Origin of the sequence: Acinetobacter sp. 742879, assembly GCF_000588535.1 — a bacterium.
GTDB classification, from domain to species: Bacteria; Pseudomonadota; Gammaproteobacteria; order Pseudomonadales; family Moraxellaceae; genus Acinetobacter; species Acinetobacter pittii.
The window spans coordinates 57,672-115,342 of record NZ_JFYC01000009.1; the positions used below are offsets into that span (position 1 = coordinate 57,672).

Genomic DNA, 57,671 nt, shown 5'->3' on the forward strand with positions numbered 1-57,671 from the left:
AAAAATTAGGGATATAGAAGATGAGTGCAATTCAATACGAAAAAAATGCCGACAATATTGTCATTTTAACGCTTGATTCAACTGGTCAATCTGCGAACACCATGAATGCCGAGTTTCGTGACTCGCTCGATGAAGCGACTCAGAAACTTAAAGCAGAAACAGAACTTTCAGGGGTTATTTTCCGCTCGGCTAAAAAAACTTTCTTTGCAGGTGGTGATTTAGATGAGCTGATTCAAGTTCAGCATGAACACGCAACTGACTTTTTCAATATGGTTGAAAAGCTAAAAGGTCATTTACGTACAATTGAAACGCTTGGTATTCCAGCCGTTGCAGCATTAAATGGCACAGCACTTGGCGGTGGTTGGGAAATCGCATTAAGTTGCCATCACCGTATTGCAATTAATGACCCGAAAAGCAAATTTGGCCTACCAGAAGTTACTTTAGGTTTACTACCAGGCGGCGGCGGTATTGTCCGTATGGTACGTCTACTCGGACTTCAAAATGCATTTCCTTTCTTAATGGAAGGCAAACAGTTCGGTGTTGATAAAGCAAAATCTTTAGGCTTAATCCATGATACTACCGAAAATGAACAAGAGCTTTTAGATAAAGCAATTGCCTGGATAAAGGCCAATCCAAAATCTCAGCAGCCTTTTGACGTAAAGGGTTATAAAATTCCGGGTGGTGATCCAAAAACTCCAGCAGTTGCACAAGTTCTTGCAATTGCGCCAGCCATGTTAAAAGACAAAACCAAAGGTTGTTACCCTGCTCCTGAAGCGATTATGGCTGCCGCAGTTGAAGGCGCTCAAGTTGATGTAGATACTGCTCTGCGTATTGAGTCTCGCTACTTTACTCAGCTTACCACAGGCCAAATTTCTAAAAATATGATCGGCACTTTCTGGCATGGTCTAAATGCAATTAAGTCTGGTGCGAGCCGCCCTGCCGACGTTGCAAAATGGCAAGCCACTAAAGTAGGTGTGTTGGGTGCAGGCATGATGGGTGCGGGCATTGCCTATTCAACAGCCATTAAAGGCATTCCTGTTGTACTTAAAGATGTATCTGTTGAAAATGCAGAGAAAGGCAAAGCGTATTCACAAAAGCTCTTAGATAAACGTGTTTCACAAGGCCGCATGACTGCAGAAAAACGTGATCAGGTTTTATCGCTCATTACGGCTACAGCTTCTGCTGAAGACTTACAAGGTTGTGATTTAATTATTGAAGCGGTATTTGAGAATCAAGAGCTCAAAGCGAAAGTCACTCAAGAAGCCGAACAATATTTAGCGCCTAATGGTGTGATGGCATCAAACACCTCAACCCTGCCAATTACAGGTTTAGCGCAAGCAAGTAAGGATGATAAAGCTTTTATCGGTCTGCATTTCTTTAGCCCTGTCGACAAAATGCAGTTGGTCGAGATTATTAAAGGTAAAAACACCTCCTCAGAGACACTTGCCAAAGCTTATGACTTTGTACAACAAATTGGAAAAACACCGATTGTTGTTAATGATAGTCGTGGTTTCTTTACCAGTCGTGTGTTTGGTACGTTCATTCAAGAAGGTATGCGCTTGCTTGCCGAAGGCGTCCACCCTGCACGTATTGAAATGGCTGCACTGAAAGCGGGTATGCCAGTTGGCCCCCTCGCTATTCAAGATGAAGTATCTTTAACATTAACCGAACATGTTGCCAGTGAAGCACGCAAAGCTCTTCAGGCCGAAGGAAAAGATTTACCTAAAACTTCTGTAGATGAAGTGGTTCACACCATGATTCATGAGTTAAACCGTAAAGGTAAAGCTGCTGGAGCTGGTTTTTATGAATACCCTGAAAATGGTAAAAAGCATCTATGGGAAGGCTTAAACCGCTGGAAAAAAGATCATAATATTTCTGAACAAGATATGATTGATCGCATTCTGTTTGTACAGGCCTTAGATACTTTACGTTGTTATGAAGAAGGCGTATTGGAGTCTGTAATTGATGCCAATGTCGGTTCTATCTTTGGCATTGGTTATGCACCTTGGACTGGAGGAGCAATTCAATTCCTAAATCAATATGGTACTGATAAAGCACAAAAACGCGCCGAAGAATTGGCTGCCAAATATGGTGAACGTTTTACACCACCAGCTTTACTAAAAACCAAAGCTGAGCAGAAACAAAATATTCAGTAACTTAGTCCTATTGAATATTTAAAAAACTGCATAAACCTTACCCATATAAATATATTTTATTTATATGGGTTTTTCTTTATGACCTTTAAGATTCCTGCCACCGACCTAAATATGCTATAAATAGACTTCATTTTTGTGCTTCTACAGCACATTCGAGAAATTCTTATGTCCGATAAAAATTCTTCCGAGTCAGCAATTTTAGGCTGGAAATTTGTTCTGATCGTTGGTGTTTTAAGTGCAATTTTCCTTGGCTTTTTCTATTTAGCAATGAGTAATGAACCTGACTATATGCCAGGTGCACAGCGCAAAGCACAACAAGAGCAAATGCAGCAAAAGGCTGAACACTCTACAGAGCAACATGCTCAACATAGTGACAACATGCCTGAAATGGATATGCAAGAACATAAGCAATCAACACAGTAATCAGATATTTTTCAAATGACAGATTTTTCCCGCAACGCACTAGTTGTAGAAGGTGGAGGTATGCGTGGTGCCTTTACCAGTGGTGTACTTGACGCGTTTTTACAACAACAGTTCAACCCATTCGATTTATATGTTGGCGTATCATCTGGTTCAACCAATGTCGCTAACTACTTGGCAGGTCAGCAAGGCCGCACTCTAACATTTTATATTGATCATTCACTGCGCCCTGAATTTATCGATTACAAACGCTTTTTTAAAGGCGGCGACTTACTTGATTTAAAATGGATGTGGGAAATTGGTGAAAAAGAACATCCACTTGATCAACAGAGTCTTTTTGCCAAAAATCCTGATTTTTATATGGTGTTGACGCATGCCAAAACAGGTCATGCAGAATATCTTCGTGCGGGTAAAGATAATTTACTCAATGCGCTTCGAGCTTCTAGCTCAATTCCAGTTTTAACGCGTCATCCCGTCGATATTATGGGTGAACCTTATTTTGATGGTGGTGTTGCAGATGCCCTACCCGTTCGCTGGACGGCTCAGCAAAGTGGCGTCAAAAAACTGTTAGTTTTACGTACTCGTCCGAAAAACTATTTCAAAGCAAGTAGTCGAGGTGATCAATTCCTCGCAAAATATGCGTTTAAACATCATTATGGTTTCGCTAGTAGCTTGCGTAGCCGCTGTGCTCGTTATAACGCTTCGGTCGATTTTGTTCGTGGTGAAAATCCAGACCAGCAAATTTTAGAAGTGTGTCCACCGCCTCTTAAAAATATGGCTGGCCGTTTAACTACCAATCCAAAAAAGCTTCGCTACAGTTATGAAGTCGGTTTAGAAACTGGCTTACAGGCCATCGAAAGTTGGAATGCAATGAAATAAATTAAAATTGAGATTTCTAAAAAGAAGTCTCAATTTAACTCTAAAACCATATCAATATGTGGAATGCCACAGTCTTGGTAAACCCCACCTTGCACATGAAAACCTAAAGCTTCGTAAAAAGCGGTCACATAAGTTTGCGCAGAAAGCTTTAAATAAGGCAGTTTATGACGACGTGCATAGTCAATAATATGCTGCATTAAAATTTTACCAATACCTTGCTTTCGATAAGGCATTAAAACAGCAACACGCCCTACGCTATGCTGCGGCAACAAACGTGCTGTAGCGATAGGCTGCTCTTTGTCATAGACAATAAAATGTAGAACTGTGGCATCCAAGTCGTCCCATTCATCTTCAGGTGCAATTCCCTGTTCTTGGATAAAGACTTGTTCACGGATGTATTTTGCATCTTGCTCAAGCTGTTCCCAACCACCCTCTACAATTTTATACATCCATTCACCTTCCTAGCACTTGCAGCCAATATTTTCGATCGGCAATTGATCTTGCAATAATAATTCCAACGTTTGTTTTTTAATTCCGTACATTTCTTTCAATGCTTGGATTTGAGCCATAATCTTGGTGTCAGGCTGTGAAACGTTTTTGCGTTTTGTTGCCAAAATCATTTTATTTTTGCTGGTATGTTCAAGCGATACAAACTCAAAAACTTTGGTTTCATAACCATATGCTTTTAAAAGTAACGCACGTAAAGTATCAGTCAGCATTTCAGCTTGCTGCCCTGCATGAATACCAAACTGTAGCATTGGCTGTAAAACTTCTGGGCTTTGTAATTGTGGGCGCAACTCTTTGTGACAACATGGCGCGCACATAATCATCGAAGCGTTTAAACGAATTCCTGTATGAATAGCAAAGTCAGTCGCAATATCACATGCGTGTAAGGCAATCATTACATCCAGCTTTTCCGGTTGATAACTACGAACGTCACCTTCAAAAAAGTCTAAGTGGTTAAAATGCACTTTGTCTGCAACGTTCTGGCAAAATTCCACCAAATTACGGCGCAGCTCTACACCAGTAATCAATTGTGTTTTCTGCTGTTGTTGCAGATAATCATACAATGCAAAAGTTAAATAACCTTTACCTGATCCAAAATCGACAATGCGTAACTCTTGTTGAGATGCATCAATCTGTTCGTAGGCACTTGCAAAAATTTCGATAAATTTATTAATCTGTTTCCATTTACGAGCCATGCTTGGAATAACTTGGGCTTTCTCATCAGTAATACCCAGCTCTTTTAAAAATGCATTGCCTTGCTGTACATAGCGCTGCTTTTCACGGTCATGCGCCTGAACCGTTTGTGTCGTATTTACGGCCTGCTTTTTACCCATATTTAATATGGCTTTTTTCTTATTTTTTTTAAGTTGAATTTCTTGAGTAGTCGAAAATAAGTTTGCTTGCTTACACTGCGTGATTAATTGCTCAATCTGCTGCAAGCCTTCTTGAAATGAATAGTTTTTAGTCACATCTTGAGTCGTGTGATGGTATAGAGCTGAAAGCTGTTTTTGTCCATGTAGCTCTACAACGCGGAAAGTGATTTTTTCCAGCTGCGCCAGCTCTCCCTTATATTGGCTCAAGATCAAACGTTCAAAAGCTTGTTGGTCAAGCATTTGCTTGATTTCATGAAAGAATTGCTGTTCTTGCTCAAAGGAGAAAACTGACACGGATATACCTGAAAAATGAAGACTCATATAAAATAGAAGTTTAAAGGGTCTAGGATTAAAAATAAAATAACTTTACGACTGTTTTGTATTTCTATACATTTGTATTTTTAATCAAAAAAATTAAAGTTATGAGTAAATCTGTGTTGGAAACTTACGATCCAAAAGAAGAACTATTTAATGCCTATAGTCATGGTGCTGGTGTTGTTATGGCAGTTGTAGCTTCTATCTTTTTAATTATAAAGGGATCTTATCTTTCAACTGCTCAGTGGGTGGGCTTATGGGTATACTCATTTAGTCTCATTCTAGTTTTTACCAGTTCTACACTTTATCATTTTGCTCAAACACAAAATCTACGCTACTGGTATAAAAAACTCGACCACACTGCTATTTATTATTTAATTGCGGGAACATATACCCCGTTCTTAAGCATTGCGATTCCTACACAAAAAGCTCATATTTTACTTATTGCTCTCTGGAGCATTGCTGCAATTGGTACACTTTTCAAGTTAGTTTTTATTCATCGTTTTCAGAAAATTTCGCTACTTGCTTATGTTCTTATGGGTTGGCTTGCTGTATTTGTTATGGATGATATGCGCACCTATCTAAGTAAAGACGCGTTGATTTTGTTAATTATTGGCGGATTAGCTTATACGGTTGGAGCATTGTTTTACGCGTTAAAAAAGGTAAGATATACCCATGCGATCTGGCATATTTTTGTACTTTTAGGTGCAGGGGCACATTTTCTTGCAATCTATTGGTACGTAGTTTAGTCCATTTTTCACTCATATTCAGTGATCCTGAAAGAGTCATGGATGATGTTCTTTCACGCTATTCTTTGAGAAAAATACGTCTTTAAAAAGAGTAGTCATTAAAAATAAATTTTAACGGATATAAGGACTTATATGGAGTCAACCTCTGCGACTGCTGCTCCTGTAGTAGCCACTAATTCAAAAACACGAGTTTTGTTTGCAAGCTTAGTCGGTACGACTATTGAGTTCTTCGACTTTTATATCTATGCAACAGCTGCCGTGATTATCTTTCCTCACCTATTTTTCCCTGCTAGTAGTGGCAGTGCCGCAGTTTTACAATCTCTGGCAACCTTTGCAATTGCCTTTATTGCTCGTCCTATCGGTGCCGCATTATTTGGCCATCTAGGAGATCGTATTGGTCGTAAAGCCACATTAGTTGCAGCTTTATTGACCATGGGTATTTCAACTGTCTGTATTGGTTTACTTCCAACCTATGCCCAAATCGGGATTGTCGCACCATTACTATTAGCTGTTTGTCGTTTAGGACAAGGCTTAGGTTTAGGCGGTGAATGGAGCGGCGCAGTATTATTAGCGACTGAAAATGCCCCAGAAGGAAAAAGAGCATGGTACGGCATGTTTCCGCAGCTAGGTGCTCCAATCGGCTTTATTCTGGCAACAGGTTCATTCTTATTATTGAGTGCAGTTATTCCTGAGCAAGCATTCATGCAATGGGGTTGGCGTATTCCATTCATTGCCAGTGCTGTATTGGTTATTGTTGGCTTATATATCCGTTTAAAACTTCATGAAACTCCAGCTTTCCAGAAAGTCTTAGATAAGCAAAAAGAAGTTAATATTCCATTTAAAGAAGTTTTAACCAAACATACAGGTAAGCTTATTCTTGGTACAGTTGCAGCAATCTGTACCTTTGTTGTGTTCTATCTTACTACCGTATTTGCCTTAAACTGGGGAACCACTAAACTGGGTTATGCACGTGGAGAGTTTTTAGAACTTCAATTGTTTGCCACACTTTGCTTTGCCGCATTTATTCCTTTATCTGCTATTTTTGCAGAAAAATTTGGTCGAAAAACAACTTCTATTGGCGTCTGTATCGCTGCTGCGATTTTCGGCTTGTTTTTCTCTAGCATGTTAGAGTCCGGAAATACCTTAATCGTCTTTCTTTTCTTATGTACTGGCTTGGCAATTATGGGCTTAACCTATGGTCCAATTGGTACAGTTCTTTCTGAACTTTTCCCAACTTCAGTTCGTTATACAGGCTCAGCATTAACCTTTAACCTGGCTGGTATTTTTGGTGCATCTTTTGCCCCACTCATTGCTACCAAGCTTGCTGAAACTTATGGTTTATATGCGGTTGGTTATTATCTTACTGCTGCATCACTTTTATCACTTATCGCATTCTTACTCATTCGTGAAACAAAAAATGATGATGTAAATAATCAGATTTAAAGTTTTAAAGACACCCCCATAAAAAAGCCAGTTCAATTTGAACTGGCTTTTTTATACGTATATGAATTAATTCATTGATGCAGGATTTGCTGGAGCAACACTATTTGTTGCAGCTGGCGCTGTTACATTGCTTGCTGCAACTGCTGCTGGTCCTGCTACAGCTGCTTCACCGATTAAAGCAACTTTTGCTTTTTCTTGGCTTTTTGCAGAAAGAGCTGGGTTACTTGCCACAATACGATTAATGTTTGCTGAGTTTGCTGGAGCAATCGCTGTAGTTTGTAAAATAATTGGGCGATTACCTGTGTTACCCAACGTATAGCGAATACCTGTACGTGGACTAATCACTGTAGTATTTTCTTGCTTCACTACAGCTTGAGCCGAAGTTGGGCCTTTTGCTGCAAGTACTTTGTCAACCGTTGTCGTTTGAGGGGCTGAAGCTGCTTCTGCTGCAAAAACAAAACTTGGTACAGCAAGAACAGTTAAAAATAAAGGTTGTAATACTTTTTTCATTGTCTTTCCAACATACACTCTGGATGAGAAGTAAATAGCATTTAATGCTTAAAACTGCAAACATTATTCACAGGCTTACTACAAACATAAAAAAAGCAGAACAATTGTTCTGCTTTTTTTATGGAGGCAGATTAGATCTTACCGTGACATTGCTTATATTTTAGTCCTGAACCACATGGGCATGGGGCATTACGGCTTTCTGGAACAGGGAAAGCTTGCTGATCGGCAGACTCGCTCATGGTTTCTTGAGAAAGTGTAACTTCACCAGTTAAACCATCTACATCATCATGTTCAAAAGAAAGCTTCATCGATTCAGCTTGCTGCTGCTGTTGAGCTTCCATTTCTGCAAGTTCTTCTGGTGTTGGGATATGTACGCGAGACAAATCAGTCACAACATCAGTTTTAATAATACCCAACATGTTTACAAACAGGTTGAAAGCTTCTTTCTTATATTCCTGCTCAGGGTTCTTTTGCGCATAGCCACGTAAGTGAATACCTTGACGCAAATAATCCATTGCAGCCAAGTGATCTTTCCAATGGCGATCAAGAGAGTTTAAAACGAAATGGCGCTCAAGCATTGCTGCAGATTCATCACCCATTTGAGCACGGCGCTGACGATAACGCTCAATCACTTCATCACTAATACGCTCAACCAAACCTTCTTCATCTAAACGACGATCTTGGTCTAACCATTCTTGAATTGGCAGCTCAATACCTAAATCAATACGTAAAGCATTTTCTAAACCTTCCACATCCCACTGGTCATGAATTGACTCTGGTGGAATAAAGTTGGCAATCATGCCTTGCATCACTTCACGATGCATTTCTTCAACGTATTCTTTTAAGGTATTTTCAGCTAATACTTCATCACGTTGTGAGTAAATGATCTTACGCTGTTCATTATTCACATCATCGTATTTCAATAAGTTCTTACGAATATCGAAGTTACGCGCTTCAACTTTACGCTGAGCATTCTCAATCGAACGGCTCACCATTTTATGTTCAATCGCTTCGTCTTCTTTTAAACCCATCGCGCGCATCATACCAACGACACGGTCGCCTGCGAAAATACGCATAAGGTCATCTTCAAGAGATAAATAGAAACGAGAAACACCAGGGTCACCCTGACGACCGGCACGACCACGTAACTGGTTGTCAATACGACGTGATTCATGGCGTTCAGAACCAATGATATGCAAACCACCGGCTTGCAATACATCTTCGTGGTCTTGTTCCCATTGAGCTTTTAGACGTGCTTCATCTTCTGCAGTTGGGTTTTCAAGTTTGGCAAGCTTAGCTTTCCAGTTACCACCCAAGATAATATCTGTACCACGACCAGCCATGTTAGTTGCAATCGTTACTGCATTCGGGCTACCCGCTTGAGCAATAATGTCAGCTTCACGCTCATGCTGCTTTGCATTCAACACTTCATGATGAATACCAGCTTGCATTAACTTAGAAGATAAAATTTCGCTAGCTTCAATGGTTGCTGTACCAATAAGAATTGGAGCAACACCCTGCCCACGAATATTCATAATTTCTTGAATAATCGCGTTATATTTGCCGTTACGGTTTAAATAAATTAAATCGTTTTGGTCGTTACGAATCATTGGACGGTGAGTTGGAATAATCACAACATCAAGACCGTAAATTTCTTTCATTTCCGCAGCTTCAGTATCAGCAGTACCTGTCATACCTGAAAGCTTTTTATAGAGACGGAAATAGTTCTGGAATGTTGTTGTCGCTAAAGTTTGGTTTTCAGGCTGAATTTCCAAGCCTTCTTTTGCTTCAACAGCTTGATGCAAACCTTCTGACCAACGACGGCCCGGCATCGTACGACCCGTATGTTCATCGACAATAACCACTTCACCATCATGAATAATATAGTGAACATCACGTTGGAATAGGAAATGCGCACGAATGGCAGCAGATACATGGTGAACAAGGTTTAGATTTGTTGCTGAATATAAGCTTTCGCCTTCAGCCAACAAGCCCATTTGAATAAGTTCTTGTTCAACAGTTTCATAACCAATTTCAGTCATTTCAACTGAACGTTGCTTTTCATCAATCCAGAAATGACCACCATCTGCTACTTTTTCTTCTTTTTGCGGATGTAATTTAGGTGGAATTGTATTGATTGCACTGTAGAGGTGTGAAGAGTCTTCACTTTGACCAGAAATAATTAATGGTGTACGAGCCTCGTCAATTAAGATGGAGTCAACTTCATCGATAATGGCATAGTGCAAACCACGTTGTTTCTTTTCTGCTAAAGAAAACACCATGTTGTCACGTAAGTAGTCAAAACCGAATTCGTTATTGGTACCGTAAGTAATATCTGCAAGATAAGCTTCCGCTTTTTCTGACGGACCTTGCATTGAATAAATCGTACCAATTGATAGACCCAAAAACTCAAATAATGGGCGGTTCAACTCGGCATCACGCTGTGCCAAATAATCGTTCACAGTAATGACATGTACACCTTGGCCACTCAAAGCGTTTAAATAACACGCCAGAGTACCCATAAGGGTTTTACCTTCACCAGTACGCATCTCGGCAATCTTACCTTCATGTAAAGTAATACCACCGATTAACTGAACGTCATAGTGACGCATACCCATCACACGCTTAGCAGCTTCACGACAAACTGCAAACGCTTCTGGAAGTAATTTATCTAAACTTTCGCCATTATTATAACGTTGTTTGAATTCTGGAGTTTTTGCAGATAAGTCTGCATCGCTTAAAGCTGATATCGTCGGCTCGAGCGCATTGATTTGCTCAACAATTTTGCGCATGCGTTTGAGTTCACGCTCATTTTTTGTACCGAAGATACCTCCGATCAGACTTGCCAACATGGATAAACTCTCTAAATCTTGCTTGGTCAAATGAATAAACTTTTTCTCAGTCGTTTATTATGGTGCCAGAAATTTGAAGTACAAGGGGTTTGCACAAAACCCCTAAAAAAAATCTGATAGTTAGACGAATGGTTTTTCATTCATCTAATCTCCCCTTAATGTGCCGAGCACCAAAAACACACCATTAACGCTCATCGATTAAGCATAACTTCCGAGAAATCTAATTTAGCAAATTTACCTTAAAGTTACATTGATTAAGCACTTAAAATAATGAGTTTTAGTCATATATATTTACACTTATATAAAAAGTTCATAATAAAATACAAAAACAATAATTTTAATCATAAAGTAAATGCTGCATATTCATTCAATCGAATAACAAATTATGCGCAATTGAGGAAAGATCATGACACTACGATTAGGAGATACTGCTCCCGATTTTCAACAAGAATCGAGTGAAGGCACAATTAATTTTTATGATTTTTTAGGGGATAGTTGGGGAATCTTATTTTCACATCCAGCCGACTATACTCCCGTATGTACAACTGAATTAGGTTATACAGCAAAATTAAAAGATGAATTTACGAAGCGGAATGTTAAAGCGATTGCTTTGTCAGTAGATGATGTAGAATCACACAAAGGCTGGATCAATGATATTAATGAAACACAAAATACAACTGTAAACTTTCCAATCATTGCAGATAAAGATCGTAAAGTATCTGAGCTCTATGGCTTCATTCACCCTAATGCCAGTGAAACTCTAACAGTGCGCTCATTAGTGATTATTGATCCTAACAAAAAAGTTCGCTTAATCATTACCTACCCTGCTTCGACGGGCCGAAATTTTAACGAAGTCTTACGTGTTGTGGATTCATTACAATTAACAGACAAGCATAAAGTCGCTACACCTGCGAACTGGCAGCAAGGTGAAGATGTCGTTATTGTGCCATCACTTAAAGATGAAGAAGAAATTAAACAACGTTTCCCTAAAGGTTATACGGCTGTTAAACCTTATTTACGCCTCACGCCACAGCCTGAAAGCAATAAAACCGACTAAAGGTTTTATTGCTTTCAAGACAAACGCAGTGCGTAGGCAAATATCTGAAAAATTCCCTACAAGACAAGCAAAGCGCGTAGGCACACTTAGATTAAATATCACACCCGAAAAAGTCATCCGTAGTGATGGCTTTTTTATTTATGTATTGAATACTCATGGTTTTTATTGTTCAGATCAGTTATAACTCGAAACGATTCGGTAAAAAAATAAAAATCATGATCTATAAAATTCATCATTTAAAGTGTGGCAGCATGTGCCCAGTTTGTGCACCCTTATTTGGACAAAAAGGCTTCCGAGCTGAAGTAATCTGTCATTGTCTTTTAGTTGAAACTGATCGAGGCTTAGTGCTTATCGATACTGGCTTTGGCCTGCAAGACTACTTACATATGAAGCAGCGCCTAGGCTCATTAGTTAAACGCTTAGGCAATATTGAGCATAATCTTGAATTTAGTGCGATCCAACAAATCCAAAAGCTCGGGTTTAGCCCCAAAGATGTACAGCATATTTTTGTCACTCATCTTGATTTCGACCATGCTGGTGGTATCTCAGATTTTCCTCATGCCACAGTTCATGTTTTAGCAGCAGAATACAACGCTGCCCAACTTCCAAATTTTAAAGGCAAACTTCGCTATAGAACCAATCAATATAAAGATCATCGGTATTGGAACTTCGTTGAATATCAAAAAGGTGAAGCATGGTTCAACCTCGAAAAAGTCAAAGGTTTTCCGCTGTTTCAAGATGAAATTTTAATGATACCGCTGTTAGGACATACAGCTGGACATTGCGGGATTGCCATAAAGCAACAAAATCAATGGTTATTATTTTGTGGAGATGCCTACTACTCACACCTAGAGTTAAACCCTAAAAATAAATTAAGATCACTTGATCTGGTGGAAAAAACATTTGCAGAAGATAATGAAAAGCGTCTTTTTAATCTCAAGCGTTTACAGCATTTAGCTCAACATGAACCCACGATTGAAATAATTTGTGCTCACGACCCTGATGAGCTTAAACGGTATCAAACATGAAGAAATTATCGCTCCTTACACTTGTCATCTGTATAAGTTTACAAGGATGTATGCAGCACGAAAGTATCGCCCATGAGCATCGACCACAAGATTGGGGAAGCTTAGTTTCTCAGACTCATAACTTTTATCAAATTAGTAATGATGTTTATCGCAGTGAACAACCTGATACAGCAATGATTTCTGAATTAAAGAATCATCAAATTGGAACGATCATTAATTTAAGAGCCAAAGACGCAGATAGTTTAGTTTTTAAAAATGAAAATTTTAATCTTGTACATATTCCTATCAACACTTGGGCAATTGACCGACAAGACCTCCTAGAAGTCATGCAACAAATCAAAATTGCCAAGCAGAATGACCAGCGCGTTTTATTACACTGCTACCATGGTTCAGACCGTACCGGTGCCAGCGTTGCCATGTATCGCATTATTTTTGAAAATTGGGCAATTGATGATGCGGTTAAGGAAATGAAACAAGGTGGTTATGGTTATCATATTATTTGGAAGAACATTGACCGTTTATTTACACCTGAAAATGTAAAATGGATTCAACAGCAACTGTCGAATCCATCTTAGTAACATCGTGAGTGGAATTTTTAATTTGGTTAACGTTGGTCTAACGGCACCCAGTCAATCACCCACGCTGATTTCATGTTTAAACTTGAATCAGAAGTAATTTTCTTACGAGCAGCATCTGCTGTATCACGGTCTTTTGCAGGTCCAACCATAATACGAATACCCTTACTGGTTGGGCTTGTAGTGACCTTATAGCCTTTAGCTCGTAATTTAGAAACAACTGCATCTGCATTTGCTTGGTTAGCAGCCAAAGCGACTTGAACCATCCACTTTTTATCGCCATTTTCAAGCAGTTCACGTGCTTTTTCAGCTTCAGCTTTTTTCTCAGCTTCAGCTTTTCGTTTAGCATCAGAGGCTTTTTTATCAGCTTCTGCTTGTCGTTTGGCTTCAGCAGCTTTCTTGTCTGCTTCTGCTTGGCGTTTTGCTTCTGCAGCCTTTTTATCTGTTTCTGCCTGTCGTTTAGCTTCAGCTGCTTTCTTTTCTGCTTCTGCTTGGCGTTTTGCTTCAGTTGCTTTTTTGTCTGCTTCTGCTTGACGCTTAGCATCAGCCGCTTTCTTGTCTGCTTCTGCTTGGCGTTTTGCTTCTGCAGCTTTTTTGTCTGCATCTATTTTTGAAGTATCAGTTGTTTTATTCACCGTATTGGTTTGCTGGTTTTTAGCTTTCGCTTCACCTACTAACTCCGGTGGAATATTATCTGAACTTTCTTGAGCCGCTGTACGGCGCGCATTAATCGCAGCGTACTCTGCTGCAGCTTTACGAGCAGCGTCAGCTTCAGCTTGCTGCTGCATTGCTAAGAACTCAGCTGCACGTGCTTCTTGTTCAGCAACGGCCTTTTCACGAGCACGACGCTGTTCTTCTAGCAAACGTTTTTCAGTCTCAACATCAACCGCAAGCGGTTGTAGTTGTACCATTTGCCCTTCAGTTGTCTGTTTTGGTTTAGTTTGAGTTTTTGGCGATGTGGATGCGGATGGTTGAGCTTCAACCTGTTTTATTTCCTCATTTCCTTTTAGAAGTAATGCTGCCAATAAAACACCACCTCCTAGTAAAACAACGCCACCCATCCAGCGTTGTTTGTTATTCATTGACATTCTTCCAAATACTCCCAAATCGCTTCTAAAGTATGAAACGAACCACAGGCCAAAATCAGCTGATTGTTATTTGTTTGCTCAAGCGCTGATTTAAAAGCCTCTTTGATATTGCCATATTGTTGTACTGTCTGGCCTTGCAAGGCATCATTGAGTTGCTGAATCGGTGCAGCACGCGGCACATTCAATTCAGCAATTTTCCAATGTAAAACAGTAGGTTTCAATAAATCGACTACTGATTTTATATCTTTATCTGCCAGCATTGAAAATACTGCGACAACTTCTGTGTACTGTTTATTGTATTCTAAGAAATTTCGCAATTGCTTTAACAAAAATTCAACACCATGTGGATTGTGCCCAGCATCAAAAATGACCGTCTTCCCATCCACTTGACGCTGTTCAAAACGCCCTGCTAAGCGAGCAGATTGAATACCTTTTTCTAATGCTGACTGAGAAATTTCAAGTCCGCTATTTAAAATGGCCGCAACCGCTCCTGCAATATTTTCAATCGCTAATGTACCTAAAGGAAGTTTTAAAGTGGTTCCTTCCGAAGCAAAGTACCAGTTTTGTCCATCTTCTGCGAGCTTATAAAAATAATCACGATTAACGGTATATAAGTCTGCTTGTGAACTTTGTGCTTTATCTTGAATTGCTTGCGGCAATGGTTGCTCACCCGCGAAGATAACCGGAATATATGGACGAATAATGCCTGCTTTTTCAAAAGCAATTTTTTCGATGGTATCGCCTAACCAGTCTGTGTGATCTAGGCCAATATTAGTAATTACTGCAATGTCGGGGTCAATCACATTGACGACATCTAAGCGCCCGCCCAGACCAACTTCAAGCACCCATACATCACATTGTTGTTGTTTAAAAATAACAAAAGCAGCCAAAGTGGTTGCTTCAAAAAAAGATAAGCTTAAATCACAATCGCGACGAGCCTGATCGACTTGAACAAAAGCATCAATCAGACTTTGATCATCGACTTCAACTCCACCTAACTTAACTCGCTCATTAAAGCGATAGATATGCGGTGACTGATATAACCCAACTTTATAACCTTGTGCGTTTAATATCGCAGCCAGTGTGGTTGTGGTTGAGCCTTTACCATTCGTTCCGGCTACTGTAAAAACTTTAGCATGAGGCTGAGTTACACCCAGCTTTTCTGCAACAGGAATTACACGTTCCAGACCAAGATCTATCCCTGTAACGTGAACATGGCTCCAATAATTGAGCCATGTATCTAAAGAGTCTATTGAAAGTGGAGCTTGTTGGTTCAAGGTAAGTTCATCAATTTCGATACAAGTCGAGATACAGTATCACGTAAAGCATGACGATGAACAATCTGATCGATTACACCATGATCAAGCAAATATTCAGCACGTTGGAACGGTTCTTCAAGAGTTTCACGTACAGTCTGCTCAATTACACGCTTACCAGCAAAGCCAATCATCGCTTTAGGTTCAGCAATATGAATATCACCCAACATTGCTAAAGAAGCTGTTACACCACCATACACAGGATGTGTTAACACAACGATATATGGTAAGCCAGCATCTTTTAATTTTTGAATCGCAGCAGAAGTACGCGCCATTTGCATAAGCGATAACATACCTTCTTGCATACGCGCGCCGCCAGAAGCTGCGAAACAGATTAATGGCTGACGTTTTTCAATTGCAAGCTCGGCAGCCTTTACAAAACGGTCACCTACAACTGTACCCATTGAGCCGCCCATAAAGTCGAACTCAAAAGCACATGCAATCATATCTACGCCATTTAAGTTACCTTGCATGGCAATTAACGCTTCCGTTTCACCAGTTTTGCTTTGCGCTTCACGCATACGATCTGGATACGGTTTAGAGTCAACAAACTTTAATGGATCTTTAGCAGTAAATTCTTGACCCAATTCAGTTACAACATTATCGAAGAACCAGTTCAAGCGGTCACGAGCTTTCATTCGTAAGTGTTCGTCACATTGCGGACAAACATATGCATTGAAAGAAATTGCTGTACGTGTCACTAGTGCATGACATTCAGGACATTCAATCGTTGGCTCAGTAAATGTTGCTTTGAGAATTTGTTGCTCATCTGCGACTTCAATACCTGGAACCGGACGTTTTGTCCATGGTGTCGAAGGGCTAAGAACTTTCCCTGGTTTCACTTCTTGATTCATACTAACTCATCGAGCGCTGCTCGAAGCTCCTTGACTTTACTCACCGTCTGTTCAACAGCGTCATCCGCTGCCAACGTTGCAAAATTTTTAACGAAAGCACTACCTACAATCACGGCATCAGCAACATTACCCATTGCTTTTGCTGAAGCGGCATCACTAATACCAAAACCAACACCCACTGGAATATTCGTGGCATTTTTGATTTTTTGAATACGCGCAGCAGCTTCTGCCGTATCAAGTGTTGCTGCTCCAGTTACACCCTTAAGTGAAACGTAGTAGATAAAACCACTTGCCTGATTTGTCACATGTTGAATGCGTTGATCTGTAGAAGTTGGCGCAAGTAAGAAAATTTGGTCCATATCATGTTGTTTCAACACAGCACCAAACTCTTTTGACTCTTCTGGTGGTAAATCCACAAGTAGTAAACCATCTACACCACATTGTTTCGCATGAGAAACAAACTTCTCGTAACCAATCACTTCAACCGGATTCAGATAACCCATTAAAACCACAGGTGTTTCCTGATCCTGCTCACGGAACTCTTTTACCATGTTGAGTGCATCCAACGTATTAGTCCCTGCTGCAAGCGCACGTTCAGCTGCAAGCGCAATTACCGGACCATCAGCCATTGGATCTGAAAATGGTAAACCAAGCTCAATGACATCTACTCCTGCCGCAACCATTTTATGCAGTAACGGAACCGTTACTTGTGGCTGTGGATCACCCGCCATAACATAAGATACAAGCGCTTTACGTTGTTGGGACTTAAGCTTTTCAAAACGGGTGGCAAGACGTGACATAGGGTTGTGCTTTCCTTGAATTATTTAAAATTGAGGAGTTGTTTGTAGAAATACAAGAACATCGCATTTTAACGCTATTTTTTGTCCATTGAACAGGTCTAACGTTATGGCGATATTCGATTGTATGATTCATACAACCCATGGTGTACATTTATCAATATTTTGAAACTTTTCTCAATGATCAAAGCTTCCTATTTTCGAGCCATTATTAGATTGTCACTTGGTTAAAAAACAATCACACAAAACTTATTTCTCAATATTTTTATTGGCGAGTTGTAATTCCCTTTTCCGCATGAGTAAAGTTTGTCCTGTCAAATTTTTATGAGCCCGTGCAAGTGCCGACTGATCCGAATATCCCAACTGTTCAGCAATTGCGGTGAGGCTTTCATTTTGGTGAAGTAATATTTCACAGCGTTTCATGCGTTCAGCATCTAAAATTAATTTAAATGAAGTATTTAATGACTGTAATTGACGCTGCAAGCTTCGTACTGAAATATTCAACTCGATGGCAATATCCTCTATTTTCGGAGCTTGTTGCTTATGTTTGAAATATTCATGGACGATCCAATGTATTTGCTGGGCTAAATCTGTATGTATTTTCCGCTGAGCCAATGCCTCTTCTGCTTGTTTCACTAAAAGTTGCATTAAGCTGGGGTCTGCATGTCGAGGGCGAACATTCAATCCCTCACTTGCAAAAGTTAATGCATAGTAAGGTTGCTCAAATGATAATTTACATTGAAAGAAACGCTGATAGTGAACTAATGGACCACGTGAACGGTGCACGAACTCAACATGTTGCAAGAGAAAATCATGAAAAGGAGCAATTTGTTTAGCAAGCTGCACCATAGCAGCTAAAGTCAGCTCACAAAGTATGATATTACTGGCATCAACTAACGGCCAATACAAACGAATGTTAGAAGCATCTTGTTCAACTTGCATAGGCACGACTTGCTCACCGTCAATCACGAGACGATGGAATTTCATGACATATTCAAGAACCTCTGCAAAGCTCCCACTTCGAGAAGCCATATATCCCAGTACACCAAAATTGGCAGGTGTAATACAAGTTGCCATTTCTAGGGCTAAATTAGAAACTTGTAGACGAGACTCTGTCAGCTCTAAAAGTTCAAGAAAAAAGTTTAAAGAAGATTGAGCATCAATAGATGAAGCTAAGATATTTTGAACTTGACGGGCCTGAACATCTGTAAGGTTTAATGCCTGCCAATCGACTCCTTTTTCTTTTAGATAAGTATTCCACAGATAAAAGTAGCCATTTGAAATCGTAAAATCCTGCATGGCTCATCCTTTTTTTAATGCCATCTTGTCGCAAACTGTATAAAAATTGGCAATAACTGTCAAAACAAAGCCGACTATTAGCGACATACTAATGAACATGTTAGATGCGAGAAATAAAAATATGAACGCACATGTTTCTTATCAGGTCGAGCCAGTGGTTCGTAAAGATCTGGATTTTCATTTAAACGAAGCGCCTCGCTTTTGGTTTAATAACGATCCTTTTTTGACTCGTATGTTTGATGCGCTCAGCTTAACCTTTCCAGATGGAGAGCGTTATTTTATTGAATGTGTCCGTATGTTCCGAGATAAAATTGATGATCCCGAACTACAAAAACGGGTTGCAGACTTTATTAAACAAGAAGCTCAACACGGTATTGCACATGACAAAATGAATCAGCTCATGAAAGAGCAAGGCATGCCTGTTGACCAGTTCACAGCTACACTTAAAAGAATTTTTCGTTTTGAACTCACTAAACGCTCACCGCAATACAATATTGCGATGACGGCGGCAGCGGAACATTTAACAGCACTAATGGCAGAAACCTTTTATAGCAATAAAAAAACTTTGGAAAATGCTCACCCCTATGTTCGAGCACTGTTTGCTTGGCATGCCATTGAAGAGATGGAACACCGTGATGTTGCTTTTGATGTCATGAAACAAGTTGGTGAAGTTCCTGAGTCGACTCGTCGTTTTGTATTGGTTCTTACAACAGTACTGATGTTTGGCTTTACACTCTACCGCACAAATATCATGTTGAAATGTGATGGCTTTAGTCCAAGAGAAAGACTCTTGATGAACCTTAAAGGTTTACCTTGGTTCTTTGGCAAAAATGGCACATTAACCGCTATGAAAAACCAATATTTAGATTGGTTTAAAAAAGACTTTCATCCAAGTCAGCATCCAGTCATTCGTCAATATCCTGTTTGGATTGAAACACTAGAAAAGACAAATGATCCTATTGCAGCTGGTGAGGCATTCTGGCAAGCAGGTTTATAACCTGCTTGTTACCATTTCGCATAATGTTGTTCTAGTAAGCCGTATTGTTCGTTACAATTGATTATATCGGTTGCCTCATGCTCAATCATGCCGCTAATTTTAGCTTGCCACTGATTGAACTGGCTGCCGATCATTCTTAAGTTTATATTTTCATATCGGCACCAACCAATATGCACTTGGAGATTAAGCTTTTGATCTAGAGAGCTAATTTGCCAAAGCTCATCATTTACTTTTTCAAATAAAACATCAGTTAGTGGAAATAAAACTCCGTTAATCCATAAGCAGTTTTCATTACCAAAACTTTCATTAACACCAGAAGCTAAATTTAAACCAATACGTCGCCCTTGCTCATCCCAAAAATTACATGAAAGCCAGAACCAAGCTGTTTCAGGTCGCAAAAAACCGCAGGTATCATCTAAAGAGGCGAATGTCTTTTCATCAAATTGTACGATTTGGTTTTGTTTATTAATAAACATTCCCTCTACACCCAGCGTGGTCTGCTTTTGGGTATAAGTCCAACCATTGATGCCAGTTGGTGTACACAAACTTAATATATCGGTTCCAGCACAAAAAATACGAGCGCTAAGCTGAATCTCACCATATTTAGTGACTCGAATGTATCGCACACCATTAGCATGCTGGATATCAAACTGATAAGGCGATTTAGAAAAATAACTTTGATTGAACAACGGCTGTTCATCAAGGTAGGTTTTATGACCTAAAGGCTGAATGGCATTCCACTCGATGACTTGCTGAGTTTCATGGTCATAAATATAGAAAAAGCCATGCCCAACCCAGCCAATATCTGCAATTGCCAGACCAATACTATAGTGTTTATGTTGAATGCCGCAGAATTTAAATTTTTTATATTTTAATTGCTTACGCCAGCCTTTAAGGACCTTACCGTAAGGGGTTTTATAAATATAATGTTGTACGTGAATGGTTGACGGTACAGATTCAAAACGCCCGTAGCGAGGCTGTCCATTTTCTTGAATTAAATCCATTTACCCACTTCCATATGAATATTAGATTTCAAATGACCTATACCACGGTCAAATACGTATTTTCCCAAATTGTTTCAACAAAATCGCCTTTTATTAAATGAATATAGCGCCCTGCTACACAATCTATTGCTAAGCAGTCATCAATATCAATGACTCGATCTGTATGTGCTTTTTGCCACTGCCGATCTATAAATTGTTTACCTAATTGTTTGGCAGCTACCGCATTCGGTGCAACCACAAACTCATAACGGTGAAGTTCACCGAATTCACTTGCATTATATCCACCCAGATTAATTAAATATAATTTTAAATCATCTGGTTGTGGAGCAGCGTCAGTAAAGTGAATTTGATAATTTTGTCCTTGAGAGCTAACTCCTGAGAGCTTGGCCCAAGCATCAATATGCAATCCTTGAGCCTCACCAAACCAAGCCTGTTTAAGTTGAGGATACACTTCTTCCAAAGTATCCCCTACAGCCATGACTACATCATGAACTTCTGTATTAGCGCGGGCATGGCGCCCGCCCAACATAACCATAAACAAACTTGGCATTTTTTCCTCTTACATCTCAACCATTTCTACGCCATCAATGCGTGCAACTGTCATTAAATCTTTATCACCACGACCTGAAACAGTCGCAATAATAATCTGATCTTTAGACATCGTCGGTGCAAGCTTAGACACATAGGCCATCGCATGCGAGCTTTCAAGTGCAGGAATAATCCCTTCGATTTTGGTTAAATCACGAAAACCTTGCAAAGCTTCTGTATCATTAATCGGCACGTATTCTACGCGCTTCATATCTTTCAAGAAGCTATGTTCAGGACCAACCCCCGGATAATCAAGGCCCGCCGAGATACTATGTGTCTCAATAATCTGGCCTTGTTCATCACTCATCAAGTAAGTACGGTTACCATGTAATACACCCACGTGACCCGCATTTAATGGTGCAGAGTGTTTACCAGTTTCAATACCAAAACCAGCTGCTTCAACACCATACATTTTCACGTTGGCATCGTTTAAGAATGGATAGAACAAGCCCATTGCATTTGAACCGCCACCCACACAGGCAACTAATGCATCTGGTAAGCGACCTGCTTGTTCCAAAATCTGTTTACGCGCTTCACGACCAATAATCGACTGGAAGTCACGAACCAATTGAGGATATGGATGCGGGCCTGCAACTGTACCAATCACATAGTACGTCGTATCAACATTCGTTACCCAGTCACGCATCGCTTCGTTCATGGCATCTTTCAGCGTTTTAGAACCACTTTGTACAGGAACAACTGTAGCACCCAACAAACGCATACGATAAACATTCATCGCTTGACGCTTAACATCTTCAGCACCCATATAAACAACACATTCAAGACCTAAACGTGCTGCAATTGTTGCTGTTGCTACACCATGCTGCCCTGCACCAGTTTCGGCAATAATACGTTTTTTGCCTGAAAGCTTTGCAAGTAATGCCTGACCAATCGTGTTATTTACCTTGTGTGAGCCTGTATGGTTCAAGTCTTCACGTTTAAGGTAAATTTGCGCACCACCTAACTCTTTTGACCATCGCTCAGCATAATAAAGTGGACTAGGACGACCTACATAGTAGGCGAGGTCACGGTCGAATTCTGCCAAAAACTGTTCATCATTTTTCATGCGGGAATAGAGATTTTCTAAATCTTCTAATGCCGCCATTAGAGTTTCTGACACAAAACGTCCGCCATGGATACCGAAATGCCCTGCAGCATCTGGGTACTGTGTATAGTCAATCACATTGTTTTGCTGATCCACGTTGGACTCCTTGCATAAATCGTTCAATGAGTTGTTGGTCTTTTATACCTTTTGCGGACTCTACGCCTCCGCTCACATCTACTGCAAAAGCACCGGTAGTATGAATAGCGTCAATGACATTGTCAGGGGTTAAACCGCCTGCCAAGATTAATGGAATATCAAGTTTTGGGAATTTAGACCAGTCAAACTGATGTCCTGTGCCCCCTTTGAGCTCAGGATGCCACGCATCGAGCAATACAGCACTGGCACCAGCTGCCTGATATTTTTGAATTTCAGCAACTACATCCAGATCAGGTTTAACCTGAATCGCTTTATACCAGCGACGTTTACAATGGCGAGCAATTTCCTGACATTGTTCTGGACTTTCATCGCCATGTAGTTGTAATACATCTAGGGGAACACAATCAAGTACATCCTGAATTTCAGTAGCACTCGCATTTACAAACAAACCTACCATTTGTACATAAGGTGGAATTACTTTTGCTAATTCTTGGGCCTGTTCAACCGTTACATGTCTTGGACTTGGTGGAAAAAAAACAAAACCAATCGCATCTGCTCCAGCAGCAACAACTGCCTGAACATCTTGAATGCGAGTAATTCCACAGATTTTTGCTCGTGTACGTTTTTGGTTTGATGGGCTCATGATCTGCCTAAACTACAACCATTTCTTAAAATAAGCGCCATTGTAATGCAATTTTTGCCCCTTGCGTAAAAGTTCTCTGGGAATTGGGCTAAATGACATTGTATGAAATAAATCGCCACTTTATACTGCGTAAAATTGGAAGCAAGTGTAAGCAATTAATGCTTTAGGGAAGCTGGTGAAAGTCCGGCACTGCCCCCGCAACGGTAACAATGTAAAGCATATTTTTTAAGTCGTTCTCGACTTACACCACTGCAGTAATGTGGGAAGGTGAATATGTCCATAAATTAAATATGGCGCTGAAGTCCGGAGACCTACTTGTTTCATCTATCTACCCGATCATTCACGTGGGGTGAATGTATGGAGCATGTTATGTCTAAGTCTTTTCAACCTACTCGTCTAGTAGGGGCTATCGCTATTGCGATGGGGTGTTCACCTGCTATTTTTGCTGAAGATACAACTACCGCAACTCAGCTCGATCCAATTGTAGTGACTGCTTCAAAAAGTGCTGAAAAAGCAAGTGAAGTTCCGGCTCGTATTTCTATTATTGAACCTAAAATTGTAGAACAGTCACCTATTGCTGAATTACCACACTTATTAATGAGTGATGCAGCTATTAATATGGTTCAAAGTGGTGGCTTAGGGCAAACATCTTCAATTTTTATTCGTGGTACTAATTCTGAGCATGCTTTGATTTTACGTGATGGCGCACGTCTGAACACTGCCTCAACTGGTGCAGCAAATCTTGCATTTATTGATACCACAGATATTAAACAAATTGAAATTCTCAAAGGACCAGCATCAGTTCTTTATGGTACGGATGCTATTGGTGGTGTTGTACAAATTATTTCAAAGACTCCAGAAAAAACCTCAGCATTTGTGACAGGTGAAATTGGTGAAAATAAAACTTATAAATCGATTGTAGGCGCAGATCTTGCCGAAAACGGATTTTATGCGCAAGTTCGCAGTCAACGTTTAGAGTCTGACGGTTCACGTATCACTGATCTAAAAGGTAATGACATTAAAAAAGCCTCTTATGATCAAAAAGGCTTCAGCACTAAAGTTGGGGTAGAAAAAGAAGATTTCGGGGCATCTGTTGACTACACACAAAATGAAGGAAAAAGCCAATACGATACTTTTCGTTATGATGGTTCATTGACTTCTCAAGATTTCAAAAATGAATTACTTAATATTCGTGGCCGTGTAAATCTCAATTCAGATATTTCTCTAAATGCAAGATTATCTCAATTTAAAGATGAACTTGATCAAAATGGTTCAAGTGATTTTGTACATAGTACGACAAAGGAGGCAGAAGTTTACGGCAAATGGCAATTCACCTCATCTCAAAATGTATTGGCAGGCGGAACTCATCAAAATATTGATGGGGATGTAGTCTCTTATGGCTCACCTTACGATGAAGACGTTAATAGCACAGGCTATTTTGTACAGCACCAATATCAAAATAATGGTTTAAACACTCAAGTTGGTGTTCGTGTAGAAGATAATCAAAAATATGGTACACATACAGTTGCACAAGGTGCTATCCGTTATCAACTTTTACCACTGACAAGTATCTATGCCAACATTGGTTCAGCTTTCAAAGCACCTACTCTTAATGACATGTATGGTTCTGGGGGGAATCCAAATCTAAAACCAGAAGAAAGTATTTCTTATGAGGTCGGTATAGATCAGAAGCTAAACTATAACATTTCAACTGGAATTTCAGCGTATTACACTAAAATCGACAACTTAATTGAATCACGCTGTATAGCTGTATGTAATGGCGATTGGGTAAATACATTCCCTATTTATCAAAATATTAATATCGACAAAGCATCTATGCGCGGTGGCGAAGTTTATGCAAACTGGACCAAAGATGACTTATTTATTAAATCATCTTATAACTATGTTAAAGCCATCAATGATGAAACAGATCAAGAGTTATCACGACGCCCTCGTCAAAGCTTTACCTTAAGCGCTGGCTTACAAAACGAACTTTATGGCTTAAGTGTTTCACTTTCTGCAAAATCTAAAGCGAAGGACTACAACCAAGATACGCCTGGCTATACAACAGTTGACTTTAATGGTTACTGGAATGCTACGCCAAACATTAAACTCTTCACTAATATCCAAAATATGGGTGATGTGAAATATAAAACTGCTTCCTACGACAAAGGTATCTATTATGTCAACGGTGGGCGCCTCGCATCAGCTGGTGTGACCTTAAGCTACTAAGCAAAACTTTATTATAAAAATATTTTCTTAACTCCAGTTTCGGGGTAATGTTCTGACCGACATTATCCCTTTTTTATGTTCAGGATATCCATCATGGGACACCGTTTAAGCAAAATCTATACACGCACAGGCGATTCAGGTACCACTGGTTTAGGCGATGGTTCTCGTGTTGCCAAGGATGATTTACGAATTACGGCACTTGGTGATGTTGATGAACTCAACGCCATTATTGGGGTACTTCGTGCTCAAATCACAGATAGCCAAGTAACTAATAAGGCTGATTGGGATAAAAGCTTAAGTCTGATTCAACATTGGCTTTTTGATTTAGGTGGAGAGGTTTGTATTCCAAATTACAATCTACTCCAGCCGGTTTGTATTGAATTTCTTGAAAAAGAAATTGACCGTATGAATGAAGATTTGCCTATGCTTAAGGAGTTTATTCTGCCGTCTGGCTCCTTATCTTGCAGTTACGCTCATCAAGCTCGTGCCGTTTGTCGTCGTGCAGAGCGATCACTCATGTCGGTGCAAACTCGTGATCAAAATATTCAAGCTACAGCACTTCAACTTTTAAACCGTCTATCTGACTGGTTATTTGTCGCATCGCGTGCTTTACAGCGTGCTGAGGGTGGCCAAGAAGTGCTTTGGCAAAAAAATATTAATGAGATTATTTAAAAATAGATTAGATTAAACATGGTCTCTGCTCTTTTTAAAGAGACCATAGTCAAAATATTTCATAGAAGAAAATTATGCGCATTATTGGTCACCGTGGTGCACGCCGAGAAGCTCCTGAAAACACGTTAGGTGGGTTTCAGCACATAAAAGACTTAGGTATTCGTGGTGTCGAATTTGATATTCGTCAGCTTCAAGACGAAGAGTTGGTCGTGATCCATGATGACAATTTTTTACGTACAGCTGGAGTCGATCAAGTTGTAGAGCAGTCGACTTTGGCTCAAGCGTTGTCATTCGATCATCGTCAAAGCTGGCCCAATTGGCCAGCTTCTGAACCAACACCTACACTTAAAGGTGTTTTAAACTTACTTGATAATTTCGATCATATTGAAGTTGAAGTTAAAGCTGTAAGAGATATGGCGTTAGCCGAACAACTCGTTCAAAAGCTTGAGATGGAATTGCAGGGCTTTGAGAAAGTCGTAACCATCACAAGTTTTGATCTTCAAATTCTAACTGCTTTACGCGATATAAACTCTCAATTTAAACGCGGATTGTTAGTTGAACTTCCGGTTGGCGCAACAGCGATTGAACTCGCGCATCAATATGGTTGCGGTCATATTGGTTGGCACGACCAGCTTGCAACAGATGAAATGATTCAATTATCGCATCTAGCTGGTTTGAACATCAGTGTCTGGACAGTAAATGATGTAGAAAGAGCAAAAAGGCTGCGTGATTTAGAGGTTCAGGGCTTAATTACAGATATTCCAACCACGATGTTACAAGCTTTATAAATATAAAAAAGGTGGTAAAAACCACCTTTTATTTCTTTTGTGCCTGAATGAGGCGCTGACCACTCTGGTCAAGTAGATATAGCGTATTACCTACGAGTTGAAAGCGTTGAATACGTTGCAAAGCATCTACCAGCTCTGCTTCTTGAGCCAAAGCACCATCACAGCTTGAATGACCTGCATTTACTTGCATATCAAGTTTTTGCTGACTGAAATTAAAGGTATAACGACCAAAAACAGCATTACAGCCCGTATGGCCCGATACTGTTTTGACTGCTGAGTTCAGTGAAAGAGTTGGCCATTGGTTAAAGAATTTTGCCTTATGACCACTGATCTGAGTGATCTGCCAATCAATATCTTGAATGCCATCTGGGCTCACTCTCTTTTTTACAACAGATGCTTGAGTCTGATGAGCTGTTCTTTTTGTTTGAACTTTTTTCGTACTTTGTTCGGGTGCACTTTGACATGCGGCTAATACAAGACTGATTGTGACCAAGACACATTTCAATGATAATTTTCTTGCAATATCAATGCTGTTCTTTTTTTTCAATCGTTGTACGTTCATTAAACAACTTCTCCTGCTTGAAAAACTCTTTGACATAGTTTAATTCTGTTACGGTTCTTTCAATACATCTGTACAATAATGCTAGTGATTCTCACTAAGCACGTGCTAATATGAAGGATAGAATAGCAATATATCTTGATGATTGGTTTTGCTATGTCGTTTTGTCTTTGTACCTTGTTTCACAAGGATTCTAGGAGCGCTGCCGGATATGACTTCCGCCCCACTCAAAGCCCCAATTAACTGGACCGCTAGCATTACCTTAATTGGTTTACCAATTCTTGCCGCAATAATAATCCCGATTTATGCGTATTATTATGATTTTAGTGTAAGCGCATGGGTAAGCTTATTTTTTCTTTTAGCTCTAAGTAGTATGGGGATTACTGCTGGTTACCATCGCCTTTGGGCTCACCGAGCTTATGAAGCATCGTTACCGCTTAAAATTCTTTTAATGATCGGTGGAACATTTGCCGTGCAAAATAGTATTTTGTTCTGGGCATCTGGTCACCGTACTCACCATCGACATGTTGATGATGTTGATGAAGATCCATATTCAATTGAGCGTGGTTTTTGGTATGCGCATATGGGTTGGATGATCCGTGATCATTCACCATCAGAGCCAGACTTTAAAAATGCACCAGACCTACTCAATGATAAATTGGTCATGTTCCAGCATAAATACTATGGTTTACTCGTAGTTGCTGTTCATGTTGGTATTTTAGGCTTAATCGGTTGGGCAACTGGCGATCTATGGGGTGTAGTACTCTTGGGTGGTCTAGTACGTTTAATCATTAGCCATCAAGTTACATTCTTTATTAACTCACTTTGCCATATGTTTGGTAAACGTCCTTATACAGACGAAAACTCAGCACGTGATAATTTCTGGTTAGCCATTGCCACTTGGGGCGAGGGTTACCACAACTATCACCATATCTTCCAATACGACTATCGTAATGGTGTGAAATGGTGGCAATATGACCCAACTAAATGGTTGATCTGGTCATGTTCTAAAATTGGTTTAGCTAAAAATTTACGTCGTATTCCAAGCTTTAATATTAAGAAAGCAGAACTGGCGATGAAATTTAAATACGCTGAACAAGACCTCGCTATTTATGGTCATGATGTAAATGCAGACATTACTCAAATGAAGCAACGTATTGCACAAGAGTACGAAGCATTTACACACACCTTAAATGATTGGGCAAAACTTAAAGAACAAGAGTTACAAGCGAAAAAAGCAGCAATGGCTGAAAAGATTCATAGAATGGATCATAAGCTTAAAGTTGATTTCCAATTGCTTGAACACCGTTTAAGTCATCACCGCGAATGCTTAGAAACACTCATGCGTAGTGTTAAAAAGAATACCAATGTGGTGTCAGACTAAAATAAATTCTGATCTAAAATAGCTCTTTCGGGAGCTATTTTTATGCCTGCTTTTTAACTATGGTATAGTGAAATCTGCTCTTTCTATTTTGCTAAGCCTATGCAGTTTAATTCGCTCTACCCTTCACTTCCGTCTAAATTATTTCATGTTCAGCAGCCATCACCTTTACGTGGTGCAAAAGCAGGACATTTTAACAGTGCTTTGGCTGATGAACTACAATGGTCAGAAGACGATAAAAATGCATGGGTTGAGATCTGTAGTGGACAGCGTACATTCCCTGAATTTCCGTCTCTTGCTATGGTCTATGCGGGTCATCAATTCGGACAATGGGCAGGACAACTCGGAGATGGACGTGGCTTACTCATTGCGCAAATACTAAATACAAAGGGCCAAACCATCGACCTTCATCTCAAAGGTGCAGGTCCTACGCCTTATTCAAGAATGGGAGATGGGCGAGCAGTATTACGTTCTGTGGTCCGTGAATATTTAGCAGGACATGCTTTAAATGCTTTAGGCGTCGCATCTAGTCATGCAGTCGGTTTTACAACCTCGACTCAAGGTGTACTGCGTGAAAAACTAGAGTTAGGCGCAATGCTACTTAGAACATCTGAATGTCATATTCGTTTAGGACACTTCGAATGGATTAATCAATATGCGCCTGAATTGCTGTCAGAATTCACTCAAAAATGTATTGAATGGCATTATCCAGAATGCTTAGAAACTGAAAATCCAATTTTATCCTTTGCCAAAAAGGTAGTTGAACGTACTGCAATTATGATTGCGAAATGGCAATTGGTTGGCTTTGCTCATGGCGTAATGAATACCGACAACTTAAATATTACTGGTTCAACACTCGATTTTGGTCCATATGGTTTTATGGAGCGCTTCCGTCCGAACTGGATCAACAACCACTCAGATTATCAAGGCCGTTATACTTATCAAAATCAGCCAAGCATAGGCCATTGGAATTTATGGACGTGGTTAAACAACTTGATTCCACTTGCTGAACCTGAACAAAAAGATAAGTTCAAAGAAGAGTTAGCACGTTGCTTAGAACAATTTGAACCAATCTTTTTAGAACACTATGGACAAGGTTTATGTCAAAAAATGGGACTTCCCCATTTCCACAAAGACAGCCTTGATTGTAGTTTTGCGTTTTTAAGAATCTTACAAACTGAACAACTCGATTACACTCAAAGTTTTATTCGTCTTCAAAATAAAGAATATAAAACTCTACGAGATGATTGTCTTGATATTCGACAGTTTGATGAGTTTCTTAGCCAATATGAAAGCATTCGTGAACATCAAGATATTGATGAGCTGGATGTAAATATGCAAAAAGCAAATCCGATTTATATTTTACGTAATCACATGGCGCAGCGCGCTATTGAAGCAGCTGAACGAGATGATTTTAGTGAAGTAGATCGTTTATTTAAGCTACTTAATCACCCATACACAAGACAACCAGAGCTTGAGCAACCACAAGATTTAGGTCCGTTCCCAAGTGATGTTCCAGATGTAGCAGTGAGCTGTTCATCTTAATATTAAAAAACTAAACTCTCTTAAGCCACTTAGCTTAAGAGAGTTTCTTACACATCAAAGAATAATATATGAAAATTAAACCCCTCATTATTTGTACATTTCTTATAGTTCCACTGGGAATCGCTTTTTATAATTATGAAAAATATTTACCGACTTTTACGTCAAGCCATCAAGCCCTCTCAAATGAAGAGATCCAAGAAATAATCAAGACCAAGCCAGTTACCTCAATTGAAGTGTTTAAAAACCAACGCCTACTTCTGCTCAAGAGTAATCAGGACGTGATTCGGCAATATCCGATTCGTCTCGGTTTTAATCCCAAAGGACATAAACACTTTGAAAATGATGGTAGAACACCTGAAGGGATTTATTCTATAGATTGGCGAAACTCACAAAGTGCTTACTATAAATCTTTGCATATTTCCTATCCCGATGCGAAAGATATTGCTTATGCCAAGCAACATAATCAACCAACGGGAGGAGATATCATGATTCATGGATCTGTTCCGAAATCATTACTCTCGATGCCTTTTAGCTCGACTTACATGCCCCATAAGGATTGGACGTTAGGATGTATCGCGGTTAGAAATGTAGATATAGATGAAATTTGGCAATTAGTACCCAATCATACCAAGATTATAATTTATCCATAAAATCTTTAAAACTATCCACATTTTCTGTGGATAACATTGTGGTTATCCACAGAATAACTTTTATGAAGACTTACTCTTCAGGATATTCGAAGCGATAACCTACACCATAAACGGCTTGAATCCATTCATGACGGTTACCAGTTTCAGCCGCTTCACTAATTTTTCGGCGCAAGTTTTTGATATGGCTGTCAATCACACGATCGGCAACATCAAAGCTGTCCGGATTAATGTGATCCAATAATTGTGCACGTGAATAAACTTGCCCCACATGCTCTAAAAATAGCTCAAGTAAGCGAAATTCGGTTGGCGTTAAGCTCAACGATTTTTGTTGATACCAAATTCTTTGTTGTGCTTTATCAATTCGGAAAGAATCATTTTGTTCAGGTTCTGCCTTACGCTCTAAACGGCGTAAAACAGCTTGTACACGAGCCACCAACTCTTTTGGGCTAAATGGTTTACATACGTAATCATCAGCCCCCATGTTAAGACCTAATACTCGGTCAATTTCTTCGGTACGGGCAGTGACCATAATAATTGGTAAATCTGATTGTTCACGAACTTTACGGCAAATCGTTAAACCATCCATTCGTGGAACCATTAAGTCCAGAATCATCAAATTTGGTTTACGTTGCTGGAAACTCGCATAGGCATCTTGACCATCATGAAACATACTTACTTCAAAACCGGCAGCTTCAAGATAATCACGCACCAAATGCGCCAATTCGATTTCATCTTCAACCAACATCACATGTTTCATGAGATATTTTTCCTTTTATATTTAACTCTGCTTTTTAAAAGTAAGTACACAACGTAAACCACCTAATGGTGAATGTTCAAAACTGAGTGTACCACCAAGCGCCTGCGCAATCTTACAAGACAAAGCTAAGCCCAGCCCTGTTCCACCTGTACTACGCGTACGCGAATCATCTACGCGATAGAAACGTTCACCTAAACGGGATAACTGCTCATCACTTAAACCAAACGGACTGTCATCCACATACAAAGTCCACTCTTGAGGAGTCTGACTTGTATGAATATGAATTTTGCCACCTGTTTCCGTGTAACGAATACTATTACTAATTAAATTAACAACAATCTGTTTAAAACGGTCACGGTCTAATAATAGCGGAGAACTTGTTCCTTCAACTTGAATTTCGAGACCAGCCTGCTCAAGTTTGGGTTTAAAGTTTTCAACTTCTTGTAGTACCACTTCCCATGGATTTACAGAGCTCAAATAACACTTAAGCTGCTGAGCATCTGCCTGCGCCAAGTCTGCAAGGTCTTGGGTCAATTTTTTCAAGCTTGAAACCTGACGCATCATCGCATCTAAATGTTCAGGAGTTGCTTTTCGAATCCCGTCTTGCATCGCTTCAATTTGTGCTTGCAATACAGCCAAAGGCGTTTTTAATTCATGAGAGGTATCTGCCACCCATTGACGTCGCGACTCTTCATGCTGATGTAAAATTTCTGCTAAATGGTTCAATTGGGTTGATAAATCGCCCAACTCATCATTTCGTTTAATAACAACTTGATGTTGATAATTTCCTTTCGTTAATTCATTGGTTGCATTTAATAAACGCTGAATCGGCTTTTTAAAATAAGTCGCCATCAAAAGCGCTGCAACTAAACTTGAAAGTAAGGTTAAAGCATAAATTAAGAGTAAATAGCGCTTTTGGTTACTAAAGAAATTAATACTCAAAGCATCTTCTTTATCTAAAACAGGTTTTAAACCTAAATATCCAACCACTTGATTGTTTAAGATAATCGGGCGAAATGACATCTGATCTGAAGAAGGTGGTTCACCTACTACAAACTGGTGCTGCGCGTCATATAAAGATAAACGCGAACTCAATCCTAAGCGGTCTGGTAAAGCGATAAAACGCTTCTTACCATTTTGCGTTTCAATATCTTTTAAGCTTCCCTTCTTTGATTTATTTTTATCATCACTTGGACGAAACTGGTTAGCACTTAAAGGGAAACGCAACCCTTCAAAGGGTTGATATTGTGAAGGTAAATTTTGCTCAAGCGTTCTTAACTCTTCCTCACTAAAAATACTATTTTTATTAGTTGGTGCAACTTGAGGAGAAATATTGATAAGCGCGTGTTCATCAAAAGAATGCTGCTGTATGGCAATGTCATATTGACGACGAAGCCACCACTGTGAGAGACGATCGTAGTCATCGGGAGCCGCGGTTCCTTCAATTTGTAAAATCTGTGCCTGAATCGCATTCCCCCAATCATGGTAAACCGTATAGACATCACCCAAATTAGTAATGAGACGGTCAAGCTTCTGCATTTCAACGTCGGCTACATATTTGGCAAAGTTCTTTTGCATTGTCCAGTGCAAAACGCTCAAGCTTGCAGTCGCAATAAGTAATGTGGTGAGCAAGACTGTCAAAAATAACCGTAATGCAATGGGAACACGTAGAACGTTCAAAAGCACTCTCTCATTTTTACGCTATATTTGGCATTGTAACCAACAACGAAAAGAAAAACTCTCCATTGTTTCTACATCTTTATTATCTAATCTTTAAGCCATCTTAAAACACAACATTAAAAGGCTTTAGATATGAAAATGACGGCAAAAATTGCATTATTCAGTGCGGCAATTGTAACAATGGGAAGTTTGGCTGCGTGTCAATCGACAACTCAACCACCTAAACCAGAGCGTGGAATGATGCAAGATGGCCCACGTGAGGGTCACCACCGTATGAAGCACCGTGAGTTCACTCCAGAACAAAAAGCTGCATGGGAACAGCACCGCGCAGAACATCAAGCTCGCTTTGAACAAATCCAAAAAGCATGTGATGGTAAAGCGAATGGACAAACAGTAAATGTTCAAGTTGGAGATAAGACACTTGAAGGTACTTGTAACCTTCGTTTTGAACCAAAGCGCCCTCAACCACCAGTTAACGCTCCTGCTCCAGTACCAGCTCCAGCAAAATAATTCTAAAATTATGAAACAAAAAGGCGCCTATAGGCGCCTTTTTGTTTATACATAACTGTTTACGATTTTGACTATTTGTATCATATAAACATAACCAAAAGTGTTTACACTCAAAGCACTTAGCTAGTTTAAGCATTTTTTTCTTGACTTTGCAGTCACAAAGTAAAGGTCCTGAGGTGCTTGTGCAGTTATGCAAGTTGTTGCACGATGTAATAGTCCAAGGTGCCTCATGGCACATTCTCATAGATTAAGATTATAACTCTGGTTTCACCAGTATTGAGGAACCCGATATGCCACAATACAAAGCGCCCTTACGTGATATGCAATTTGTTTTGCATGAATTATTAAATGCTGAAGAACACTATGCAAAATTACCTGATTTCCAAGGTAACGTAAGCCGTGAATTGGTTGATCAATATTTAGAAGCTGCTGCTGACTTCTGTGAAAATGAACTTTCTCCTTTAAACCAAGTGGGCGACCGTGAAGGTTGTACTTGGAATGATGGCGTAGTCACTACTCCAACAGGTTTTAAAGAAGCTTATCAAAAATATATTGAACTTGGCTTTCCGTCTTTATCAGCAGAAGAACAATACGGTGGTCAGGCCTTACCTAACTCTTTAGGTATCGCAATTTCTGAAATGGTAGGTAGCTCTAACTGGGCATGGGGCATGTACCCAGGCTTGTCTCACGGAGCTGTACGTACATTAGAGCATCATGGTTCTGATGAACAAAAAAATACTTACTTACCAAACCTTGTTTCAGGTGTTTGGACAGGTACGATGTGCTTAACTGAGTCTCATGCAGGTTCAGACTTGGGTATTATCCGTACTAAAGCAGAACCAAATGCTGATGGTAGCTATGCAATCTCTGGCGAGAAAATCTTTATCTCTGCTGGTGAACATGACATGGCTGAGAACATCATCCATATCGTTCTTGCTCGCCTACCTGGCGCACCAAAAGGTACTAAAGGTATCTCATTATTCATCGTTCCTAAATTCAATGTAAATGCAGATGGATCTATTGGCGAACGTAATGCGGTACGTTGTGGTTCTATCGAACACAAAATGGGTATTCATGGTAACGCAACTTGTGTCATTAACTTTGACCAAGCTAAAGGTTACTTGATTGGACCTGAAAACCGTGGTTTGAACTGTATGTTCACCTTCATGAACACAGCGCGTATTGGTACTGCGGTTCAAGGTTTAGCAGCGTCTGAATCATCTTTCCAAGGTGCGTTGACTTACGCGAAAGAACGTTTAGCAATGCGTTCACTTTCTGGTCCTAAAGCTCCAGAAAAAGAAGCAGATCCTATTATCGTTCACCCTGCTGTTCGTAACATGCTTTTAACTCAAAAAGCGTTTGCTGAAGGCGGTCGTGCTCTTGTTTACTTACTTGCTCAATACGCAGATATCGTTGAAAAAGGCGAAACTGAAGAAGAGCGTAAGTTTGCTGACAACATCTTGTCTTTATTGACTCCAATTGCAAAAGCATTCTTAACTGAAACAGGTTCTGAATCTGCTAAGCACGGTGTACAAGTCTTCGGTGGTCATGGCTTTATTTCTGAGCATGGCATGGAACAAATCGTACGTGACACACGTATTGCTTGCTTATACGAAGGTACAACTGAAATTCAAGCACTTGATTTGTTAGGTCGTAAAGTATTGCAAACTCAAGGTGCAATGCTACGTGACTTCACTAAGATCATCCATAAATTCGTAGAAGCAAACAAAGACAATGCTGCTATGAAAGAATTTGTTGAACCGCTTGCGGCACTTAACAAAGAATGGGGCGATCTTACTATGCAAATCGGTATGCGCGCGATGCAAAACCCAGATGAAGTCGGTGCTGCTGCTGTAGATTACCTATACTTCGCAGGTTATATCACTTTAGCTTATCTATGGGCTCGTATGGCGCTTGTAGCACAAGAAAAATTGGCAGAAGGTACAACCGATGTTGACTTCTACAATGCGAAAGTAACTACTGCTCGTTTCTACTTCAAGAAAATCTTGCCACGTGTACGTTCTCACGTAGATGTGATCGCTGGTGGTCTAGATCCATTAATGTCATTAGACGCTGAACATTTCGCTTTCTAACCATAGTTAGTTGCGATATGCAATGTTAAAAAACAAAAAAGGACTGCTCAGTTTTGACGGTCCTTTTTTTATAAAATCAATGATAAATTTACACTTTAAATTCCATATCCATTTCGTTTTACAGGATATCTAGCACAGGCCAATGTGCACAAAAAAGGTGAACGATTATGCCAATTTACAATGCTCCTTTAGCTGATATGAAATTCATCATAAATGATGTATTTAAAGCAGAACAATTTTGGCAGTCTAATGAGAAACTCGCTCATGTAGATGCTGCAACAGCTGAAGCAATTTTAGAAGAAATGGCTAAATTTGCTCAGAACGTGACTCATCCATTAAACCGTACCGGTGACGAAGAAGGTGCTCGCTATGAAAACGGCGAAGTATTCACACCAGCTGGTTTTAAAGATGCATTTCGTCAATATGCAGAAGGTGGTTGGATTGGCCTAGGTGCCGATGAAGAATGGGGCGGTCAAGGCATGCCAAAAATGCTCACCGTTCTTTCTGATGAAATGTTATTTGCGACTAACCCATCTTTCATGCTTTACCCGCTTCTTTCAGTGGGTGCAGGTATGGCTTTAAGCAGCTACGCATCTCAAGAACAAAAAGAAACTTATTTACCTAAGATTTATTCAGGTGAATGGTCAGGCACCATGTGCTTAACCGAGCCACATGCAGGTACTGACTTAGGTATTATCAAAACTAAAGCAGAACGTAATGAAGACGGTACATATAACATTACCGGTACTAAAATTTTCATTACTGGCGGTGACAACGATTTAGCAGAAAACATCATTCATTTGGTACTTGCTAAAACTCCGGATGCCCCTGCTGGTTCACGTGGTATCTCGTTATTTATCGTACCGAAATACCTTGTAAATGAAGATGGTTCTTTAAGCGACCGTAACCATGTTGGCCCAGGTTCTATTGAACATAAGATGGGTATCAAAGCATCTGCAACTTGTGTGATGAACTTTGATGGAGCTAAAGGTTACCTCGTTGGTAAAGAAAACGAAGGCCTTGCTGCAATGTTCGTTATGATGAACTACGAACGTTTATCAATGGGTATTCAAGGTTTAGGTGCATCTGAATTTGCTTATCAAAATGCTGCTCAATACGCGACTGACCGTTTACAAGGTCGTAGTGCAGCTGGTGTTCAATCACCAAACAAACCTGCTGACAGCATTTTAGTGCATGGTGATGTACGTCGTATGTTGTTAAATGTACGTGCCAATAATGAAGCATCTCGTGCATTTGCTGTCTATGTAGGTCAACAACTCGATATTACTAAATTCTCAACTGATGCAGCAGCAGTGAAAAAAGCCAATGACCGCGTTGCGCTTTTAACTCCAATTGCAAAAGCTTACCTCACAGATACAGCATTCCAAGCAACTTTAGATGCTCAAATGGTATTTGGTGGTCACGGTTACATCCGTGAATGGGGTATGGAACAATGTATTCGTGACCTTCGTATTGCTCAAATCTACGAAGGAACCAACGGCGTTCAATCTCAAGATTTAATTGGTCGTAAAACCATTAAATGTGGCGGTGCATTCATCGCTGAATACATCACTGAAATTCGTGACTTTGCGAATGACCTAGACACTGACTTGAACTTCATTAAAGATGCAACTTTAGATGCTGCAACTGAAATTGAAGCAATCACTCAGTTTATTATTGAGCAAGCTGCTGAAAATGTAGAGTTCCCGAACTCAGCTGCGGTTGATTATTTACATGCGGTTGGTTTACTCAGCTTCTCATATATGTTTGCAAAAATTGCTGCCGCTGCTAAAGATAAGTCTGGTGATTTCTATCAGAACAAACTTGCTTTGGCTCAGTACTTTGTTGAACGTATCTTGCCGGATATTGATGCGCGTATTGCTAAAATCAAAGCTGGTTCTGACTTAATTATGGGCTTTAGTGAAGATTACTTTACTAATCAAGCTTAATTAAGCTCTTCATAAAAACGCCTGAATAATCAGGCGTTTTTTTATTTCTAATCATAAAAGATAGATAACTTTTAAGTTTTTAATTTCTCGACCAAGAAGTCAGCAGTAATATTGACACTGGGTAAAAGCCCTCGTCTTGTCAACATCAATAAACTTGTCGTTACGCTACCAGCAGACCAGTCTGGCAAAACATGAATTAAGCTACCCTCAGATAGTTCATTCATACAAAAAGTTTCAGGTAAAAGCGTAATACCCAATCCCCTTTTTGCAGCCCCCTTTAAGATCTCCGACTCATTTGCTACAAAGCGGATGTTTGGACGTACTATCTCTTTCTGACCATTTATATTTTGAAAATGCCATGGATTCATTTGCAATTCAGGCCATATACCTTCGTGTTTAAGCAAATCTTCTGGTGTATGTATAGGAACCGATTTCATTAAGTAGGTAGGTGCTGCAACAGCAATGATTTTATCATTTTTAAGTACACGTTGAATTAATCCAGAATCCGGCAATGGTTGAAAATGACTACGGATCACAATATCAAAGTTTTCGCTCATAACATCAACGTAACGATCAGTTACCTCTACTTGTAATAATAACTTAGGATAATGTTCTGCAAGTTCAGGCAAACAATCAGATAAAAGATACTGAGCAATGGGCACAGAAGCACTGAGCCTGACTACACCACTTGGTTCTTGTTGTTGTATTAATAGATTTTCTTCTGCATAACGAAACTCATCTACTGCATTTTTGGCATGTTGATAAAACAGTTTTCCTGATTCGCTTAAGACAAAACTACGTGAACTACGATGAATTAACGTTAAGCCCAGCTTATTTTCTAATATTGCAACACGCTTACTAATAGTTGATTTAGGTAAATTGAGCTGTTTAGCTGCGGCAGAAAATCCTTGATGCTCTACAGCAACAACAAAGAGATAAACATCATTCAAGTTTTGTCTGAGTAGCATTCTTCAATGTCCATATATGTAGACAATAAGTTTCATAATACATGACTACTAGAAACTTTTCTGTCGACTTATGATGATTTTACACATCAAAAAAGAGTAATCATCATGTCAACTTTCACTTTATTTTATGGCGTACCTTCTGGCTGCTCATTTGGTTCAATTGTTGCCTTGGAATGGTCAGGTTTACCTTATCAACTCTGTAGAATTGAGATGCCGGCTCAGTGTAATACCGAGGAATACCGCCAAATTAATCCAGTCGGTGAAACACCTGCACTGCTCTACGATAATGGTAAAGTTTTAACGGAAAGCATGGCTATCTTGAACCATATCATGGCAAAAAGCCTGAATGCGGCTTTTCATTATGAACAAGGAACAGAACAATTTAATCTCTTTAATCAGAAACTAGCTTTTTTGAATACGACTTTATTCAATGCATTTAGCCCACTCTGGTATAGTCTTGAACACTCTTCATCAGAAAGTAATAAACAAGCATTACGTGAATATGGAGCAGTCCAAGTTAAAAAAGCATTTACCGCTTTAGAAAATAGTCTGATAAATCAAACTTGGCTAATGGGCGATCAATTGTCTTTTGTAGACGGATACTACGCTGGTATCGCACGATGGTTGAAATATCATAATGTTATTGATATTGATCAATTTCCAAACTGCAAACGACTTTATGAACAATTACAAAATGAGGCGGCGGTTAAATTTGCGCATGCAATTGAACAAGAACAATCCGTAAAGAGTACAGGTAACTTTTTAGGCCATGTTGTATTTGAAGATGTCATTCAACCGTATAAAAATTTGAAATAGTCTTTGTATTTATAGTGGATATCACCTTACTACCTGAGTTGAATTAAATCTTCATAAAAACGCCTGAATAATCAGGCGTTTTTTATTTTGTATTTACTATTTCCATTGGCACAAAATTTGTTTAATTTCTAAACATTACGAAGTGAACAAAAGATCTTATTATGCCTGATCCTAAAAAATACGAACGAATACTCGACCGTTTCGGACATTACGCCGTAGAAGCCTTCCATTATTTAGCCTTATTCATTATCGGGTGTATGGTGGCATGGTCGGCAGCCAATACAGTTTTTGAAATTCTGACCGTCAAAAAGTATGCTTCAATTGATGATATTTTATTATTATTTATTTACTTAGAACTTGGAGCAATGGTTGGAATTTACTTTAAAACCAATCACATGCCTGTACGATTTCTTATTTATGTCGCGATTACGGCCTTAACCCGTCTACTCATTTCAGATATTCAACATGATCATAAAGCAGATATTGATCAAGTCATTATTACAGGCTCAATTTTGATTTTAGCCTTATCTATTTTAGTTGTACGATTTGCTTCATGGCACTACCCCTCAGTGATGAAAGAGAAACATGCAAAAACTTCTAATAATTTGAAAACACCTCAACCACAAGATGACGAGTTAGCATAGAAAAAGGCCTCAATATCGAGGCCTTTTTATTTTTACATTTAACGAACTCGGTAAATGTTATGTCTTGAGTCTACTAATAAGTATTGATTAGGGGTTTTAACCCAGTGGTATCCACGTGGTGGCGCGTATAAACGATGCGCTCTCCAGTCCGAAACATAATAGCGGCTATGGCGATATTGAGCAGGAATACGTTCACCACGTTTAAAAGCAACATAGTTACCATAATGCTTACCACGATCAGAATTTGACCAAACTGGCGCTCGGTGATCATTACGATAATCATGACGGCGGTCATCACGATGCTCATATCGAGCATAGTTTTTACCATGGTTATTATCCCAACGGTGTCCAGAATCGGCCATCGCGGTAGCTGATATACCTAACATTAATGTCGAAAGTACAAGAACGATTGGCTTTTTCATGGCCTATTTCCTTTTAATCTTGATATGAAGCTAGATTAAAAGAGACTCAAGGAGAAACCATGAATAAAACCGCTTTGATTGCTAAACTTTGTAATGACTATAAAGAAAATATGAAGAATCTGTATCTGTGCTACCATTAGCATTTTTCAAACTAGGTCAATTGCTGTGTCTGAAATCAGTTTTGAGCGTCTTCATCAATTTTTTTGCAAAGTTCCGAGTGTACAAGAAGCCCGTATTATGGCTCATGGAGCAGATGGCGAACATGCTTGGTGGTTTAAGTTCAGTATTGACGTAGAGCATGCACTTGCATGGCAAACAGTTCAAGAACTAGGTCATGTTTTAAATTATCTATCGACGAATGAACGCCTACCAACATTATTCTTCCCTGTTTCACCGCCACCTTACATGAATGGTGAAGCCAAAGACTTTTTATCATGGATTATTCAATGTAACCATCCTGAATTCTCTCCGGATGTGGTTTGCGATTGGCTTGAAGCGCGTTTGCCAAATCCTGTTGATGACGAGTCACATTGGAAAATTAAAACGGATTTGAGTGAAATCGAAAAACTTGATGATAAAGCGTTGGATCAGTTGATTCCGCCAGCGCCTTAAAATATTCAAAGTTTTACTCTCTATTTTTAATTAGCACGACGGGGTCTTACCGCTTTAAGTTCTACTTGTAGTAGCTAATTCGTTACTTTGGTTTCGCCCAAAGTAACCAAAAGCATTTGTCATCCACAAAACCTGTTCACTGTTTTCGTTTATCTAATTTTATTGCAAAAACAATTTAATCGCAGATTTTGGGCAGGTTGTGGATGACTCTAGGCACAGCCATTTTTTGGAAAACTTCAAGATAGTGATTAAAAAGTCGATAATCCAGACCATTCCATAAAACGATAAATCCAATACTTCACTTTAGACTCATCAGCATACTTCACATAATCCACGCTCATCTGTCTATCTTTTAGGTTTGACCACGAGGTATTGAAGTAATCTTGCGCATCTTTAAAAACTTGATCTTGAACTTTGCCAATGACCAACATATCCGTTTCAAGGTTGTAATTTTTTAAATTACGGGCCGTAAAGTTGGCAGATCCTACAATCAACTCAGCTTGTTGGGCATTATATTTCAAGATCATTTTGCTATGGTTCTGCTCGCCATGGGTATCACACCAACGGATTGGAATACCGGTAGCATGTAACTCTGAAGCCACCTGACGGTTTGGAATACCATTTTTTTGTCGACCAAACGCATCTTTATTTGGATCGAGTAAAACACGAACAATAACACCTCGTTCTTGAGCACTTTTTAGAGCTTTAATAATCTTACGTTCAGACAAATAGAACATACTTAAATCAAGATGCTCTTTCGGCTTCGCTGAATTAATCAATTTCAATACAGATTGATAAATTGCGCCTTCAGTTAACACCTGAACTTGAGGCTTGGTTACGTCTTTTTCAAAGTCACCTAAAATCAGTGATGGAGAACTACTACCTGACATTTGCGCAACGGCAGCTTCAGTTTGGAGAACATCAGCAGCTGTCGCCCCTGTTACAACCAATGCGACATTAGAATGTCTAGAGCTGCCATCATGTGGATTTGCTGAGGTCACCAATGACTTCCAACCAGCATCGGTATCAACGACAACGGTTTTACGGTGATTGGCCTTAAAATTAAATAAGTTTAGATAGCTGCGCATTGTAATTTTTTCATCACCGAATGGATTCGGTAACCAGCCCTTTTCAGGGTTATTGCCAATATTTTGACAGCAGATGTACCAGAAGCCAGACCAAAACGGGTTAGAAGCACGTAAAGGGGCTAAATTCGTTTCAATCACATCAACACCTGCCTGACGTAACTGACGGTAGTGTTCAGGGCTGATACCACCGTATACCGAGTTAATCGGGTCGGTAATCATAACGATCTGAATTTGGCGGTTCTGTCTTTTCTTACTTACTAATGCATCGGTTAGCTCTTGCATTAATGGTCTTTGCTTGAGTTTTGAGTCACCCACTTCTGAGTTAAACAAGAACATATCCACCACAATTGTGGATTTTGCCTCATCAATCATTTTCAAGATTTCATCAAAGATGTGCTGATCAACCTGCTGTTGCCCTTTCGCATCTAGATAGGTTTTGTCAGCTAAAAATTTGACATCGGCATGTCTAAGCTTGCCACTAAAGTTAATCCCTTGTGGTAATGGTTTTACTGTGTGGTAAATCGCCGATGCAAGATATGCAATAGCAACAACGCAAAGTAATACCGCCATATAACGACGCCCTGACCAATTTATTTTTTGATGAATTCGTTGAAAAATACGCATAAAAAAGACCTAACTTGATGGTTTCAAATTAGGTCTTTTGGATTGATTTTTCAAGTTTAGTTTCGTGTTAAAGCCTTAAAAACTAAAATCGACACCTACTGTAAAATTGCGTCCAACTTGTGGAATATTTGATAAGAACGAAGCATGTTGATAAACCGTGTCATCTAACAAATTATTCGCTTTCATATAAACACGGTAATCTGTTTTTGCACCATATTGTCCAGAATATGCCACGCCAAGATTAAGCATGTTATAGCCTTCAGTTTCGGTCTCGTAAGCTGCGATCTTATCTTGGTTAAAGACATGGTAGTACTCGGCAGAACCACTAAAACCATCGCCAAAGTCTGCATCAACTTTAGTACCTAAACGTCCCGCTGGAATACGTGGAGCGTTACCCTCGGCATCAATTTTACCGCGTACATAGTCACCAAAAGCACTGATCTTGTACATTGGGGTAATTTGATAACCAATTTCACCCTCAGCACCATAGAAACGAGCTTTATCTTGAGTATATTGAACTAAACGGAAGTCTTTATAACGGTCAAGGGTTTGCGCATAGATGTAGTCATCAAACCAGTTATGGTAAACATGAAGATGGTAATCAAGTTTGTTATTATCAAAATGCAAACCTAACTCAACATTATTCGATTTTTCCTTACTGAGTTGATCATTTCCTAACTCATAAGTATTTGTCGCAAAGTGCCCACCATTTGCATATAACTCTTGAGCTAAAGGCAAACGCTCTTGATGTGAAGCGACAAAAGAAAGTTTATAGTTCGGTGCAAACTCCCAATTCGCAGCACCTGCGTAAGAGAATGCCGAACCATCAAAATCCTGTTTAGAGTTGTCGTCTACATCAATTTCTTGCTGATCTGCACGGGCAGAAAGCTCAAAATGTACGTCTTTCCATTGTTTATGTTCTAAAGCAAATAAACTCCACTTTTTGGTAGTGGTCGGGGCCATAAATGCTTCTTCGCCAGTTAAATCTAATTTCTGTTGACCTAACTGTGCACCAATTACCCCTTCCCAACTTGCAATCGGGTTATGCACCAACTCAATACGTCCATCATAACCTTTGTTTTGGAATCGGGTTGCAATTGCTCCCTCTTCAATTTCATCATGCTGATAGTCAGTATAGCTCGCTTGCGCACGTAACTTTTGGAAGCCTGCAAATGGATCATTTAACTCGGTTTTAAAATCGTAACGCTCAGATTTTAAATCAATCCATGGGCCGCCATGCTCGTGCTCATGTTCTTCATGCTCATGATCGTGAGCTTCTTCACCCTCTTCATGTTCATGGTCTCCACAATGCAAATGCGGTCTTCCACCTAGATGAGCGCTACAACTTTCGTACTCATGGCTATGCCCCGGTAAGCCATACTGGTCTCTGCGGTTGCTATAAGAAATACCCGTATAACCACGGTCATAAATCCAAGACAAACCAACATTAACCGAGTCACCCTGCGCAAAAGTATTGTCTACACGGCGCTCTTTTTCACCTTCATGAATATAATTGGGAGCAATATAATTATTCGCATCACGAGTTAACCCCTCAACACGTAAAGCAACTTGGTTGCCTAGGCCAACAGTTACGCCAGCGCTCGCCAGTTTTTCATCACTTCCAGTGTTGTAACGTAAGCCAACTTGTCCTTCATAACCATTTTCAGGCATTTGCGTAGGGATCTTGTTATCAATGACGTTAACTAAACCACCGACGGTCCCCGCACCAAACAGTAAAGTTGAAGGGCCGCGAATTACTTCGACTTGTTTTGCAAGCACAGGATCTACAGTGACAGCGTGGTCAGGAGACAAGGTCGATACATCAATATTTTCTGATGAATTTTGAAGTACTTTAACGCGTGGTCCATCTTGTCCACGGATGACCGGGCGACTCGAACCAGCCCCAAACTGATTCGCGTAAATTCCGACTTCACTACTGAGTGCATCCCCAATGGTAGCAGCGCCTTGCGATAGATGCTTTTGATCAACAACAGTATCTGCCACAGCAAAATCTTGTGAAGTTTGCTCAAGTGGATGAGCCTTAATTCGAATAGTTTCTAGCTTTTCAACATTTTCACTTTCTGCTGCAAACGAAGGTACGGATATGACAGCTAAAATGGATAAGGTCAAAATATTTTTATAGAACAACATGAGGTGATTCTCTGATCGCTACGCCTTTTGTTTTGTTATATTATAACATTTCAGTCTTTTTGCAATAAAAAACATTTCCAATCGGCTGATTCGTTAGACTGGGCAATTAAATGATGTGAGTAATCTCTGTTTTATAATGCCTTTTACAATCTCTCATGCCGTTATAGCGCCTCCTCTTTCAAAGCTTAGCCGAAACACTTTACCAGTTGCAGCTCTAGCAATTGGAAGTATGACACCCGATCTTTACCGCTTATTTACAATGCAATCAGGTATGTTGACACATCAATGGAAAGGCCTGATTTATCCTAACCTTACCTTAGGCCTTATTTTTTGTGCTATTTGGTACTTTCTATATCGACCTGTAATCTACCGTTTTTTCGGCATTCAGCATGATCTTGACCTCAACTCTTTAAAACGTATTTTTTTATTTTTGGTTGGAACATTACTCGCACTTATTTTAGGAATTGCAATACATTTAATCTGGGATGGTCTAACACACTCAGACTTTCGGACCTTTGTATTTAAAGATGTATTAGCAACAAATATTCATCTTTTAGGGCACCCATATCCCTTACATCGTCTTTTACAGTTAGGCTCCTCTGCTCTTGCCTTACCTTTTATTGTTTGGATGTGTGTTCACTATTATCAGCGCTATAAACAACACTGGAAAGTAAGTAAAAAAATTAAATTTCTTGCATGGTTTCTTTTGATTTTATCTACAGTGTTAGGCCTATTTTCTTTTTGGGATTATGCCCGCTACATTCCTCATGAAGTTTGGCATGCCGATACGTATTATTTTACGGGCCGCTCTATTAATGAATTTATGCAAGGTTGGTTAAGTACCTTTAGCTTAGGATGCTTACTATTCTTGGTTTTAGATCGACAACAAAGAATGGGATGAATAATTAAAATCGCTGCCAAATTGCTCATTTTCAGGTTAATTTCTGCGGTTTTTTGATCTAGTTCTTGTGACAAACCATCCAACAAGGCATAATCGAAAACTTACTTTTTTGACGGTGCGCGGTTTACGCATCCGTCCTTTCAGCCAATATAGTTTGGATAATCTTCATCATGATGCGAACTCATTACTGTGGCTCTTTAACTGAAGCCCAAATCGATCAGACCGTTACACTATGCGGTTGGGTACATCGTCGCCGTGACCATGGCGGTGTTATTTTCCTTGATATGCGTGACCGTGATGGTCTCGTTCAAGTGGTTATTGACCCAGATACTCCAGAAGCATTTGCAACAGCAGATAAAGCACGTTCTGAATATGTATTAAAAATTACAGGTCGTGTTCGTCGCCGTTATGAAGGTACTGAAAACCAAAATATGGTGAGTGGTCAAATCGAAGTTTTAGGCAAAGAAATCGAAGTTCTTGCTGCTTCTGAAACTCCGCCATTCCCGTTAAATGATGACACCATTAACGTGTCAGAAGAACACCGTTTAAAATATCGTTTCTTGGACATCCGTCGTCCAGAAATGTTAGATCGCTTACGTTTCCGTTCTAAAGTAACTAACTTGATCCGTAATTATTTAGACGATCACGGTTTCCTAGACGTTGAAACTCCGATTTTAACCCGTGCAACTCCTGAAGGTGCACGTGACTATTTAGTACCAAGTCGTGTACAAAATGGTAGCTTCTACGCACTTCCACAATCACCGCAATTGTTTAAACAATTATTGATGGTTGGTGGTATTGATCGTTACTACCAAATCGCGAAATGTTTCCGTGATGAAGACTTACGTGCTGACCGTCAGCCAGAATTCACTCAAATCGACATTGAAACATCGTTCTTAAACGACGATGAAATCATGGATTTGATGGAAGGCATGACTGTTAAATTATTTAACGACTTGCTTGGCGTAAAATTTGAAAAATTCCGCCGTATGCCATATAGCGAAGCAATGCGTGACTATGCATCTGACAAACCAGATTTGCGTATTCCGTTGAAACTCGTTGACGTTGCAGACTTAATGCAAGAAGTAGAGTTCAAAGTATTCGCTGGTCCTGCAAAAGATCCTAAAGGCCGTATTGTTGCTTTACGTGTTCCTGGTGCAGCTTCATTGCCACGTAGTGCAATCGATGAATACACCAAATTCGTTGGCATCTATGGTGCAAAAGGTTTAGCGTATATTAAAGTTAATGAACTCGCTAAAGGAATTGAAGGTCTTCAATCTCCAATCGTGAAATTCATTGAACCGATTGTACTTGAACTGTTGGAACGTGTTGGCGCACAAGATGGCGATATCGTATTCTTCGGTGCTGATAAAGCTAAAGTTGTAAATGACGCAATGGGTGCGCTTCGTGTCAAGATTGGTCACGACTTGAACCTTTCAACTTGTGAGTGGGCTCCACTTTGGGTTGTTGACTTCCCAATGTTTGAAGAAACTGACGATGGTAAATGGACTTCTGTTCACCACCCATTCACGTTACCTAAATCTAGCGTAGAAGACGTGAAGAGCAATCCAGGTGAAGCACTTTCTGTTGCTTACGACATGGTATTGAATGGTACTGAAGTTGGTGGTGGTTCACTTCGTATTTACACATTAGAAATGCAAAAAGCGATTTTTGAAGCGCTTGGTATTTCTGATGAAGAAGCAGAAGAGAAATTCAGCTTCTTACTTAACGCGCTTCGTTATGGTGCTCCTCCTCACGGTGGTTTGGCATTTGGTCTTGACCGTTTAGTTATGCTTATGACTGGCGCGACTTCAATTCGTGACGTTATTGCGTTCCCGAAAACTAAGACTGCTGAATGTCCACTTACTCAAGCACCTGCTCCTGTTGAAGCAAATCAGCTTCGTGACCTGGGCATCCGCTTACGTGAAAAGCCAAAAGCTGAAGAATCTAAATAATTTTTTAGATTTTCAAATTAAAAAACCCTGCTTATGCAGGGTTTTTTTAATGGGAAAATTCAGCTATATATTCGACTTACCTAAGCTATGCTTTGCGAATAAGCAGGTCAGTGGCATAATAGGGAGCTTTTAATTTAGAGGTCAACTTTATGGCTATGCGCCCTGATGTACGTCGACATGCTTTAGTCGTGATTGTATTCTCCCTCGCACAATGGTTTTTCATGCGCTATATCCTTGCAAATGAATTATTCAACCTTACTACAAATCAACGTATTTTATTTTTCTGTGTAAGTAGCTTAGCAGGTGCGTTACTTATTTTTGTTGCGCTGATTTATATGGTTTTAAAAGGAAATGCGGATAAAGAGTAAGAAATTACCCGTATTCCTAGATACGGGATCTTATTCTTAAGACTTTACTTCTTGAAATAATATATTTCTTAATTTTTTAGTAAAATCTATTACATTATGATATTCCTCAATATATTTTCTAGCTTGTATTGCTAAAAGATGTCTACCTTCTTCATTTTGCATTAAGGATTCAATAGCTTCAACATATAAATGAACTTTTTCAAAGCCATCTCCTAATACATCTCCTACGTGAATTCCAAATTTACTTGTTAGTTCTTCAGGATTTCTGTTACTTACTAATAAAGTTCCAAAAGAGAGGGCTTCTAAAAATGAAATAGGTAATGCTTCATGAATAGAAGTATTAATAAGTAACTTAGCATCTTTTAAAAATTTTTCTTTTTCACTGCCTTCAACATGGCCCGCAAAATGTAAGTTAGCAATATTTTGATAACCTTTCATAATTTCATTGTTTTTGCTTTCCTCTCTAAATGTCTGCCCTAATACATAAAACTCATATTGCGGCATTCTTTTTGCGATTTCACAAAATAACCACCCCCGTTTTACAGATTCTAAACGACCTAAAAAAATGATTATATTCTTTTTAACATAAGTACTAACATCAAAGTTGAAATCAATATCAATAGGATTAGGCACATATTCTATTGGTACACTATTTTCTAATTGATATAAATCTATAGCTTTTTGATTAAGAAAATGTCCTTGCGAAATAAATTTCACACGGTCATTAACATACCAGTTATGTACTAGATCATATATGTTTTGATTATAATAATTAGTTTCAGGAAATAATTTAACTGTATTAATTTCGTCCCATTCATAGGTCGGTCTTGGATCTTGTATCCATAAAACTAATTTTTTTGTTTTATCTAATTCATTTTCCAATACATAATTAAATGTTAATTCGACACTTAAATAAATGTCATAATTTTTTTTCTTAAGCCAGCGACGAGCAAACCATTTTCTACGTGGCAGTCGATATAATTTAACATTATCTACCGAATATTCTTCCGCAAAAAGCTTTTTACTTCCTTTACCCAGTAATACATCTATTTGGATATCCGCATTTGGAATATATTTAGCTATATGATTTCGCGCTAAAAATCCGTAACCGCCAAAAGCAGTATTAGCACCACCAAAGAACTCATCAATAATTAAACCAACTCTAATTGGTCTATTATATCCACTCATTAAACACTCTCAATATATTAATAAAAAGTATAATTAAAAATTTCTTTACTTATCTTAATTAATAATTAAATATCACATTTTAAAAGACGTGACATAATAGTACACTCATCCAATTCATCTAATTTTATACCCTTTAACATCTCATTATATAGATGAATACAAGTAGTACGAGAAGTAGTAATATCATCTATAGTAAGCTCAGGATCACAAAGTTGACTTATACACTGATAGTGAACAGGATAAAAAATATCAATTGGTTGAATATTATTTTTTAACTCCAACTGTTTAACATAATAAGTAATAGCTTTGGGGCCAATAACTCCCCACGGCATATCCGCTAAACTTTTTCCTATTCCCATTATTTTTTTTGTTTTTAATTTAATTTTTTTACTCGCAGAAAACCATGGCGGTACAAAAAATGGGTCATATGCGGCTTTTAATAATTCTTTAAGTAAGTCGCTTTCTTTAGGAATGCGCAAAACAGCTCCATTAATCCATTCATCATCTTCAAAGCCTAATAAGTATCCATGCTCTGGTATTGAAATAGGTTTTAAACAATACACATCACAGTCAACATAGACTCCATCAACTTTACGCATTAACTCATAACGAAAAATATCTGAAAATAATGCATAACTTCCTGTTTCCTTATGTTTTATAATTTGGTCTTTAGAAATAATTTTATTTGCATCAACCAATTTTACGCCTTCTGGAACATCTACAATATCAGCGTATGTATGTAAATGAACCTCATGCCCCCTCATTACAAAAGAATGTAAACAACATCTAGAAATTGCTCCGAGTTTTTCTCCAATCCACAAAGCATGAATGATAGGTAAATTATTTGACATCATTTAGGTATAGCCTTTATAAATCTTTTTTGCCCATAGTATTATTGTTGCCTCTTCACATAATATGATTACCCTCACCAGAGGTACAAGTAACCACCAATATTACTTTTTTAACTTCTAAATTTTTTAGAGCTAAGCTAGATGAATAGGTAGAAGGACTATCAACAACAAATACAGAAGTATAGAATATCTAAACTGTATTGTATCAAGTTAGTTGAAACATGAAAAAGATTCTTATCCTATGTGTATCTTTACAAGGAAGTAATGAACGTCAAGAAAAAATTAAACAACAACATCAAAATTTGCAATCAACCATTCATGATATACAAATTGATTTTCAATTCTTCGATGCTATTTATGGGAAAAAACTTCCTCAAGAATATTTAACTTTTTTAAATTTAAGTCGTCAATTTGCAGGATTATGCGATCATGAATTAGGACCAAGCGAACTAGGCTGCTGGCTAAGCCATATGATTATTTGGCAACGTCTAGCTCAAGGTGATTATCAAGCGTATGATCGTGTCATCATCATTGAAGATGATGTAATTTTTCAAACTAAGCATATACAATGGAAGCTGCACTCTCTATTAGAAACCAATCCTTCATTCGCATTCTTAGGAGGGCATTCTGAACCTTCTAGACGTCGAATAAGAGGTTATACAAGTAATGATAAACTTTACTTCAATATGACTGGACCTAAAGATCTCTATACAGCAACATATGCGTATTCTTTAACCACTGAGACAGCCAAAAATTTTGTTTCTAAGCAAATTCATAAATTGACTTATATTGATGACTGGAAGTACTTATTAGCAGGCGATGTTTCAACTCCCTTTTATTATTGCTTTGAACATGATGATGAGATGCAAAGTCATATTGCATCAGATAGAAAAGCATACATGAAAAAACCAAATCGTTTTAAAAAGAACTTTAACAAAATGAAAAATGATTTAATTTCTCGAATTATATCTTTATTCATTTTCAAAAAAATTATTCGATTAGCCTTTTTCCTAAACTCTACACAATCACATAAAACGGACAGCTAACAGGTACTTAGATGTTAATCACTCGCGGTCTTCAAAAAAAATGGTACAAGTACCAACAAGCAAAAAAAGCGAAAACTTTTGACTCCCATTGGTATATGCGTTTTGGCTGGTTAGAACAACCATTTACAACACTTGAGCAATTAGATTCACTCTTTGAGATCCACTCTCCTAGAAAGTTTACATTTGCAGACAGCTTTTATGCTTATGAAAATGGCCGTCATTTCATTTTTTTTGAAGAAGTCGATGACCAACATCCGGTAGGCTTTCTTTCGGTTTTAGAAGTCTTTAAGGATGGCACTTACACACCACCTGAAACCATTTTAAAACTCGATTACCACCTCTCATATCCTTGCGTATTTAAAATAGATAACACTTGGTATATGGTCCCAGAAACTTCTGCCAACAAGACCATCGAACTTTGGAAATGTACTGAGTTTCCGCTGAAATGGGAAAAGCATTCCAACCTTATTGAAAATATTGAAGCAGTCGATAGCACCCCTTTTTACCATGAGGGCTTATGGTATCTTTTCACTTCAACGCGTCGTGATTGTAAGAAATTTGGTTATCGTTTAGATCTATTCTTTACCGAAGATATTTTAAATCCGAACTGGCAAGAGCACCCAATGAACCCAGTGTGCCGAGGCAGTCAGCAGTTCCGTATGGCAGGCAAACCTTTTATTTATAAAGGGCAACTGGTTCGACCAAGCCAAGATTCTTTAAAGCGATATGGCGGCAATATCGAATTAAAAGCGATTACTCAGCTTAGCCCAACAGCTTATGAAGAAAAATTACTAGAAGTAGTTTTACCAGACTGGAATCAGGCTGATGATGGTTGCCATACCATTAATGTCGAAGATAATTTCGTGGTACTTGATGCCATCCGCCTTACACCAAAAAATAATTAAGTTTTCAGCAGGTCTTTATAAATATTAAGCGTCTGCTCAGCCATGGCTGGTACGGTCAGTTCAGCCTTGGCCTTTGCATATAGTGGGCTGAAGTCATTTTGAGCCTCAGGTTGAAGGGCATATTCAATCGCTTTTGCTAAACCTTGAGTATCTCCAATTTCGGCTAGATATTGCTCTGGCAACCACTCGATCACACCGTTCACTTTGGTTGAAGCCATTGCTTTATCGGCCTGTAAAGCCTCGACCATAACAAGTGGAAAACCTTCACGATCTGATGATAAAACCACGATATCAGCCAGTTGTACCAGATCACGCGCATCAGTTCTAAACCCAAGAAAAGCGACCCGATTTTGCATGTTCAATTCGCTGACTTGCTTTTCCAAACTTGCTCGAAGTGAACCGTCACCAACAATCCATAAATTGGCATCAGTCTGTTGCATCGACTCAATCAATAAACTGATATTTTTTACTGGTTCTAGACGTCCAATACACATAACAGCTTTTTTGCTTGTATCTAGCTCAGTAAAATCTTTTTGAATCGATTGAAGCAATTTTTCTTTATTTTCAGTTGTAAGTACGGGCTGAGGATATACCCCGTTATAAACTACGTGTGCTTTAGACTCTGGAATGCCTTGCGTGAGCGCTTGGCTCACCGCAATAACTGCATCACCTGCTAAATAAGCAGACTTATTCTTTTTAGTACCATGAACAGTCGTTACAAACTTTGGACCAGATAAAAATGGCTTAATGCGGGCAATCAACTCAGCCGCTTTTCCTGCTTGTGCATGAACAATAGCGGGTTGGATTTGTTGAATAAGATTTTTAAGTTGCCAAAGTAAAAAAATATTCCAACGACTACGGGCAAAATCGATAGCATGAAAATGTACTTGTTGGCTAAACTTGTCTACATAGCAAGGATGTGCAATCACATGTACTTCATGGTTTAAAGCAAGCTCATTAACAAGGTTAAAAGTGTGCTGCTCTAATCCACCAACTCCACCGCTAGTTGCCAATACCTGAACAATTTTCATAGCTTGCCTACTTATTTTTTATCTTTATTCATGGTCTGTTCAAAAAGCTTAGCTTCTTTTAGAAATGCATAAAATGCGTTAATCATACTATTTACGAAACCACGCCAACCATTTAAGAAGCTACGGCGAATAAAATAAGACTTCATAAAAGTCACTGGCATCACCAAAACCAATTTTGCAATGCTTGGAGACTTTCCTTTTTGGTATTTCTCTAATGCTTTTAAGTTGGAATATTGGTTATTTTTTTCGACTTTAACGAAAATGCTCGACTCACCATAATGGTAAATATCGTGTTGAGCACGTTGAGATTCACCATCTACGATCACATTTTCATGGACTTTATTGGCAAGGTCATAATGCCCTTTAGACCTACGGAAAAAACGCACTTTTGCATGTTTTTTAATATGTTTACTGTTCGGAACACCTAAAAATACATCATTAATTGGGGTGATTAATGCATCAAGCTTGTTCTGTTGAATGGTCTCAACAATTTCTTGTTTTAACTCATTAGATAAAACTTCATCGCCATCTAAATTAAGCACCCAATCATTTCGGCATTTAGCTAAAGCTAAACTTTTTTGCCCAGCATAACCCTGCCAGTCTTGGTGAGAAATTTGCGTATTTTCAAAGCGCTTTGCAATTTCATAAGTATTATCAGTACTGCCCGAGTCTAAAATAATGACTTCATCAAACTCACTGACACTTTGTAAAGTTCGCTCTAACCAAGCACCACAGTTTAAAGTGACAATATAAACACTACATGGAATTTTATTCATAACTTATAACGTCCTTTAGCAAGGGCGATACGCATCTGTAAAGCATTCATGGCACCATGCGTGCTGACACGTGGAATATTAAATTGGTTATCTGCTTCATATGCTTCGATTTTTTTACGAGTCGATACTGCATTTTTAAAGCCAATCTCTTGGGCCATTTTCTGGTGCTTTTCGTTAAATCGACCAAATGGATAAGCAAAACTCGGGCACTTCCCAACTAATGCTTCAACATCACGCTTAGACTGAAGCATTTCGTCATAAGCGGTTTGGTCATCAAGCTTAAGTAAGTTCACATGATGTTGAGTATGCGCACCAAATTCAATTAAACCAGAGTTGGCCATTTCATGGATTTGCTCATGAGTGAGCTTTTCGATACCTTCAATTTGCGTTGCTAAATAAATCGTTGCTTTCGCGTTATATTTTTTTAGTAGTGGATAGGCATAAAGATAATTATCCATAAATCCATCATCAAAACTTAAAGCAACCACATTCTTTTGATTACGATATTGTTCAAGCTCAGAAACAAAGCAAAAGATAGCACCTTTACGCGTTAACAACGTTAAGAGTTGTTCAAACTTTTCAGGAGGCATATTCATGCCAGAAGCAGCATCTTTAGGAGTGACCTGATGTAACATCACAATGCGAGGTAGTTTACTCGAACGAAACGGAAGCCAGAATGTATAATTACCCAGCACATATAACAGTGCAGCAAGTGCTAGCAGGCCTACCGCAACGTACAAAAACCACATCATGCATAAACCTCATGTGACCATTCATAATCTTCTGAAAGGGGCTGCTTAAATGTCACCTCAACCATAAACTGGGTGATGCGTTTAGCATTGAAAGATTTACGTGTTTTCTCCCAACCCTCTTTCGCTATTTTTTCAGCCTGCTCTGGATTTTGATCAAAGAATTGGATCTTCCTGGCCAAATCAAACTGATCATCAAAGTAAACAACTTCTTGCTCAGTGTAGAGTTTCTCAAAACCCGGAATTCTTGGGCTAAAGGTGAGTAAACCATTACCAGTCAGCTGTACAATACGGTCAGAACTATACAAGGTTACATCATTACGACGTGAGTAATTAAGTCCCATTTTTGTTTCAGACAGAACTTTATAATACGCTTTACCATAAACACCAGGTTGTTCAAAACAACCATAATATTGATAGTTCACATGGCCTTGTTGCAAAGCATCTGCCAAGTCCTTTAAGAACTTCTCACGCTCAGGTTCTTTATAGACCACGCCGCAGAAAATAAAAGTCTTGTCAGTCTTAGAATTTGAAAATTGCTGTAATATTTCTACATTACGGTGACCTACATTTGGCAGATAGGCTACGCTTAAATGAGGCTGTTTTAACTTTTGTAGATATTCCCCGCCTGTTGTACAGAAAATAGCATCCAAATATGGCGAGAATGCTTTAACAAAGTCGAGTTTGTTTTCAAGATAAAGCGGATCAACATACCAAAATGCAATTTTAGTATTTGGATAAGATTCTTTAATCTGTCTTAGAACATCTGGACTCATTAAGTCACTATGTCCAATCAGTACCAAGTCAGGTTCAATATTATTGACGACCTTTAGTACTTCTTTATTAGCCCAATTGGCACCCATTTTTTTTGTTTAAAAAATGGTCCCCATTGGAGCCATATCGCGAAAACTAAAATCATAAACGAAATGGCCATTTTCAATTAATCCGGCAGAAATTTTACGGTCTGTGCAGTAAAAATGGGCGCCTTGTTTATTAAAGCCAAAATTTGCAATATGCAATATTTTCATTTATTTACTCAAAATAAAAAATTTAATTTTTTGATAAAAGATATGTTGCCACGCGGTCTGCTTCTTTAAAAGCATAAGGTTGTGGTAACTGTACAACACAAGTCTGCTGTGAAATTAATTTTGATTCTAACATTTGATCAACTGAGTGCGTAATCCGGTCGTCTTTCAAACGGTCCATTGCCATCACCCCGACTCGACAACCCGCGGTAAGCGCCTCAAAAATCATAGATACACTGTCTTCTGTTACCCACACAGCTTCTGCTTTTTGCATTTCTTCGAAAATCCAGCCTTGAGGTGTTTGCTCAACCGGAAATATGTGTAAATGCTGGGCAAAACTTTGTTGTTTTAAAATATCAATAAACTCTGCCGGGGTTCGACGTGAAGTAGTCAGAATAATTTCAGCTTCTGGATTGTTCTCCACAATTTTTTGAACACTGGTTAATACTTTATCTTGGTTCCATTGATGTCGTTTAGATGAACCACCTAAAGCAATTAAAATTCGGTCTTTTTGATGGCGGTTTTCATTACGGATGGGGTTTAATGCACCACGCGTGACAATCACATGGTTATCGGCGTGAATACCGTCATGCTCCGGAATAACAGCATAGTCAAAGCAAGCTACAGGTAAGTTAGGCTTCATCAAAATAATGGTTTTTGCTTTTCTAAAAATTTTGCCGAGCAGCCAGACACGAAAATGTGTGTGGCTTCCCACTCCAAATATAAAATCGGGCACTTGTTTAAATAAGGATTTTTTTGAAGAGAAGAGTGTCTTAATTAAAGAAATAATAGGTAAATCAGCAATTAAGACCTCTTCAAAAGTTGTTTCTGGCTGTTGTCTTTGCATTGCCTGAAACAAGCCTAATGCTTGTGAGCGGTGTCCTGCCTTTCCATCAGACACATAGACAATATGCATAGAAGCTCCCTAAGCCAAAAAATAAAAAGGCGAAACTTATGTTCGCCTTTTTATGTTAACGGATTAACTTATTTTACGTAAGTTAACCAATGTTCATATTTCGGATTTCTACCTTGAACCGCATCAAAGTAAGTTTTTTGGATTTCAGTGGTAATTGGGCCACGAGTACCCGAACCAATTAGACGGTCATCGTATTCACGAATTGGTGTTACTTCAGCAGCAGTACCTGTGAAGAATGCTTCGTCTGCAATATAGAATTCGTCACGTGTAATACGGCGCTCAACAACTTGGTATCCAAGATCTTTAGCGATTGTCATTACAGTTTGACGTGTAATACCATCAAGCGCACCACCAGCGATATCTGGAGTGTGTAAAACGCCATCTTTAATCAAGAATACGTTTTCACCTGAACCTTGGCATACATAACCTTGAGGGTCCATTAACATTGCTTCATCGTAACCAGAATGTGCAACTTCTTGGTGAGCAAGAATTGACAACGTGTAGTTACCAGATGCTTTTGCTTTACACATGGTGACGTTTGGATGATGGTGAGTAAATGATGAAGTTTTAACGCGAATACCTTTCGCCATCGCTTCATCACCAAGGTATGCACCCCACGCCCATGCAGCAACAGCGGCATGAATCGTGTTATTTGTTGCTGCAATACCT

Annotated in this window: 54 protein-coding genes, 1 pseudogene and 1 riboswitch (2 of these 56 cut by a window edge); of the genes and pseudogenes, 27 read left to right on the forward strand and 28 right to left on the reverse strand. The window is 39.1% G+C overall.

The window, feature by feature from the left end; genetic code table 11:
• The 4 genes from J690_RS16295 to J690_RS16310 form a co-directional block, all read left to right on the forward strand.
• Positions 1 to 2 carry a 2-nt sliver of an acetyl-CoA C-acetyltransferase gene (locus tag J690_RS16295; RefSeq protein WP_005064279.1) on the forward strand. It extends 1,204 nt beyond the left edge of the window, so only 2 of the gene's 1,206 nt are visible here; its start codon lies off the left edge, out of view; the stop codon is cut by the window's left edge — 2 of its three bases fall inside, at positions 1 to 2.
• Between the two features lie 18 nt (positions 3 to 20).
• Positions 21 to 2,156 carry a 3-hydroxyacyl-CoA dehydrogenase NAD-binding domain-containing protein gene (locus J690_RS16300; RefSeq protein WP_032036954.1) on the forward strand — a complete coding sequence of 712 codons (2,136 nt, stop codon included), beginning with the start codon at positions 21 to 23 and terminating at the stop codon, positions 2,154 to 2,156.
• A 165-nt stretch (positions 2,157 to 2,321) separates the two neighbouring features.
• Positions 2,322 to 2,579 (forward strand): hypothetical protein, encoded by a 258-nt coding sequence (locus J690_RS16305; protein WP_001280981.1) that lies wholly within the window; start codon positions 2,322 to 2,324, stop codon positions 2,577 to 2,579.
• A gap of 15 nt (positions 2,580 to 2,594) precedes the next feature.
• Positions 2,595 to 3,455 carry a patatin-like phospholipase family protein gene (locus tag J690_RS16310; protein ID WP_032036956.1) on the forward strand — a complete coding sequence of 287 codons (861 nt, stop codon included), beginning with the start codon at positions 2,595 to 2,597 and terminating at the stop codon, positions 3,453 to 3,455.
• 29 nt (positions 3,456 to 3,484) lie between these two features.
• Here the strand turns inward: J690_RS16310 and J690_RS16315 are convergent, their stop codons facing one another.
• Both J690_RS16315 and J690_RS16320 read right to left on the reverse strand, forming a co-directional pair.
• Complete coding sequence (locus J690_RS16315; protein WP_032036957.1) at positions 3,485 to 3,904, reverse strand: GNAT family N-acetyltransferase; 420 nt, start codon at positions 3,902 to 3,904, stop codon at positions 3,485 to 3,487.
• 12 nt (positions 3,905 to 3,916) lie between these two features.
• A complete protein-coding gene (locus J690_RS16320) occupies positions 3,917 to 5,128 on the reverse strand; it encodes a class I SAM-dependent methyltransferase (RefSeq protein ID WP_032036958.1) in 1,212 nt (403 codons plus the stop codon).
• 128 nt (positions 5,129 to 5,256) lie between these two features.
• Here J690_RS16320 and trhA point away from each other — a divergent pair, with 128 nt between their 5' ends.
• A complete protein-coding gene (gene trhA / locus J690_RS16325) occupies positions 5,257 to 5,898 on the forward strand; it encodes a PAQR family membrane homeostasis protein TrhA (protein ID WP_031944657.1) in 642 nt (213 codons plus the stop codon).
• A gap of 132 nt (positions 5,899 to 6,030) precedes the next feature.
• Positions 6,031 to 7,341, forward strand: a complete 1,311-nt coding sequence (locus J690_RS16330) for an MFS transporter (RefSeq protein WP_016143091.1) — start codon at positions 6,031 to 6,033, stop codon at positions 7,339 to 7,341.
• 66 nt (positions 7,342 to 7,407) lie between these two features.
• Here J690_RS16330 and J690_RS16335 read toward each other — a convergent pair whose 3' ends face one another.
• Both J690_RS16335 and secA read right to left on the reverse strand, forming a co-directional pair.
• A complete protein-coding gene (locus J690_RS16335) occupies positions 7,408 to 7,851 on the reverse strand; it encodes a hypothetical protein (protein WP_002116535.1) in 444 nt (147 codons plus the stop codon).
• A 131-nt stretch (positions 7,852 to 7,982) separates the two neighbouring features.
• The gene (gene secA / locus J690_RS16340) at positions 7,983 to 10,703 is read right to left on the reverse strand and encodes a preprotein translocase subunit SecA (RefSeq protein ID WP_032036959.1); all 2,721 of its coding nucleotides are present in this window, start codon (positions 10,701 to 10,703) and stop codon (positions 7,983 to 7,985) included.
• Between the two features lie 406 nt (positions 10,704 to 11,109).
• Here secA and J690_RS16345 point away from each other — a divergent pair, with 406 nt between their 5' ends.
• The 3 genes from J690_RS16345 to J690_RS16355 all read left to right on the forward strand — a co-directional run bounded on the left by J690_RS16345 (position 11,110) and on the right by J690_RS16355 (position 13,363).
• Complete coding sequence (locus J690_RS16345; protein WP_005050084.1) at positions 11,110 to 11,760, forward strand: peroxiredoxin; 651 nt, start codon at positions 11,110 to 11,112, stop codon at positions 11,758 to 11,760.
• Positions 11,761 to 11,975: 215 nt separating this feature from the next.
• On the forward strand, positions 11,976 to 12,788 hold the full coding sequence (locus J690_RS16350; protein WP_212771363.1) for an MBL fold metallo-hydrolase: 813 nt from the start codon (positions 11,976 to 11,978) through the stop codon (positions 12,786 to 12,788).
• The gene (locus tag J690_RS16355) at positions 12,785 to 13,363 is read left to right on the forward strand and encodes a dual specificity protein phosphatase family protein (RefSeq protein ID WP_032005523.1); all 579 of its coding nucleotides are present in this window, start codon (positions 12,785 to 12,787) and stop codon (positions 13,361 to 13,363) included. Before J690_RS16350 ends, J690_RS16355 begins: the two co-directional genes overlap by 4 nt.
• 29 nt (positions 13,364 to 13,392) lie before the next feature.
• Here the strand turns inward: J690_RS16355 and J690_RS16360 are convergent, their stop codons facing one another.
• The 5 genes from J690_RS16360 to J690_RS16380 all read right to left on the reverse strand — a co-directional run bounded on the left by J690_RS16360 (position 13,393) and on the right by J690_RS16380 (position 18,717).
• Complete coding sequence (locus J690_RS16360) at positions 13,393 to 14,451, reverse strand: SPOR domain-containing protein (RefSeq protein ID WP_032036963.1); 1,059 nt, start codon at positions 14,449 to 14,451, stop codon at positions 13,393 to 13,395.
• Complete coding sequence (gene folC, locus J690_RS16365; protein WP_032036964.1) at positions 14,442 to 15,728, reverse strand: bifunctional tetrahydrofolate synthase/dihydrofolate synthase; 1,287 nt, start codon at positions 15,726 to 15,728, stop codon at positions 14,442 to 14,444. The genes J690_RS16360 and folC overlap by 10 nt, the downstream gene beginning before the upstream one ends.
• Entirely contained in the window at positions 15,725 to 16,621 is an 897-nt protein-coding gene (gene accD / locus J690_RS16370) for an acetyl-CoA carboxylase, carboxyltransferase subunit beta (protein WP_002116475.1), read from the reverse strand. The genes folC and accD overlap by 4 nt, the downstream gene beginning before the upstream one ends.
• Positions 16,618 to 17,421, reverse strand: coding sequence for a tryptophan synthase subunit alpha (gene trpA, locus J690_RS16375; RefSeq protein ID WP_002116163.1), 804 nt, complete (start codon positions 17,419 to 17,421; stop codon positions 16,618 to 16,620). The genes accD and trpA overlap by 4 nt, the downstream gene beginning before the upstream one ends.
• A 246-nt stretch (positions 17,422 to 17,667) precedes the next feature.
• A complete protein-coding gene (locus tag J690_RS16380; protein ID WP_032036966.1) occupies positions 17,668 to 18,717 on the reverse strand; it encodes an AraC family transcriptional regulator in 1,050 nt (349 codons plus the stop codon).
• Between the two features lie 121 nt (positions 18,718 to 18,838).
• Here J690_RS16380 and J690_RS16385 point away from each other — a divergent pair, with 121 nt between their 5' ends.
• Entirely contained in the window at positions 18,839 to 19,714 is an 876-nt protein-coding gene (locus J690_RS16385; RefSeq protein ID WP_032036968.1) for a metal-dependent hydrolase, read from the forward strand.
• Between the two features lie 8 nt (positions 19,715 to 19,722).
• Here the strand turns inward: J690_RS16385 and J690_RS16390 are convergent, their stop codons facing one another.
• From J690_RS16390 to J690_RS16405, 4 genes are read right to left on the reverse strand one after another with little or no spacing between them, the layout of a single operon-like run.
• Entirely contained in the window at positions 19,723 to 20,718 is a 996-nt protein-coding gene (locus J690_RS16390) for a DUF2804 domain-containing protein (protein WP_032036969.1), read from the reverse strand.
• Between the two features lie 37 nt (positions 20,719 to 20,755).
• Positions 20,756 to 21,268, reverse strand: coding sequence for a DUF1543 domain-containing protein (locus J690_RS16395; RefSeq protein ID WP_032036970.1), 513 nt, complete (start codon positions 21,266 to 21,268; stop codon positions 20,756 to 20,758).
• A gap of 9 nt (positions 21,269 to 21,277) precedes the next feature.
• Positions 21,278 to 22,507: a tryptophan synthase subunit beta gene (gene trpB, locus J690_RS16400; RefSeq protein ID WP_002116129.1), complete on the reverse strand. Its 1,230-nt coding sequence runs from the start codon at positions 22,505 to 22,507 to the stop codon at positions 21,278 to 21,280.
• A complete protein-coding gene (locus tag J690_RS16405; RefSeq protein WP_032036971.1) occupies positions 22,482 to 23,150 on the reverse strand; it encodes a phosphoribosylanthranilate isomerase in 669 nt (222 codons plus the stop codon). Before J690_RS16405 ends, trpB begins: the two co-directional genes overlap by 26 nt.
• A 126-nt stretch (positions 23,151 to 23,276) precedes the next feature.
• A riboswitch (cobalamin riboswitch) is annotated at positions 23,277 to 23,483 on the forward strand.
• Between the two features lie 36 nt (positions 23,484 to 23,519).
• Here J690_RS16405 and J690_RS16410 point away from each other — a divergent pair.
• The 3 genes from J690_RS16410 (at position 23,520) to J690_RS16420 (ending at position 26,842) form a co-directional block, all read left to right on the forward strand.
• A complete protein-coding gene (locus J690_RS16410) occupies positions 23,520 to 25,382 on the forward strand; it encodes a TonB-dependent receptor plug domain-containing protein (RefSeq protein ID WP_032036972.1) in 1,863 nt (620 codons plus the stop codon).
• Between the two features lie 93 nt (positions 25,383 to 25,475).
• Entirely contained in the window at positions 25,476 to 26,054 is a 579-nt protein-coding gene (locus J690_RS16415) for a cob(I)yrinic acid a,c-diamide adenosyltransferase (protein WP_032005538.1), read from the forward strand.
• Between the two features lie 74 nt (positions 26,055 to 26,128).
• Positions 26,129 to 26,842 (forward strand): glycerophosphodiester phosphodiesterase, encoded by a 714-nt coding sequence (locus tag J690_RS16420; protein WP_032036974.1) that lies wholly within the window; start codon positions 26,129 to 26,131, stop codon positions 26,840 to 26,842.
• Positions 26,843 to 26,870: 28 nt separating this feature from the next.
• Here J690_RS16420 and J690_RS16425 read toward each other — a convergent pair whose 3' ends face one another.
• Positions 26,871 to 27,404 carry an META domain-containing protein gene (locus tag J690_RS16425; protein WP_032036976.1) on the reverse strand — a complete coding sequence of 178 codons (534 nt, stop codon included), beginning with the start codon at positions 27,402 to 27,404 and terminating at the stop codon, positions 26,871 to 26,873.
• 208 nt (positions 27,405 to 27,612) lie between these two features.
• On the opposite strand from J690_RS16425, the gene J690_RS16430 reads away from it, so the two are divergent.
• The 3 genes from J690_RS16430 (at position 27,613) to J690_RS16440 (ending at position 30,977) form a co-directional block, all read left to right on the forward strand.
• Entirely contained in the window at positions 27,613 to 28,785 is a 1,173-nt protein-coding gene (locus J690_RS16430) for an acyl-CoA desaturase (RefSeq protein WP_016143072.1), read from the forward strand.
• 99 nt (positions 28,786 to 28,884) lie between these two features.
• Positions 28,885 to 30,327, forward strand: a complete 1,443-nt coding sequence (locus J690_RS16435; RefSeq protein ID WP_032036978.1) for a protein adenylyltransferase SelO — start codon at positions 28,885 to 28,887, stop codon at positions 30,325 to 30,327.
• A 68-nt stretch (positions 30,328 to 30,395) separates the two neighbouring features.
• The gene (locus J690_RS16440; protein ID WP_014207621.1) at positions 30,396 to 30,977 is read left to right on the forward strand and encodes a L,D-transpeptidase family protein; all 582 of its coding nucleotides are present in this window, start codon (positions 30,396 to 30,398) and stop codon (positions 30,975 to 30,977) included.
• A 70-nt stretch (positions 30,978 to 31,047) separates the two neighbouring features.
• On the opposite strand, the gene J690_RS16445 is transcribed toward J690_RS16440, so the two are convergent.
• Both J690_RS16445 and baeS read right to left on the reverse strand, forming a co-directional pair.
• On the reverse strand, positions 31,048 to 31,734 hold the full coding sequence (locus J690_RS16445) for a response regulator (protein ID WP_032036982.1): 687 nt from the start codon (positions 31,732 to 31,734) through the stop codon (positions 31,048 to 31,050).
• A gap of 21 nt (positions 31,735 to 31,755) precedes the next feature.
• A complete protein-coding gene (baeS, locus tag J690_RS16450) occupies positions 31,756 to 33,414 on the reverse strand; it encodes a sensor histidine kinase efflux regulator BaeS (RefSeq protein WP_016143070.1) in 1,659 nt (552 codons plus the stop codon).
• A 132-nt stretch (positions 33,415 to 33,546) separates the two neighbouring features.
• Here baeS and J690_RS16455 point away from each other — a divergent pair, with 132 nt between their 5' ends.
• The 3 genes from J690_RS16455 to J690_RS16465 all read left to right on the forward strand — a co-directional run bounded on the left by J690_RS16455 (position 33,547) and on the right by J690_RS16465 (position 37,966).
• Positions 33,547 to 33,924: a hypothetical protein gene (locus J690_RS16455; protein WP_032036984.1), complete on the forward strand. Its 378-nt coding sequence runs from the start codon at positions 33,547 to 33,549 to the stop codon at positions 33,922 to 33,924.
• Positions 33,925 to 34,214: 290 nt separating this feature from the next.
• A complete protein-coding gene (locus tag J690_RS16460; protein ID WP_005804712.1) occupies positions 34,215 to 36,017 on the forward strand; it encodes an acyl-CoA dehydrogenase C-terminal domain-containing protein in 1,803 nt (600 codons plus the stop codon).
• A gap of 167 nt (positions 36,018 to 36,184) precedes the next feature.
• Complete coding sequence (locus J690_RS16465) at positions 36,185 to 37,966, forward strand: acyl-CoA dehydrogenase C-terminal domain-containing protein (protein ID WP_032036985.1); 1,782 nt, start codon at positions 36,185 to 36,187, stop codon at positions 37,964 to 37,966.
• A 71-nt stretch (positions 37,967 to 38,037) separates the two neighbouring features.
• Here J690_RS16465 and J690_RS16470 read toward each other — a convergent pair whose 3' ends face one another.
• Positions 38,038 to 38,916, reverse strand: a complete 879-nt coding sequence (locus tag J690_RS16470; protein ID WP_081405211.1) for a LysR substrate-binding domain-containing protein — start codon at positions 38,914 to 38,916, stop codon at positions 38,038 to 38,040.
• Between the two features lie 123 nt (positions 38,917 to 39,039).
• On the opposite strand from J690_RS16470, the gene J690_RS16475 reads away from it, so the two are divergent.
• Positions 39,040 to 39,750 carry a glutathione S-transferase family protein gene (locus tag J690_RS16475; protein ID WP_032036987.1) on the forward strand — a complete coding sequence of 237 codons (711 nt, stop codon included), beginning with the start codon at positions 39,040 to 39,042 and terminating at the stop codon, positions 39,748 to 39,750.
• A 161-nt stretch (positions 39,751 to 39,911) separates the two neighbouring features.
• A complete protein-coding gene (locus J690_RS16480; RefSeq protein ID WP_002116490.1) occupies positions 39,912 to 40,394 on the forward strand; it encodes a phosphate-starvation-inducible protein PsiE in 483 nt (160 codons plus the stop codon).
• A 38-nt stretch (positions 40,395 to 40,432) separates the two neighbouring features.
• Here the strand turns inward: J690_RS16480 and J690_RS16485 are convergent, their stop codons facing one another.
• Positions 40,433 to 40,816 (reverse strand): RcnB family protein, encoded by a 384-nt coding sequence (locus J690_RS16485; protein WP_032036989.1) that lies wholly within the window; start codon positions 40,814 to 40,816, stop codon positions 40,433 to 40,435.
• A gap of 165 nt (positions 40,817 to 40,981) precedes the next feature.
• Here J690_RS16485 and J690_RS16490 point away from each other — a divergent pair, with 165 nt between their 5' ends.
• Positions 40,982 to 41,428 (forward strand): hypothetical protein, encoded by a 447-nt coding sequence (locus J690_RS16490; RefSeq protein WP_032036991.1) that lies wholly within the window; start codon positions 40,982 to 40,984, stop codon positions 41,426 to 41,428.
• Between the two features lie 248 nt (positions 41,429 to 41,676).
• Here J690_RS16490 and J690_RS16495 read toward each other — a convergent pair whose 3' ends face one another.
• Both J690_RS16495 and znuD read right to left on the reverse strand, forming a co-directional pair.
• Entirely contained in the window at positions 41,677 to 43,140 is a 1,464-nt protein-coding gene (locus J690_RS16495) for a phospholipase D family protein (protein WP_032036993.1), read from the reverse strand.
• 75 nt (positions 43,141 to 43,215) lie between these two features.
• Positions 43,216 to 45,291: a zinc piracy TonB-dependent receptor ZnuD gene (znuD, locus tag J690_RS16500; RefSeq protein ID WP_032036999.1), complete on the reverse strand. Its 2,076-nt coding sequence runs from the start codon at positions 45,289 to 45,291 to the stop codon at positions 43,216 to 43,218.
• Positions 45,292 to 45,427: 136 nt separating this feature from the next.
• Here znuD and J690_RS16505 point away from each other — a divergent pair, with 136 nt between their 5' ends.
• From J690_RS16505 to J690_RS16515, 3 genes are all read left to right on the forward strand, one after another.
• Complete coding sequence (locus J690_RS16505) at positions 45,428 to 46,192, forward strand: DUF4184 family protein (protein WP_032037001.1); 765 nt, start codon at positions 45,428 to 45,430, stop codon at positions 46,190 to 46,192.
• A 170-nt stretch (positions 46,193 to 46,362) separates the two neighbouring features.
• The gene (gene aspS / locus J690_RS16510; protein ID WP_005064200.1) at positions 46,363 to 48,147 is read left to right on the forward strand and encodes an aspartate--tRNA ligase; all 1,785 of its coding nucleotides are present in this window, start codon (positions 46,363 to 46,365) and stop codon (positions 48,145 to 48,147) included.
• Between the two features lie 149 nt (positions 48,148 to 48,296).
• A complete protein-coding gene (locus J690_RS16515) occupies positions 48,297 to 48,515 on the forward strand; it encodes a hypothetical protein (protein ID WP_032037003.1) in 219 nt (72 codons plus the stop codon).
• Between the two features lie 36 nt (positions 48,516 to 48,551).
• Here J690_RS16515 and J690_RS16520 read toward each other — a convergent pair whose 3' ends face one another.
• Positions 48,552 to 49,703, reverse strand: coding sequence for a glycosyltransferase family 4 protein (locus J690_RS16520; RefSeq protein ID WP_032037005.1), 1,152 nt, complete (start codon positions 49,701 to 49,703; stop codon positions 48,552 to 48,554).
• A gap of 65 nt (positions 49,704 to 49,768) precedes the next feature.
• A complete protein-coding gene (locus J690_RS16525) occupies positions 49,769 to 50,557 on the reverse strand; it encodes a glycosyltransferase (RefSeq protein WP_081405203.1) in 789 nt (262 codons plus the stop codon).
• Positions 50,558 to 50,775: 218 nt separating this feature from the next.
• On the opposite strand from J690_RS16525, the gene J690_RS16530 reads away from it, so the two are divergent.
• Complete coding sequence (locus J690_RS16530; protein WP_032037009.1) at positions 50,776 to 51,600, forward strand: glycosyltransferase family 25 protein; 825 nt, start codon at positions 50,776 to 50,778, stop codon at positions 51,598 to 51,600.
• A gap of 11 nt (positions 51,601 to 51,611) precedes the next feature.
• Positions 51,612 to 52,505 carry a glycosyl hydrolase Ghy gene (ghy, locus tag J690_RS16535; protein ID WP_032037011.1) on the forward strand — a complete coding sequence of 298 codons (894 nt, stop codon included), beginning with the start codon at positions 51,612 to 51,614 and terminating at the stop codon, positions 52,503 to 52,505.
• Here ghy and J690_RS16540 read toward each other — a convergent pair.
• The 6 genes and pseudogenes from J690_RS16540 to J690_RS16560 all read right to left on the reverse strand — a co-directional run.
• Complete coding sequence (locus J690_RS16540) at positions 52,502 to 53,536, reverse strand: glycosyltransferase (protein ID WP_032037012.1); 1,035 nt, start codon at positions 53,534 to 53,536, stop codon at positions 52,502 to 52,504. The two genes, ghy and J690_RS16540, sit on opposite strands and share 4 nt — an antisense overlap.
• A gap of 11 nt (positions 53,537 to 53,547) precedes the next feature.
• Positions 53,548 to 54,312: a glycosyltransferase family 2 protein gene (locus tag J690_RS16545; protein ID WP_032037013.1), complete on the reverse strand. Its 765-nt coding sequence runs from the start codon at positions 54,310 to 54,312 to the stop codon at positions 53,548 to 53,550.
• A complete protein-coding gene (locus J690_RS16550) occupies positions 54,309 to 55,064 on the reverse strand; it encodes a polysaccharide deacetylase family protein (protein ID WP_000989966.1) in 756 nt (251 codons plus the stop codon). The genes J690_RS16545 and J690_RS16550 overlap by 4 nt, the downstream gene beginning before the upstream one ends.
• A pseudogene (locus J690_RS0104545) lies at positions 55,061 to 56,089 on the reverse strand (glycosyltransferase family protein). Before J690_RS0104545 ends, J690_RS16550 begins: the two are co-directional and overlap by 4 nt.
• 22 nt (positions 56,090 to 56,111) lie before the next feature.
• Entirely contained in the window at positions 56,112 to 57,002 is an 891-nt protein-coding gene (locus J690_RS16555; RefSeq protein ID WP_032037014.1) for a mitochondrial fission ELM1 family protein, read from the reverse strand.
• A 68-nt stretch (positions 57,003 to 57,070) separates the two neighbouring features.
• Positions 57,071 to 57,671, reverse strand: partial view of a branched-chain amino acid transaminase gene (locus J690_RS16560; protein ID WP_032037016.1) — the 3' portion only. Its footprint extends 326 nt past the window's final position; the window shows 601 of its 927 coding nt (coding positions 327-927); its start codon lies off the right edge, out of view; its stop codon occupies positions 57,071 to 57,073.

Excerpts from the sequence above, each read along its gene's own strand:
- J690_RS16300 (WP_032036954.1), top strand. The coding sequence starts at position 21 with ATGAGTGCAATTCAATACGAAAAAAATGCCGACAATATTGTCATTTTA.
- J690_RS16305 (WP_001280981.1), top strand. The coding sequence starts at position 2,322 with ATGTCCGATAAAAATTCTTCCGAGTCAGCAATTTTAGGCTGGAAATTT.
- J690_RS16310 (WP_032036956.1), top strand. The coding sequence starts at position 2,595 with ATGACAGATTTTTCCCGCAACGCACTAGTTGTAGAAGGTGGAGGTATG.
- J690_RS16315 (WP_032036957.1), bottom strand. The coding sequence starts at position 3,904 with ATGTATAAAATTGTAGAGGGTGGTTGGGAACAGCTTGAGCAAGATGCA.
- trhA (WP_031944657.1), top strand. The coding sequence starts at position 5,257 with ATGAGTAAATCTGTGTTGGAAACTTACGATCCAAAAGAAGAACTATTT.
- J690_RS16330 (WP_016143091.1), top strand. The coding sequence starts at position 6,031 with ATGGAGTCAACCTCTGCGACTGCTGCTCCTGTAGTAGCCACTAATTCA.
- J690_RS16335 (WP_002116535.1), bottom strand. The coding sequence starts at position 7,851 with ATGAAAAAAGTATTACAACCTTTATTTTTAACTGTTCTTGCTGTACCA.
- secA (WP_032036959.1), bottom strand. The coding sequence starts at position 10,703 with ATGTTGGCAAGTCTGATCGGAGGTATCTTCGGTACAAAAAATGAGCGT.
- J690_RS16345 (WP_005050084.1), top strand. The coding sequence starts at position 11,110 with ATGACACTACGATTAGGAGATACTGCTCCCGATTTTCAACAAGAATCG.
- J690_RS16350 (WP_212771363.1), top strand. The coding sequence starts at position 11,976 with ATGATCTATAAAATTCATCATTTAAAGTGTGGCAGCATGTGCCCAGTT.
- J690_RS16355 (WP_032005523.1), top strand. The coding sequence starts at position 12,785 with ATGAAGAAATTATCGCTCCTTACACTTGTCATCTGTATAAGTTTACAA.
- J690_RS16360 (WP_032036963.1), bottom strand. The coding sequence starts at position 14,451 with ATGTCAATGAATAACAAACAACGCTGGATGGGTGGCGTTGTTTTACTA.
- accD (WP_002116475.1), bottom strand. The coding sequence starts at position 16,621 with ATGAATCAAGAAGTGAAACCAGGGAAAGTTCTTAGCCCTTCGACACCA.
- trpA (WP_002116163.1), bottom strand. The coding sequence starts at position 17,421 with ATGTCACGTCTTGCCACCCGTTTTGAAAAGCTTAAGTCCCAACAACGT.
- J690_RS16380 (WP_032036966.1), bottom strand. The coding sequence starts at position 18,717 with ATGCAGGATTTTACGATTTCAAATGGCTACTTTTATCTGTGGAATACT.
- J690_RS16385 (WP_032036968.1), top strand. The coding sequence starts at position 18,839 with ATGAACGCACATGTTTCTTATCAGGTCGAGCCAGTGGTTCGTAAAGAT.
- J690_RS16390 (WP_032036969.1), bottom strand. The coding sequence starts at position 20,718 with ATGGATTTAATTCAAGAAAATGGACAGCCTCGCTACGGGCGTTTTGAA.
- J690_RS16395 (WP_032036970.1), bottom strand. The coding sequence starts at position 21,268 with ATGCCAAGTTTGTTTATGGTTATGTTGGGCGGGCGCCATGCCCGCGCT.
- J690_RS16405 (WP_032036971.1), bottom strand. The coding sequence starts at position 23,150 with ATGAGCCCATCAAACCAAAAACGTACACGAGCAAAAATCTGTGGAATT.
- J690_RS16410 (WP_032036972.1), top strand. The coding sequence starts at position 23,520 with ATGTCTAAGTCTTTTCAACCTACTCGTCTAGTAGGGGCTATCGCTATT.
- J690_RS16415 (WP_032005538.1), top strand. The coding sequence starts at position 25,476 with ATGGGACACCGTTTAAGCAAAATCTATACACGCACAGGCGATTCAGGT.
- J690_RS16420 (WP_032036974.1), top strand. The coding sequence starts at position 26,129 with ATGCGCATTATTGGTCACCGTGGTGCACGCCGAGAAGCTCCTGAAAAC.
- J690_RS16425 (WP_032036976.1), bottom strand. The coding sequence starts at position 27,404 with ATGAACGTACAACGATTGAAAAAAAAGAACAGCATTGATATTGCAAGA.
- J690_RS16430 (WP_016143072.1), top strand. The coding sequence starts at position 27,613 with ATGACTTCCGCCCCACTCAAAGCCCCAATTAACTGGACCGCTAGCATT.
- J690_RS16435 (WP_032036978.1), top strand. The coding sequence starts at position 28,885 with ATGCAGTTTAATTCGCTCTACCCTTCACTTCCGTCTAAATTATTTCAT.
- J690_RS16440 (WP_014207621.1), top strand. The coding sequence starts at position 30,396 with ATGAAAATTAAACCCCTCATTATTTGTACATTTCTTATAGTTCCACTG.
- J690_RS16445 (WP_032036982.1), bottom strand. The coding sequence starts at position 31,734 with ATGAAACATGTGATGTTGGTTGAAGATGAAATCGAATTGGCGCATTTG.
- J690_RS16455 (WP_032036984.1), top strand. The coding sequence starts at position 33,547 with ATGAAAATGACGGCAAAAATTGCATTATTCAGTGCGGCAATTGTAACA.
- J690_RS16460 (WP_005804712.1), top strand. The coding sequence starts at position 34,215 with ATGCCACAATACAAAGCGCCCTTACGTGATATGCAATTTGTTTTGCAT.
- J690_RS16465 (WP_032036985.1), top strand. The coding sequence starts at position 36,185 with ATGCCAATTTACAATGCTCCTTTAGCTGATATGAAATTCATCATAAAT.
- J690_RS16475 (WP_032036987.1), top strand. The coding sequence starts at position 39,040 with ATGTCAACTTTCACTTTATTTTATGGCGTACCTTCTGGCTGCTCATTT.
- J690_RS16480 (WP_002116490.1), top strand. The coding sequence starts at position 39,912 with ATGCCTGATCCTAAAAAATACGAACGAATACTCGACCGTTTCGGACAT.
- J690_RS16485 (WP_032036989.1), bottom strand. The coding sequence starts at position 40,816 with ATGAAAAAGCCAATCGTTCTTGTACTTTCGACATTAATGTTAGGTATA.
- J690_RS16495 (WP_032036993.1), bottom strand. The coding sequence starts at position 43,140 with ATGCGTATTTTTCAACGAATTCATCAAAAAATAAATTGGTCAGGGCGT.
- znuD (WP_032036999.1), bottom strand. The coding sequence starts at position 45,291 with ATGTTGTTCTATAAAAATATTTTGACCTTATCCATTTTAGCTGTCATA.
- J690_RS16505 (WP_032037001.1), top strand. The coding sequence starts at position 45,428 with ATGCCTTTTACAATCTCTCATGCCGTTATAGCGCCTCCTCTTTCAAAG.
- aspS (WP_005064200.1), top strand. The coding sequence starts at position 46,363 with ATGATGCGAACTCATTACTGTGGCTCTTTAACTGAAGCCCAAATCGAT.
- J690_RS16515 (WP_032037003.1), top strand. The coding sequence starts at position 48,297 with ATGGCTATGCGCCCTGATGTACGTCGACATGCTTTAGTCGTGATTGTA.
- J690_RS16520 (WP_032037005.1), bottom strand. The coding sequence starts at position 49,703 with ATGAGTGGATATAATAGACCAATTAGAGTTGGTTTAATTATTGATGAG.
- J690_RS16525 (WP_081405203.1), bottom strand. The coding sequence starts at position 50,557 with ATGATGTCAAATAATTTACCTATCATTCATGCTTTGTGGATTGGAGAA.
- J690_RS16530 (WP_032037009.1), top strand. The coding sequence starts at position 50,776 with ATGAAAAAGATTCTTATCCTATGTGTATCTTTACAAGGAAGTAATGAA.
- ghy (WP_032037011.1), top strand. The coding sequence starts at position 51,612 with ATGTTAATCACTCGCGGTCTTCAAAAAAAATGGTACAAGTACCAACAA.
- J690_RS16540 (WP_032037012.1), bottom strand. The coding sequence starts at position 53,536 with ATGAAAATTGTTCAGGTATTGGCAACTAGCGGTGGAGTTGGTGGATTA.
- J690_RS16545 (WP_032037013.1), bottom strand. The coding sequence starts at position 54,312 with ATGAATAAAATTCCATGTAGTGTTTATATTGTCACTTTAAACTGTGGT.
- J690_RS16550 (WP_000989966.1), bottom strand. The coding sequence starts at position 55,064 with ATGATGTGGTTTTTGTACGTTGCGGTAGGCCTGCTAGCACTTGCTGCA.
- J690_RS16555 (WP_032037014.1), bottom strand. The coding sequence starts at position 57,002 with ATGCATATTGTCTATGTGTCTGATGGAAAGGCAGGACACCGCTCACAA.